We start from the raw sequence: 54,842 nt of genomic DNA, 5'->3' as shown, positions 1-54,842 counted from the left end.
CGAGCCGCTCGCCCGGGTAGCCGAGGTCCGCACCGGCCGAGCGGGCCCCGCCCAGCCACGTCTGCGTCCACCGCGCACCCGCGGCGGGCCGCTCCTTACCGCTGCTCATGGCCCTACGCTATCCGCTCCCCGCCGTGCGTCCCCATCGGCTCCCCGCGGCCGGGGCCGCCGCCGGCCGCCCGCGGTGCACGCGGGACCCATGAAACTGTGTGAAACGGCACGGACACCCCCAAAAACGCCACCCAACGTGAGCCGTAACACAGGCGAAACACATGGGACACGGCCGGGAAACCCCCTGACCATAGCCTCCACAGGAGCCAAAAGCGCCCCAAGGAGGCTGGATGTTCAGCAGCGCCGAAGAGGTCCTGAGCTATATCGAACGCGAAGGCGTGCGTTTCGTCGACTGCCGTTTCGTGGACCTGCCCGGGAAGATGCAGCACTTCACGTTCCCCGTGGAGAGCTTCGGCGAGAGCGTCTTCACCGAGGGGCTGATGTTCGACGGTTCGTCGGTCCGCGGGTTCCAGGAGATCCACGAGTCGGACATGCTCCTGCTGCCGGACCCGAGCACGGCGGTGCTCGACCCGTTCCGCCAGCACAAGACCCTCAACCTCAACTTCTTCGTCCACGACCCGCTGACCGGCGAGCCCTACAGCCGCGACCCGCGCAACGTGGCCAAGAAGGCGCAGGAGTACCTGCGCGGCACCGGCGTGGCCGACACCGCGTTCTTCGGCCCCGAGGCCGAGTTCTACATCTTCGACGACGTCCGCTTCGAGACCAAGGAGAACGCGGGCTACTACTACCTCGACTCGATCGAGGGCGCCTGGAACACCGGGCGCGAGGAGGCCGGCGGCAACCTGGGCGCCAAGCCCCCCTACAAGGGCGGCTACTTCCCCGTCCCGCCGATGGACCACTACACCGACCTGCGCTCGGAGATGGTCTCCCAGCTGCTCGACGTGGGCATCCACGTGGAGATGCAGCACCACGAGGTCGGCACCGCGGGCCAGGCCGAGATCGACTTCCGCTTCGACACGCTGCTGAAGACCGCCGACCAGCTGATGCTCTACAAGTACGTCGTCAAGAACGTGGCGCGCGCCGCGGGCAAGACGGTGACGTTCATGCCCAAGCCGATCTTCGGTGACAACGGGTCGGGCATGCACTGCCACCAGTCGCTGTGGAAGGACGGCTCGCCGCTGTTCTACGACGAGGTCGGCTACGCGGGCCTGTCGGACACCGCCCGCTACTACATCGGCGGCCTGCTCAAGCACGCCCCGGCGCTGCTGGCCTTCACCAACCCGACGGTGAACTCCTACCACCGCCTGGTGCCCGGCTTCGAGGCCCCGGTCAACCTGGTGTACTCGCAGCGCAACCGGTCGGCCTGCATCCGCATCCCGATCACCGGCTCCAACCCCAAGGCCAAGCGGGTCGAGTTCCGCGTTCCGGACCCGTCCTGCAACCCGTACCTGGCCTTCTCGGCGATGCTGATGGCGGGCCTGGACGGCATCAAGAACAAGATCGAGCCCGCCGAGCCGGTGGACAAGGACCTCTACGAGCTGCCGCCCGAGGAGGCCCGCGCCATCCCGCAGGTGCCCGGCTCGCTGGAGAAGGTCCTGGACGCCCTGGAGGCCGACCACGACTTCCTGCTGGAGGGCGGGGTGTTCACCCCCGACCTCATCGAGACCTGGCTGTCCATGAAGCGCGAGTTCGAGATCGACCCGATCCGCCTGCGCCCGCACCCCCACGAGTTCGAGCTCTACTACGACGTGTGACCGGTCGGGGCGCGCTGACCTGGCACTTCATTAGCGCTCCCCGGCCTGGTTCCGTCCCTGTTCCGCCCGAGCCTGTAGAACCGCGTCAATCGCGGCCCGGGTGGACTCATCGCGGTCCGGCCAGATGTGCCCGTAGGTGTCGAGCGTCGTCTTGGCGCTCGCGTGCCGCAGCCGCGCCTGCACCGTCTTGACGTCAGCACCCGAGGCGATCAGCAGGGACGCCAGGTAGTGCCGTAGATCGTGGTACCGGAAGCCCGTGGGAAGGTCCTCCACCTTCCCGCGGGCTTTCCGCATCTCGCGTTCCAGCACCCACGGCCCGAGCTGCTCGCCGCGCTCGTTCGTGAGTAGCGTCTCGGCCGGATACGCGGCCACATGGGCGGACAGCTCGGCCGCCAGGGACTGCGGGATCGGGACGGGCGTCTGCGACACCTCCGTCTTGAGCGGCTCGGCCGGATACTGCACGGCCGGGCAGATCACGCCCCGCATGAAGTCGACATCGGCGACCCGCAGCCCACACGCCTCGGCGACCCGCAGGCCGGCGAACGCCCCCAGCAGGACCGCGGCCCGGTACCGATGGGGCATCGCGTCGTACAGCGCCCAGACCTGAGCCGTCGTCGCCACGTACGGCCGTTGTTTCGCCGTTCCTGGTGAAGTCCGGCGCGAGCAGGGCGACTTGACCAGGATCCCGTCATGCACGGCGTCGCCCATGATCTGCGACAGCCGGGCGTGCAGGGCGTAGACGTAGGACGGCGCCGCGCCCTGGTCCTTCAACCTGGCGCACCATGCGCGAACCTGGGACGGCCGTACGGCGGCGAGCGGGGAGTCGCCGAACTCGGCCTTGATCTGCGCTATGTGCACCTCGGCCTGCCGGACGGTCGACCGCCGGCGGGTCGCGTACCCGGCAAGCCAGGCGTCGCACCACTCCCCCACCGTGGTCCGGGCTGCCTTCGGATCAACGTACGTCCCGCGCTTGGCGTCGGCCTCCTGGTCTTCGGCGTACGCCTTCGCTCGCGTCTTGGTCGCGAATGCCTTCGTGCGCTCCCGGCCGCCCGGCTCGTCCCAGACTGCCAACCAGCGCTTGCTCTGCGGGTTGCCGCCGTTGTCCGGGTGCCGCTTCGTCTTGACCTTGATCTTCCGCTTGCTCTCCGGATCATCCGGGTCCTTGACCTCGGAGTACCAGAGGTCGCGCACGCGAGCCACGCGCTAGTCCTCCGACGCCTGTACGGGCACCTCGTCAGGATGCTCAAGCCATCCCTGAGACTGCATGAGGTCGCGCCACTCGGGCGGAATAGCCGGCGGGGTGATGCCCGCCGAAATCATCGCGTCGAGCACTCTCGCCAGCTCCCGAATCTCGGCATTGAACCGAGAGGGGGGCCCCACCTCGTACCGCGCGGCGCGACGGAAGTAGGTGAAGAAAGCCCGATGCTGCTGTACCGGGCCGATCGTCTCGCGCCAGCGCTGCCGGCTGTCACGGTCGGCGGGATCGTCCTCGCCCGACACCCAGAACAGTGCCTGCCATGACGCCATGTCGATATTGGGCGTGACCTGTAGGCGCGTCCGGCCGTCGAGCGGGATGAACAGCAGGACAGGCGGGACGTCGAGCGCCTGAGCCAGCACGAGCAGTTCCTCGATCGTGACCATGCCGCGGCGGCCGTTTTCCAGGTTGGTGATGGCCTGGCGCTTCAAGGCTGGCATGCCCAGCTTGGCACAGCGGTCCGCCAGTGCTTGCGCGCTCATACCGCGCCGGTCCCGCAGCTCCCGGACGCGCCTACTGATCACTTCCGTGGGTGTTTGTTGTTCCACAGATGCACACCTTAGGCGACTGGTTGACAAACGGCCAGTGCCGTTGGGAACCTTCCAGTGTCGATTTCATGCACTGACTGTGCATGAGATGAACAGGGAGAGGGCTATGCCCGAGAAGCATCTGAGCATCGAGGACTTGGCGGAGCGGTACGGCGTGCCCGTCAAGACGGTCTACGACTGGAACAGCAAGGGCACCGGGCCGCGCTACATGAAGATCGGTAGACACGTCCGCTACAAGCTCGCTGACGTCATCACCTGGGAGAACGCCCGCTACGCCGACAACGGGGGCGAGGCGGCCTGATGCCCACCAACGAGACGGAGGCCCGGCCCCCGGGCCAGGGGGCGGGCCTCCCGAAAGACGCACACGGCAGCGACGTCACGACCAGCATACGGCGCTACCCCGCCGTGTATGCCAGCCTCTACGCCCCCGCCGGTCGGCGTCGCATGTGGTGGCTGACGCTGCGCTGTCCGCACTGCCGGGCCGGGCACTTTGGGCGCGTCCCCAGCGAGGCCGCCGCGGGCGGTGTCCGCCGTACCCCGTGCGGTCGGCGCGTGTGGGTCGTCGTCGCCCGCGTCTACCGGCCGGAGGGCGCCCAGTGAGCCACTACGGCGCGGCCATCTTCCCCCAGCACGCGGCCCTTCTGGAGGCGTCCGCGATCTCCTCCGAGGTCGCACGGGCCCGCGGATACGTGTCTGTGGACACCAAGAAGCGGCTGGAGAACGCCGGGTTCGAGCGATACCAGCGGAGCGTGCCGGGGCTGCTGATCCCGCTGCGTCGCGCCGACGGCTCGGTGTGGGGCTACCAGTACCGCCCGGACACCCCGCGGACCACCCCGGCGGGCAACACGATCAAGTACGAGACGCCCAAGGGACAGCGCAACGGCATCGACGTGCCGATCGGTATCAAGGACGTGATCGGGGATCCGTCTGTCCCGCTGTGGGTGACCGAGGGGTCCCGCAAGGCCGACGCCGCCGTGTCGGCCGGGCTGGCGTGCGTGTCTCTGTCGGGCGTGTGGGGGTGGCGAGGCAGCAGCGCCCAGGGCGGGAAGCGTGCCGTGCCGGACTGGCATGACATCGCGCTCAACGGGCGGCGGGTCGTGCTCGCGTTCGACTCCGACGCCATGACTAAGCAGCAGGTACACCACGCGCTCGGGCAGCTCGCCGAGTACCTGGCCAGCAAGGGCGCCGACGTGCAGTACCTCCACCTGCCCCAGGACGACGACGGGAAGACGGGCCTGGATGACTACATCGCCGCGCACGGCGCCGACGGCCTAGCCGCGCTGATCCGTCCGGACCTGCCCATGATGCAGACGTCCCTGCCGTCGGCCGGCACGGGCGAAGCCACTGAGACGCGGCCCGCCGCCGACCGTCCGGCGGACGTGGCCGACAGTGCGTCCGATCAGGGCCGGGGGCCGTCGCAGGCGTCCATCCTGGTGAAGATCGCCCGGGGCCGGTTCGAGCTGTTCATGTCCGACGACGGGCGCCCGTACGCGGTCGCCAAGAACGGTCCGAACATCGCCCTGCCGCTGCGAGGCCGGGCCGGGTTGCGGTCGCTGCTGGCCAAGATCTACGCCGATGAGCAGGGCGGGGCGGTGCCATCGCAGTCGGCGCTCGCCGACGCGATGACCGTACTGGAGGGCGTCGCGCAGACGGCCGAGCCGCGCACCCCGCATCTCCGGGTCGCGCGCGACGGTGAGCGCGTCGTCATCGACCTGGGCACCACGGACGGCCGGTGCGTCGTCGTCGGCCCGGACGGGTGGGAGCGGTGCCCGCGGTCCCCGGTGCTGTTCCGCCGGTCCGGCGCGATGAAGTCGCTTCCCGACCCGGTGAGCGACGGTGACGGGCTGGCCCGGCTCGGCGAGCTGCTCAACGTTGACACCGACAGCTTCCGGCTGCTGGTGGCGTGGCTGGCCGCGGCGTTCATCCCGGACCTGCCGCACCCCATCCTGGCGTTCCGCGGTGAGCAGGGCACCGGCAAGTCCAAGTCCGCGCAGATGGTCATCGGGATCATCGACCCGTCCGGCGCTCCCAAGCGCACCGCGCCCCGTGACGTGAAGTCGTGGGCCACGCAGGCGTTCAACTCCTGGGGCCTGTGCCTGGACAACGTGTCGTACATCCCGGACTGGTTGTCGGACGCGCTGTGCCGGGCGGTGACCGGAGACGGCATCGTAGACCGGGCCCTTTACACCGATGATGACGTCGTGGTGCTGGAGTTCCGCCGGGTGTTGGCGCTCACCACCATCGATGCCGGGGCGCTGGCCGGCGACCTGGCCGAGCGGCTGCTGACGATCGAACTGTCGCTGATCAAGGACAGCGAGCGGCGAGAAGAGGCCGAACTCGACCGTGCGTTCGCCGACGCGCACGCCGCCATTCTCGCGAGCCTGTTCGACCTGCTCGCCCAGGTGCTCAAGGCGTTGCCGGACGTGCGGCTGACCGAGCGTCCCCGCATGGCCGACTTCGCCCGCGTCCTGGCCGCTGTCGACCACATCACTGGCTGGTCAACGTTGAAGCACTACACCGACGGCGCCCGCAACGCCGTCGCCGACGTGCTGGAAGGCGAGCCGTTCGCCCAGGCCGTGGTCGAGCTGGTGTGCGAGGCCGGGCCGGACGGCGTGAAGCTGACCGCCCAGCAGATCCTGGACACCGTACGCACGCCCGAACGGCTCCCCAAGAAGTGGCCGCGGGACGCCACGCGCGCCGGTGGGCAGCTCAAGCGCCTCGCCCCCGCGCTGCGGACGATCGGTGTCGAGTTCACCGAGAAGCGGGACGGCCGCGGCCGGTTCTACGTGCTGACCGCGAGCGAGGAACTGCGCAACAACCGCGCCGAGAGTCCAGGGATAGAAGGTGCGTCCGAGCGTCACCAGCGTCACCAAACACCCCCGAAAGGCGCCCTGACCAGCGGAAACAATGGTGACGCTGAGCAGGTGACGCTAGCGTCACACGGCCGAGGTTCCGGCGGCGCTGGTGACGCTGGTGACGCTGGCGGTGACGCTGGCCCGATGTCAGCGTCACCACGGCACGGCCGCGCTGACCAGGGCAAACAGGCCCGTGGTGACGCTGATGACGCTAGTGACGCTGAAACGCAGTCACTCTCTAAGGACGCCACGCCTGCACTCGGCACGATCGGGGAGTGCGCCGGTTGCGGGGGGCCGATGCGGATCATCGCGCCCGGCCAGACCTGCCACCCCAATGACAACTGCGAGCGCCAGGCGCGCGACAGGGGGGCGGCATGAGTACCCATGACGACGTCCGCCAGGCCGTAGAGGAGCGCCTCGCCGCCCGCCTCGCCGACGCCGCGCGGCGCAGAGACGGCCGTCGCCGACGTCTCGCCGAACTGTCCGAGCGTCGCCGGTACGGCCTCGCCGCCCGACATGCCGCCAAGCTCGCCCGGACCAACGACATGGAGACGCAGTGACCACCAACAAGCCCGTCGTGGGCTGTGAAGACCTGTTCCCCCACGTGTCGGTGCTGTACGCCCCCGGCACCGCCCTGCACGGCGAAGTGGTGATGAGCCCGCGCGTGATGGGCCTGCTCATCGCCCCGTCCGTCCCCGAGTTCCTGGAGTGGTGGCGCGACAACGAGCAGAGGGTCAAGGACGGGATCAAGGCCGGACGGCTGGAGTTCCCCGCACGCTGGCAGCGCTGGGCCCGCGGCCGGTCCAACGAGCTGCAGGCGCGGTACGGCTCGACCAACGTCGTCGACATCCTCCGGGGCCTGCAACGCGACTACGGCGTACTGCCGCAGGGCGGCCCGCTGTGACGCCCCGCCGAGTCAAGGTCGTCGGAGACCTGTTCCACGGGCGTGTGCCAGACGGCGCCGTCAAAAGTCGAGAACGACCGGATTCGGAATTTCGCGCGTGTGCGCGTGAGCCTTGGCGAGGGGTCCCGGCATCGGGTCCGCTGCCCGTCGCCATGGTGCCCCCCGCCCGCGGCCCATCCGTACACGCTCGCGCCTGCCCGCCTGCCTGCCCCAGCCTGACGACTCTGGAGAGACCAACCATGCGTGGCCAACTCGCGCTGGAGAACGTGACAGCGTTGGTGACGATCGTCCTCACCGACGACCCTGACAACACGCTCGGCGGTGCACTGGACCGTGCGGTTGCCGAGCTGGGCGAGGCGTCGGATGTCGCGCTCGCGTCGGCGGTCGGGTCGGTGGCGGTGGTGCTGCTCGACCGGCTCGCCGGCGCGACGGGCCGGGACCGCGAGGAACTATGGCGGGAGATCGCCCACGGGCTGGCCGTGTGCGAGATCGGGAAGGAGCAAGAGGGATGAGTGACTACCGGGAGCGGCAGCGGCAGCGGCTGGAACTGATGCGCCGGCTCACCGAAAGCAACCGGCGCCATGAGGCGGCCATGGCGCGACTCAACGAGGTCGCCGACCGGCACCAGGCCGTCGCGCGCCGCACCACCGCCCAGCAGCTGCAGGACGCGGGCCTGGCCTACGCCGCGCGGGACCGCCAGGCCGAGGGCGGGCTGTCCGTGGCGGCGAGCATGGAGGCTGCGGGCATGGTGTTCGCCCCGGCCGCCGAACGCGCCGAGGCCGCACGGCTGGAACACGCCGCGCGCCGACGCCGCGCCGACACCGAGACCACCCGGCGGGAACGCCTGTACGCGACCCTGCGGGACATCTACGGCGCCGATGAGGCGGGGCGGATGGTGCGGTGACCCTGCGGCAGAGCGCCCTGCACGAGGCCGCTCACGCTGTCGTCGCCCGGCACTACGGGCTCGCGGTGGTGGAGATCGTGGTGAGCGACCGCGGAAACGGTCACACGCTGCGTGAGGACGGCGGCCCGATGCATGTCCAAGCGGCCATCACCGCGGCTGGTGAGGTCGGTCAGCGGCTCGCCGGCGAGGCGTTCGTTGACCTGTCGTGTGACGACCTGGCCAGCTTCGAGACACGGTTCGGGTTCGGTGCGCTGTGGCGTGCCCAGCAGGACGCACGCCAGGTGCTCACCACACGTCGCGCTGCGTGGCTCGCACTGGCCGCGCGGCTGGAACGCGAACGCGTGATCGTCGTGAGGTGAGCGACACCCGATTTTCTGAATATCCGGCCGCATGGACCCCAACACACAGTCGCCTTTTCTCTCCGTCACGCTGCGTGTCCCGGGACGTCGCCGGTTTCGCTTACGCTGGCCGTAGATCGGCGAGTCCGGCCTGTTGAAGTTCCCCGCATGAGAGGACATCAGATGGACGCAGTGCGTGCCACCAGGGCCCAGCAGGCGGAGCACGAGGGCCGGGGCGTGGAGGTCGCCAGCGCGGCGCGGTCGGCCCCGTTTCCGCGTGAGTGGGGTGTCCCACCGGCTGGTGAGTTCTCCGAGGAGCGGGCGGCGTGGGTGCGCGCTCGGGTCGCTGAGCATGTGGCCTTGCAGGAGCAGCGCCGCCAGGCCGGGAACGCGGCTGCTGGGATGCGGTCCGCTGCTGGCGGTGCGCACGCGCGGCGCATGCGAGCCCTGCACATGAAGCGCCGCTTCGCTCCCTGCGACATGTGATCTCCATCCTGATCATTCACCGTCCCGCCCCGCCCTAAGGAGACCCCCATGACACTGCACACGCCGCTGTGGATGCAGGTCGCTTCTGGTGACACGCCAGTCCAGTACAGCGCCCAGGATGACCGCCTGCTGCTCACGTCGCTGTGGCAGACGGAGGGTGTCACCGCTGGCGGTCTGCAGGTGTCGCAGCGGGCCGCGGGCGCGAACTTCTCGGTGGACATCGCACCGGGACAGGCGGTCATCACTGGCGACGACATGGCCGGGCAGGGCTCGTATCTGGTTCGCTCCGACGCGGTGGAGAACCTCCCCATTCCGGCGCCTCCAGCGTCCGGGAGCCGTACGCATCGGGTGGTGGCGCAGGTCCGTGACAAGCTCTACAACGGCACCTGGACGGGCTATGACTGGGCGCTGATGGTTCTGGAGGACACCGGGTCCGGCACGCCGCCGGTACCGGGGTCGGCATACTCCCTAGCGACGGTGACAGTGACCGCCGGAGACGCGTCGGTGACGAACGCCAACATCCTCGACACGCGGTTCAATGCACTGTCTCAGCCGGGCCGGGCCCGGCTGACAGGGTCGGACGCCGAGCGTCCCGCCGTTCCGCTGCCCTTCGAGGAGATCGCCCGCACCGACAAAGGATGCACGGAGATCTTCATTGACGGCGCGTGGCGTGAGGTGCCGCGCCGAGACGGCGGGGGGTCGGCATGGACGAGCTACACGCCGGCACTCACGGCGACGACCACGAACCCATCGCTGGGTGTCGGGTCCACCCGCTCGGGCCGGTATATCCGCGAGGGGCGCCGTGTGACGGTCCAGGTGGTGTGTCGGTTCGGCAGCTCTGGCATCAACGTCGGTTCCGGCTTCTATGAGATCGCGCTGCCCGTTGCGGCCCGGGTGACGTCTCCTGGGCGCGTCACGGGTACCGGCTACTGCTACGACGATTCGGGCGCCGACTACCGCGACGGCGGGTGCTTCATCAACACGGGCGTCTCGGACAAGGTGCGGATCTCGATTGACTCCGTGGTGGTGAGGAACAACGCGCCGTTCACGTGGGCGTCCAATGACGAGTTCGGGTTCACCCTCGTGTACGAGGCGGCAAGCTGAGACGTCCCCGGCTCTAACGTTCCTTAGGGCCGCCTGACCTGCGATTTTGTGGGCGACCTCAAGATGTCCGTCAGCCAAGCGGAACGATCCGTTACCCTTCCCGCCTCGTGTGTACGGGGCGGACAGGGGGAAACTCCCGCAGATCTGCGGGAGTTTTTTCCCGTCCTCGCACGCACGGGCCGGACCCTGGCCGACCTGCGAAGGGTCCCCGCGTCGTGGGTACCCCTGCGACCCCCTCAAGGTGGGTGCAGGGTCTGCGTCACGATGAACGTCACGCAGGTCAGGGCACCTGCATTGGGATGAGCCCAACCCAGACATGGCGACGCCCCCGCCGCGCGAGGCTGACGGGGGCGTCAGGTGTCAATGGATTGACACCTGCGGCGGCTACTCGGCCCGGCGGGTCCAGTCGTGGCCGACCTCGTTCAGCCGGTCGGCGGCGGCCTGCCAGCGGCCGGTGTCCTTGATCTCGGTGAGCAGCGCGAGCGCTTCGTCGTCGGTGATCTCGTCTTCGATGCCCGCCGCGAAGACGTTGACGAACACGGTCCCGGCCTCTCCGCCGTGACGGCGCTCGACCTCTTGGACAACGCGCAAGACCCGCTCGACCATGCGGTTCGCGCGCTCCTCGAGAGTGGGCTCGGTACGGCCGGTGGGGGGTGGTGAGATGATGCCCATCAGGGCCTCCTCCTGGATCGGCAGGCGGGGGGCGTAGGGCCGCGCCGGCGGTGGTGTCGCCGGGCGCGGCCCGCTTGTTGGTGGGAGCTCTCACGGGGCGCGTGTCGCGGGGTGGCCGACGCCTACCGGTGCCGGTGGTTCTACTGCATGCCGGTCCCCATGCAGGGCTTGCAGGTGACCTTTTCGCACACCTTCGAGCCCGAGACGGTCGAGTACTTGTAGGTGTAGCCGCGGCCGTCGCAGTTGCGGCACTTGGAAACCTCGGTCTTCATGGCTCCTCCTGTGGGGGTGTTCGAGCGTGAGCTGTCTCGCCGGTCCGTGAGGTGGCCGGGCCCCTGGTGGTGGAGGCCCGGCCGGGTGCGGGTCAGCGGCGGTAGTCGCGCGCGTTCTGTTCCCAGATACGCGCCTCGACCTCGGCGTCCTTCAGGGCCTCCCGCAGCGCGGCGGGGTCGCTCTCGCCGTTGGCCAGCATGCGCCGGTACTTGTCGGCCTCCTTGCGGGCCTTGCGGGCCTTCTCGCCGTACTCGCGGGCCTTGCCCTCTCGGCGCTCGCGCTCGGCCTGGCGGTCGGCGTTGCGGTTGCTGAACAGTCCCATGGTGGGTTTCCTTTCGGGTTAGGTGCCGGGCGGCGGGTTAGGTTTCTCACCTCCCGCCCGGCGGGGGCTCATCTTGCGTGTGACCTGCGGAAAGTTAGGTGTGTTAGCCGGGTTAGGCCGGTGAGGCGGGGCCCTCTGAGCGGCCCTGTAGGCGCGTCTGAGCGGGTGCGGGGCCATCTACCTCACTCCCGGCCGTCCGCGTCGTCCGCGGGCTGGGCGACGGCCGTCAGGTCCGCGGCGTACACCCACATCGCCTCCATGTGATCCCAGGCGACGAAGACCCACAGCTGGTATCCGCCCGACGGCGCGCGGTCGAGACGGATCGAGCGGCGGCCCTCGGCGCTGACCGTGCCGCGCCACGACGGGTGCGCGCGGTGCCCTACGGTCGCACCGGGCGGGAACTTGGCGGCGAGTTCCTTGTAGGCCTGCAGGGCGGCCGGCCGGTTGGGGAGACGGGACATCGGTCCCCTCCTTGGTGTTGGTGTGGGCGGTTCAGTTGCTACGAGAACACGCGGTCATCCGGGCCATGTCCGTTGTGGGTGCCGCTGGGGCTCCGTTCTGGGTCCGCGGGCTTCACTCCTCGCGGTCCAGGTCGGCGGTGGAGCGCTGGGCGATGACGCGGCGGACCTCGGCGGGGTCGACCTGCGCCACGTTGCCGGGCCGCGGCACCCGCACGCCCAGCTCGTCCAAGCGCTCGCCGAGCTGCTTGCCGTTGAGCTTGCGGTACGGACCCCAGGCCGGCGCCAGGTCCCGCAGCAGCGACGGCACGTCGGCCAGTCGCACCCGTTCGGAGCCCAGCACCTCGTCAAGGTCGTCGAGCAGGTCCCGGGTCTCGACCTTGGGCGGCTCGGCGTTGGTCTGCACGCGGGTGCGCGGGTCGACCTGGGCGACGGCGCGGGCGATGACGTCGGCGGCGGCGTCCCACCCGGTGTCGTCGTCGACCTTGACGAAGTACCACTTGAGCAGCTCGAACGGCGCGTCGGACACTCCGGTGATCAGGCTGGTGCCGCGGTCGCGGCCGGGCCGCAGCTCGGTCGCGCGGATACCGGCCTGGAACGACCCGTCGCCGAGGAACCCGTCGTTGCTGCGCCAGGTCTTGACGTAGAAGCAGCTGTTCACCGAGACCAGTTCGATGATCTTCGGTGGGATCGCGTCGGCGCGGGACGACTGGGTGTCGAACCCGAGCCAGATGCCGGTCTTGCGGGCCCTGCGCAGGGTCTGGGTGGCGACCTCGGCGGCCTCCTCGCCGTACTCGGCGTGCCCGAACAGCTCGTGACACTCGGAGAACAGGGCGAGGATCGGCCGCAGGTCGGCGTGTTCGGTCGCCAGTTGCCGGGTGACCTTCTTCGCCCCCAGCTCGGCGAGGCGGTCCTCCCGGCGCCCGACCTCGGCGTACAGGTCGTGCAGGGACTGCAGTCCGGCGGCGGCCACGTCGTCGGTGGCGCCGCGGTGGTACCGGGCCAGGCGCGGCTGGTAGGCGTCGAAGTCGCCGTTCCCGGCGAACACATGCACCCACAGTTCCGGCAGCGGGTCCAGCGCCGCCCCCAGCATCACCACGCGGCACGCGTTGCTCTTGCCCTGGCCCATCATCCCGCCCGCGCTGAAGTTGTTCGCCACGATCGGCACGGTGATGACGTCGCCGCGCGGCGACACCCCGGCCGGGACGCCGGTGAACACGTCGGCGGTGCCCTCGTGCAGCAGCGGGTACTCGGGGGCGGCCTTGGACAGCGCCCCGGAGTCGGCCACCCACAGGTCGACCGCACCGGCCGGGCCGGTGCCGACCTTCTCAGCGTCGGCCGGCCACACCTCCACCTCGGCGCGGTGCAGGTTGCGGGCCAGCACGGGCCGCTGGTCGCACACCATCTCCGCCGTCACACCCAACGGCAGTTCGAACACCATGTGATAGCCGCGGCCGTCACGTACCGGCCGGGTGGTGAACTTGGGCAGCCACCCGTCTTTGAACGCCCGCTTCAACTCGGGGATGCGCAGGTGCTGCAGCGCCAGGACCACGGTGTCGGCGGTGACGACGACCCCCGCGGCCTCGTTGTCGGCGTCGCCAGGCGCGGCCAGCCACTGGGGCACCGTCTCGCCCTTACCGGCCCGGTACGCCGCGGCCAGCCACGCCATCGGCGCGACGATGACGGCGCCCACCAGGACGACCTGGGCGAGCACGCCGACCGCGGCGAGCATGTCACCCACGAAGCCCCACCAGGTGCCCCACGTCCACCCACCGTCGCGCATCGCCACCGCGACACCCACGACGACCAGCACGGCGAGCACGATCGCCAGGACCAGGCCGACGACCTGCAGTGCCGCGATGACGGTGCGGGGCGCCGATCCGATCCGGTCCCACCTGTCAGCCTTGGCGGCCCGGTACTTGTCCACCCACTCGGCGAGGCGCTCGGGGTCGCCGGCGGCGCGGGCCGCGCGAATCTGCTCGCGATAGGTCGAGTAGGTGGCGGCGCCGACCAGGCGGCGGACCCACACGGCGTGCCCACGACCGACCGTCCATCCGGCCCGCAGCGCCGTCTGCGTCACCGCCCACGCCACGTCGTCGGCAGGCCGGTCCGCCCACGGCACGAGCGGCCGCGACGGACGCTCGGCCACCTCGCCGCCGGGGGCCTGGTCCTGCCCGTCGTCAACGATCTCGCCCTCGTAGACGACGTTCTCAACCTCGGCGGAGTCGGCGGGCACCACTTCCCCGCCCGGGGTGTCGGCGTCGGCCGCGGCGCGCCGGCGCTTGTCCAGCGACACCACCTCGGCCGTGTGGTCGTCGGGGAATGCCATGCTGGTATCTCCTCTGTGAGGGGCCCGGCCGGGGCGGACCGTCGCATGGGGCCCCGGCCGGGCATGGGGTCTACTTGCTGGGCTTGCTGATGACGGCGCCGCCCGGCACCCGGACGGCCTTGGTCCCGTCGGCGTCGCGGTGCACCACGTGCCGCCCGTCGCGGTCGCAGGTCACCGTCTCCTCGCCGTCGCGGCTGGTGAACTTGGCGCCGCACTTGCTGTCGCTGCTGGCCATGGCTGATCTCCTTCGTGGGTTGGCCGGGCGGGGCCGTCCCCGCCCGGGGGTCGGTGGCTACTTGGTGGCGGTGGGGGGCAGCGCCCGGCACTGGGCGGCGTGCTCGTTGGCGGCCTCGCGGACCCGCTGCAGCGTCCGGGGCCGGTCGTGGGGCATCATCTCGACGCTGCTGCCGGACACGCCGCACTCGCACTCCCAGGCGTGGCCGTAGCGCTCGGAGCCGAACTCGGACTCGGAGTCGTAGGCGTAGCGGGTGGTGTGCTCGCGGATGGTCACGATCGCGCCGCACAGGCCCCGGTAGCGGGGCAGTGTCGTGGTGGTGCTGGCCATGGGTGATCTCCTTCGTGTTGGTGCCGGTCAGGTGGTCACTTGGTCCGCTTGGCACACTCGCCGCAGTTGGGCGAGTAGCCGGTGAAGTGGCGGCGGCACAGCTTGATCTGCTCGCCGCGCAGGTTGCAGACAGGGCAGCGGCGGCTGCCTCCGTAATGCATCTGCCAGCAGTGGGGGCACTGGTAGGGCTGGGACTTCACCGCACACCCCCGCGCAGCGCGTCGCGGACGGCGCGGGCGGTGTCCATCCCGCACCGCAGCGCCTGCCGCAGCGCGTTCGCCGACGGCTCGGCGGGCAGCTCCCCGGCTGCGATGAGGCCGCGGGCCCGCTCGGTCAACTCGGCCACGTCGACCCGTACGGGCGGGTTACCGGCCGCCCGGTCGGCGGGCGCGTTGTCCCTGTACGTAGGGGCAGTAAGGCCACCGGTAGGCCCGTGGTCCAGCCGGGTGAACGCGGCGAGGATGATCGGGAGGGCGGTGACGACCGCGACCGCCACGACCGGGCCGAGGATGTGCAGCACCAGCCGCGACACCGAGAACTCGGCGGCCACCCACGGCAGGTACGGCCAGGCGTTCATTCCGACCGTCAGCCCCAGGAACAGCCATTCGATCCGGTTGAGCGTGCGGGACTCGATCGGCTGCCCACGAACGCCCATGTAGGACTTCGCGCCTACCACCACCAGGAGCGCCAGCGACATGAACGGCTCGACGCACCAGGCGAACAGCCACTCCGGTGACCACGACTCGGCGTCGCCGGCGGCGAACTTCTGGACACCGGCCGTGCTCCAGGCCAGCGCCAGCGCGAGCGCCAGCATCGCCGCGGTGACCAGCACCCGCCGCATCCGCGCGGCCTGCCACGCCCGCATGGCGGGGTCCTGGCCGAGCCGGTGCAGCCGCGCGGCCTCGTGCGCCTTCTTGCGCCGCTTGCGGACCTTGGGCGTGTCGAGCGTGAGGGGCGTGTCGTCGTCCTGCAGCTCGGCGAGGCGGTGCGACTCGGCGACCTCGGCCCGCAGGCGCCGCACCCGCCGGGTTTCCCCGGACGGCACGTCCTGCAGCTCGTTGCCGTCGTCGGCGTGCTCCTGGGCGGTGGTGGCGTCGCCGACCTCGGCCAGGTGCCGCTCCAGGGCCGCGATGCCCTGCTCGATGTCGTCGGGGTCCGGCCCACCCGCCGCGGGGATCTGCGTGTTCACCGCGGCACCCCCGTCCCGGCCGGGCCGCCGGCCGCCGCGTGCAGCGGACGCGCCGCCACCTCGGCCAGCCAGTCCAGCGCCAGCGCCGTACCGGCCAGCGGCAGCGCCACCAGCCGCAGCAGCAGCACCGCCAGCGCCAGGCCCAGCACGGCCAGCACCGCCAGCGCCCCGGCGTCCCGCAGCATCTCCGCCGTCGTCATGCCGCACCCCCGATGCACGAGATCAGGGCCGCGACGAACAGGAACGCGATGTGCCACGACTGGTCGAGCGCGTAGGCGCCGGTCCCGGCCGGGGCCGCCACGCCGTCACCGAGCCGCACGAACTCGCCCTTGCCGACCCGCTCGGCCAGCGCCGCCAGGGTGACGCGCCGGTCCGCCCAGTAGTGCGAGGCGGCGTCAACCGCCAGGCCGGCCGCAACCGCCCACGGCGACAGCGCCAGGTCCAGCACCATCAGGGCCAGGCCCAACGTGATGAGCTTGGTCGCGGTGAGCGTGGCGACGTGCCGCATGCATGCCCACCGGCCCGGCCACCCGGCCGCACCCTTACCGAGCGCCTGGCCGCTGGTCTGCACCCAGTGGTCACCGACCTCGTGCGCCACGTACAGGGCGACGAACACGACCGCGAACACCGCCGGGGACGCGCCTATCACTGGCCCCCCTCCTCGCGGTTGGGCGGGGCCCAGTCCCACAGCGGCTGGTAGTAGCCGTCGCCGTGGCACGAGGGGCAGGTCTCGCCGTCGTCAACGCCGGTGCCGTCGCAGCGCAGGCACCGCGGCAGGGGCGGCGCCGTGGCGGTCGGGTACGTCACCGGCAGGTCGTCGGCGGTCTTGGCGATCGCCCGCACCGCGGCGCGTGCGTGCCGCGCCACCTCCCGCGGGTCCACGTCGTCCTCCTCGGCCATCTCGGCGAGGCCGCCCAGCACGCCCCGCAGCTGCGCGGCGCGGCTGGCGATGAGCTCGCATCGCTGCGGCCACGCACCGGGCGCCGCCGACGGCACGTCGAGCAGGGCACGGACGGCGGCGGCCAGCGCCACCAGGTCGGGGGCGCTCACTTCTTGCCGCCCTTCTGCTGCGCGTCGTAGGCGTCCCGCACCGACTGCGGCTCACCCTGCGGCCAGGTGGACGACTTGCCGTCCGTCGCCGACTTGCCGTCGGCGTAGATCACGTGTGAGATGAACATGGGTTCGGACCTCCTGCGTCCGGATCAAGGCCCTCGTCAGGCGGTGGACTCGCCGGGCGGGGGCCGTCTTGCGTTTGACCCCAGGGCCTTGCCTCTGGTGTACGTACACCGTAGCCTCTGGTGTACGTACACCGCAAGGGAGTCACGTTGAGATCTGTACGTACACCTGAAACGATCAGGCGTGTGCCGAACAAGCCCAGAACCCAGCACCGGTCCATCCGGATTGACGATGCCGAGTGGGAGGATGCCGAAGCCGCTACGGCGATGATGGGCACCGACCGCGCCAAAGTGATCAACCAGTTCTTGCGCTGGTACCTCCGCAGGCCCGGGGCAAAGCTGCCCGACCGGCCGGCGGTCACGGACTGGTCCTCCGGTCGCGCCTCCGACGATCCCGCCTAGCCGAAGCTCCAGTTCCGCGCCAGTTCCGCCAGAGCTTCGGAGACGGCCGGAATCAGTCGGAAGCGTTGAGCAGAGAAATGCCAGGTCAGTCAGCGTGTCGCGGCCATTACTGCAGGCAGCGGAACCCGTGGCGAAAGTTCGAGCTCTACTACGACGTCTGATCGGGCGTCGCGGTACCCGCGGGGCTGCCTGACGGCATCATCCACGGGACGTCGACAAGCGAGAGGCCGCCCGGCCGCCTGTCCGTTCTGGGCAGGGGCGGGGCGGCCTTTCGCATGCGCTCGCCCGCCGCGGCGGCACTGTGCGCGACCACGGTGCTGACCGCGGCCGCGTCGCTCACCGGGTGACAGCTCCCTGGCCCGTGAGAGCCAGGCGTCTTCGGGCGGCGACGGGGAGTGACCGCCCGGCCTACCCTGAATCCGTCACCGGCCGGACGCACGAGGCCGCGGCGGGACGTACCGGGCACCACGTCCGGCGACGGGCGACCAGCGCGCCCGCCCCGGCCGGTACCGGCGGCCGTCCGAGCCGTACCGGCGCGCCGACGGCGTCCGGCCCGAGCTTGGGAGGCGAGCGATGGCCGCAGTCCCCGCCGTGCAGGTGTACGGCGTGCCCCTGGACGGCTTCGGCGGCGCGGACGACGACGCCAGGCTCAAGGCCGCCATGGCGTACGCGGCCGCGCAGACCAGGCCGCCGGCGATCGTTCTGGCCAACCGGGCGCACACGTTCGACGGCGGTCCCTACCCGTACTACGACGGCTTCCGGCTCGTCGGCTCCCTCGGCACCATCGAGCGCGAGTTCGCCTCCACGGGGCCGCAGTGCGTCGCGACCGTCGGCGGCCGCGCGCTGTTCTCGGTGCCCGCCGGGGGCGTGAAGAACATGTTCGTCACCGGCGTGCAGTTCCGCGCCGCGTCCGGCGGCGTGCACTTCCAGACCCCGGTCACCGACTTCGCCGGCGGCCCGGTCGTCCAGGACGCCGACTTCCGCGGCCTGGCCTGGGTGGGGTTCAGGACCGTGATGCACGCCCGGCACGTGCGGTGCGGCATCGAGCGGGTCTACATCAACAACGGCACCGACACCCAGCTCAAGCTCGCCGGGTCCGACAACTACTACTTCGTCGAGGGCAAGTCGTTCATGTCGGCGCACGATTTGACGGCGTCGATGTTCTACATCTGGTTCCCGCACATGTCCCGCACGCAGGTCGGCCCGCTCTACCTCACCCCCGAGGTCGCCACCGGGGTGCGCGTCGACGGGTCGTACGGGAACCTGGTGTTCACCGGCACCCTGTTCGACTGCACGGGCCGCAACGCCTCCACCGCCTGCCAGGGCGCCGCCGTCCTGATCACGGGGGGCAAGGGGATGGTGTTCCGCGACTGCTGGTTCTTCAACAACGCCGTCAATCCCGCCGCGACCGGCCGGAGCCCCGCCGACAGGGGCCAGGTGTTCATCCGCGGGTCGGCGGGCGAGATCCTGTTCGACGGCTGCCAGTTCAACGGCGGCGCCGCGCAGACCCTGCACACCCCGTCCGGGACCCCCGCCGTCTACGCCGCCGCCGGTGTGACGAGAATCAAGGTGGCCAATCCGCTCGCCCCCAACAACGGCACCAAGCTGCTGCAACACCAGTCCGCCGGGATCATCTCGAAGTACGGCGCGGACGACTGGACCCTGAAGGTCGCGTAAGTCCGGTGTCGGGGGAACATTCGAGTCGCTGACCATGTTCCGCCGACGGGCGGCCCGGCGGCCGCCCCGGCGACACGACGATCAAAGGGGATCAGATGGCCACGGTGAGGGTCCAGCGCACCGGCGACGGTTTCGAGGCGGTCAACGACCGCAGGGCGCGGGTCGCGGTCGACGGCTCCGGGGAGACGCCGGGCGCGTTCACGCCCGTCGAGCTGCTGCTGGCCGCGCTGGGCGGCTGCGAGCTGGTCACCGTGGAGCCGCTGACCGCCAAGCGCGGGCACCGGCTGGCGCGGCTGGCCGCCACCGTCCACGCCGACAAGGTCGCCACCAGCAGGCTGGGCACGATCACCATCAGCTACGAGGTGGAGCTGCCCGAGGGCGACGAGAAGGCCGCCGAGGTGTTCGAGGCCGTGGCCCGCAGGGTGCACAAGAGCTACTGCACGGTCGGCAACGCGCTCAAGGAGCCGATGACCGTGGAGCAGGTGCTGCCCGGGACGTCCGGGGAGAGCGACTCCGCCTAGCATCCCCCGGCCCGGACGCGGGGGACGATCGCGCCCGTTCATCAGGGACACCCCTGAGATTCATCCGGGGAACTCCGCGCACCCTCCCCCCAAAGGTCCGAAGCCCCGTCAGGGACGTACTACTCAAGTCTGAGAAGAAGACCATTCGTCCCGGTGATCTCAAATGATGGACCCGCGGCAAGGATAGGCGGCATGGCCCAAACCGCCCCCACGGCCACCCCCAGCCGGTTCGCACCCCCCGGCCGCGTCACGGCGCGGCCCCGGGCGGGGGCCGTGGGGTCGCTCGCGCCGTCGGTGTGGCGCGAGCTGGCGCTGATCGTGCTGTTCTACACGGCATATACGCTCACGAGGCTGATCCTGGTTCAGGACGGCACGGGGCCGGCGTTCACCCACGCCGACCAGATCCTGGCGTTCGAGCGGTCCCTGGGCATCGACGTCGAGCTGGGCCTCAACCGGATGCTGCTGGAGGTCCCCTGGCTGGCGCGCGCCGCCAACGTCTTCTACGCCACCGCCCACTTCGCGGTGACACTGGGCGTCGTCGTCTGGGTGTACCGGCGGCACCCCGCCCACTACCGGTGGCTGCGCACGGGCATCATGACGGCCACGGGCGCGGCGCTGCTGGGGTTCTGGCTGTACCCGCTGGCACCGCCGCGGTTCCTGGAGCACGAGGGGTTCGTGGACCCGGTGACGGCCCTGCACTCGATGGGGCTGTACGCCAGCGACGCGTCCGGCACGCTGACCAACCAGTACGCGGCCATGCCGTCGATGCACGCGGGATGGGCGCTGTGGTGCGGGTTCGTGCTGGTGCGGCTGGCCGCCCGCCGATGGGTGCGGGCGCTCGGCGTCGTCTATCCGGCCACGACGGTGGCCGTCATCCTGGCCACCGCCAACCACTACGTGCTGGACGCGGTGGCGGGCATCGCGTTGACCGCGGCCGCCCTGTACGCGTCCTGGCTGCTGTACCGCCGCACGCGACCGGAGCGGACGCGGCGGGCGGAGACCGTGGAGACCGCGGTGGCCGAGCGGCGGGCGGAGGCACAACTTCATGCGAAGGCGAGGCGGCGCGGACGGTCCGCGCCCGGACGGCGGACGGACGGCGACACCTGCGGTACGAACCCGGACACCGGGGATACGGGCGACACGCCCCTCCATTCCGGCAAGTCCGCACGTGCGCGGTGATCGGGCCTCTGGGATTCTGGGGCTCATGCCCACGACGGACGACGCGCCGGGGCAGTCCTCCCCGGACGGCGCCGTCGCGCGACGCCGGGCGCGTCGTCCCCGGCTGTGGCCGGAGCTGCTGCTGATCGCGATCTGCTACGGCTGCTACTCCATGGTCCGCAACCTGGTGCCGACCGACCACGCCACCGCCGCGCACCGGGCGCAGGAGATCCTCAGCCTCGAGTACGACCTGAACCTCGACATCGAGTACACGCTGAACCGGCTGTTCGTCGACCAGGCCTGGCTGGCGATCCCGGCGAACTACTTCTACGCCACGATGCACTTCGCCGTGACGATCGGGGTCCTGGTGTGGCTGTACGCGCGGCACCCGGACCGGTACGCGACCTACCGCACGGTCCTGTTCGCCACGACGATGGTGGGGCTGGTCGGCTTCTGGCTGTATCCGCTGGCGCCGCCGCGCATGCTGCCCGGCTTCACCGACACGGTGATCAGCTTCGGGACGTGGGGCATCTACGGCTCCTCGCCGATGGCGTCGATGTCCAACCAGTACGCGGCGATGCCGTCGATGCACACGGCGTGGGCGCTGTGGTGCGCGGTCACGGTGATCGGCGTGGCCGGGCGGCGGCGTCCCTGGACGGTGCCGGTGGCCGCGCTGTACCCGACCGTCACCATCTTCGTGATCATGGGGACCGCGAACCACTACCTGCTGGACGCCGTCGGCGGAGCGGTCGCACTGGCCTGCGGCTTCGCCCTCGGCCACGGCGCCTTCCGGGCCTTCGCCGTCCTCGTCCCCGCCCGCACCACCAGCCAGTCCTCAACCCCTTAGCCGGCGTATTTCCGCGGGGGGACGCCCCCCGGGGACGCCGGTCAGTCCGCGTCATAGAAGACCCTTTCCACGACGGCGCGGGCGCGGCGGGCGTGGCGGCGGTAGTCCTCCAGCAGGTCGCCGGTGCCGGGGTAGCCGAGCATGCGGCTGACGGCGCTGCGCTCGTGGTGGTGGTCGGTCGGCAGCACGTCCGAGGCGCGGCCGCGCACCAGCATGATCGCGTTGCGCAGGCGGGTGGCGAGCTGCCAGGCGTCCGCCAGCACCTCGGCGTCGGCGGGGGCGAGCAGGTTCTCGGCGGCGGCCGCCTCCAGGGTCGCGAGGGTGCGGGTGGTGCGCAGCGCGGGCACGTCGTGGGCGTGGCGCAGCTGCAGCAGCTGGGCGACCCACTCGACGTCCGACAGCCCGCCGGGGCCGAGCTTGATGTGCAGGCGCCGTTCCACGCCGCGCGGCAGCCGCTCGGACTCCATGCGGGCCTTCAGCCGCCGGATCTGCCGGACGGCGTCGTCGCCGATGCCGCCCTCGGGCCAGCGCACCGGGTCGACGACGGCGTGGAAGCGTTCGCACAGCCCCCGGTCCCCGATGGTGGCGTGGGCGCGCAGCAGGGCCTGGCTCTCCCACGGCTCCGACCAGCGGGCGTAGTAGGCCGCGTAGGAGGCCAGCGTGCGCACCAGCGGCCCCTGGCGGCCCTCGGGGCGCAGGTCGGGGTCGATCTCCAGCGGCGGGTCGGGGGCGGGCAGCGCCAGCAGGCGGCGCATCTCCTCGGCGACGGCGTGCGCGGCCGAGTGCGCGTCGCGTTCGTCGGCGCCGGGCGGCGGATCGTGGACGAACATCACGTCGGCGTCGCTGCCGTAGCCGAGCTCGTGCCCGCCGAAGCGGCCCATCGCCACCACGGCGATCCGGGTGGGCAGCGGCCCCCGCCGCTCCATCTCGATCTTGTTGACGGCGGCCTGCAGCGCGGCCTCGACGGTGACGGTGGCGATGTCGGACAGCGCCTCCCCGACGGCGCGCACGTCGGCCAGGTCGAGCAGGTCGGCGACGGCCACGCGGAACAGCTCGCGGCGGCGCAACCCGCGCACGACGGCGACGGCCTCCTCGGCGGGCAGCGCCGCGCCGGCCCCGGCGCCGGGCCCGGTGGCCGACTCGGGGTCGGCGTGGCGGCGCACGGCGGCCAGCGCCTCGGCGCGCAGCGGGCCGTACGGGCGCGGCGCCAGCTCGGCGTCGCCGACCAGCATGGTCACCGCCTCGGGGGCGCGCAGCAGCAGGTCGGTGGCGTACCGGCTGGAGCCGAGCACCCACGCCATGCGCTCGGCGACGGTCACCTCGTCGCGCAGCAGCCGCAGGTACCAGGGGGTGGTGCCGAGGGCGTCGCTGACGCGGCGGAAGCCGAGCAGGCCCGCGTCGGGGTCGGGGGCGTCGGCGAACCAGCCGAGCATGACCGGCAGCAGCGTGCGCTGGATGGCGGCGCGCCGCGACACCCCGGCCGTCAGCGCCTCGATGTGCCGGAGCGCGCCCGCCGGGTCGGCGTAGCCGAGCGCCTCCAGGCGGGTGCGGGCGGCCTCGGGGGTGAGGCGGGCCTCGGGCCCGGGGAGGCGGGCCACGGCGCGCAGCAGCGGCCGGTAGAACAGCTTCTCGTGCAGGCGCCGCACCTCGCGGGCGTGGCGCCGCCACAGCGCGGTGAACTCGCCGACCGGATCGGTGCGCAGGCCGAGGGCGCGGCCGAGGCGGCGCAGGTCGGCCGGGTCGTCGGGGACCACGTGGGTGCGGCGCAGCCGGTGCAGCTGGACGAGGTGCTCGACGCGGCGCAGGAACCGGTACGCGGCGGCGAGCGCGGCGGCGTCGTCGCGGCCCACGTACCCGCCCTGCGACAGCGCGGTCAGCGCCTCCAGGGTGCCGCGGCCGCGCAGCGTCTCGTCGGCGCGGCCGTGCACGAGCTGCAGCAGCTGCACCGCGAACTCGACGTCGCGCAGCCCGCCGGGGCCGAGCTTCAACTCGCGGTCTGCGGCGGGGTCGCGGCGGTTGAGGTGGGCCTCGACGCGGCGGCGCATCGACTGCACGTCCTCGACGAACCCCTCCCCCGCCGCGGCCTTCCACACCAGCGGGTTGATCATGTCGAGGTAGCGGGCGCCGAGGTCGGGGTCCCCGGCGACGGGACGGGCCTTGAGCAGCGCCTGGAACTCCCAGGTCTTGGCCCAGCGCTCGTAGTAGGCGCGGTGGCTGGCGGGCGAGCGCACCAGCGGCCCCGCCTTGCCCTCGGGACGCAGCGCCGCGTCCACCTCCCACAGCGCGCCCTCGACGGTGTGCGCCGAGCAGGCCCGCATCATGGCCGAGGCCAGGCGGGTGGCGGCGCGCAGGGCGGCGTCCTCGGGGTGGCCGTCGCGCGGCTCCGCCACGAAGATCACGTCGACGTCGCTGACGTAGTTGAGCTCGCGGCCGCCGCACTTGCCCATGCCGATCACGGCCAGCCGGCAGGCGGTGTGCTCGGGCACCTCGGCGCGCGCCACGGCCAGGCCCGCCTGCAGCGCCGCGGCGGCCAGGTCGGCCAGCTCGGCGGCGACCTCGGCGACGTCGGCGGCGCCGGTCAGGTCGCGGCCCGCCAGGCACAGCAGCCGCCGCCGGTAGGCCACGCGCAGCGCCACCAGCGTCTCGGGGGAGGCGTCGCGGGCGACGGGCTCGGCGGCGTGCGGATCGGCGCCCACGGCGTCGAGCAGGGCGGTCCGCGGATCCGTTTGGACCGATCCATCGTCCCGGAGCGCCCGCCAGTGCCCGGGGTGGCGGCCGAGGTGGTCGGCGAACGCGGCGCTGACCCCCAGCACCGCCAGCAGCCGTTCGCGGACGGGCCGCTCGTGCTCCAGCGCCGCGCGCAGCTCGCGGTCGCCGGACGCGGCGGTCAGCAGCCGCAGCAGGCCGTCGAGAGCGAGGTCCGGGTCGGCCGTGGCGCCCAGGCCGTCCAGCAGGTCGTCGCCGAGCGGGACGCCGGCATCCTCGGCCTCACGCAGCAGCCGTTCGGCCCGTCCCGCTTCGTTGAATCCGAGCCTCGCCAGCCGCCCCGGCAGAGAGGGACGGCGGTCGGGTGTCCACGGCACGCTCACGAACTCACGTTAAACCGAATGCGCCCCATGGCACTCCCCAAGCGCCCACCCGGACATCTCGATTCCGTCTCCGGGACGCGGCCGGAAAAGGGCGCTCAGAGAATGGCGATCAGGCGGCGGCGTTCGTACTCGGTGACCTGGCGGCGGTAGTCCTCCCACTCCTGGCGCTTGTTGCGCAGGAAGAAGTCGAAGGTGTGCTCGCCGAGCACGTCGGCCATCAGCTCGCTGCGCTCCATCGCGTGGATGGCCTCGTCCAGGCTCTGCGGCAGCGGGCGGATGCCCATGGCGCGCCGCTCGGCCGGGGTGAGCGCCCACACGTCGTCCTCGGCGCCCGGCGGCAGCTCGTAGCCCTGCTCGATGCCCTTCAGCCCGGCGCCGAGGATGGCCGCGAACGCCAGGTAGGGGTTGCAGGCCGAGTCCAGCGAGCGGAACTCGATGCGGGTGGAGTGGCCCTTGTGCGGCTTGTACATCGGCACCCGCACCAGCGCCGAGCGGTTGTTGTGGCCCCAGCAGATGTACGGCGGGGCCTCGCCGCCGGCGCCCGCGGTGGAGCCGACGCCGCCCCACAGCCGCTTGTAGGAGTTGACCCACTGGTTGCACACGGCGGTGATCTCGGCGGAGTGCCGCAGCACGCCCGCGATGAACGCGCGGCCCACCTTGGACAGCTGGAACTCGGCGCCCGGCTCGTAGAAGGCGTTGCGGTCGCCCTCGAACAGCGACATGTGGGTGTGCATGCCCGAGCCGGGGTGGTCGGTGAACGGCTTGGGCATGAACGTGGCGTACACCCCCTGCTCCAGCGCGACCTCCTTCATCACCAGCCGGAACGTCATGATGTTGTCGGCGGTGGTGAGCGCGTCGGCGTAGCGCAGGTCGATCTCCTGCTGGCCGGGGGCGTTCTCGTGGTGGCTGAACTCCACCGAGATGCCCATGGCCTCCAGCATCATGATCGCGTTGCGCCGGAAGTCGTGCGCGGCGCTGTGCGGGGTGTGGTCGAAGTAGCCCCCGGCGTCCACCGGGTCGGGCTCGCGGCCGTCGTCGGGCCGGTCGCGCAGCAGGAAGAACTCGATCTCGGGGTGGGTGTAGAAGGTGAAGCCGAGGTCGGCGGCCCGGGCCAGGGCGCGCTTGAGCACGTAGCGCGGGTCGGCGAAGCTGGGGGTGCCGTCCGGCATGAGGATGTCGCAGAACATGCGGGCCACGCCGGGCGACTCGCTGCGCCAGGGCAGGACCTGGAAGGTGGACGGGTCCGGCTTGGCGATCATGTCGGCCTCGTAGACGCGGGCGAAGCCCTCCACGGCCGACCCGTCGAAGCCGATGCCCTCGTCGAAGGCGCCTTCCAGCTCGGCGGGGGCGACCGCGACGGACTTCAGGAACCCGAGCACGTCGGTGAACCACAGCCGGATGAAGCGGATGTCGCGCTCCTCCAGGGTGCGGAGCACGAACTCCTGCTGACGGTCCAAAGCCTTACTCCCTCATGAGCTTGCCCGACTGCCCGGTCCATGCCCGCGCCCGGGGTTGCTTTAACGGGCGTTTGCACTGGTGCCGACAGGTCCGGGACTTTGCAGTATGCCTCGCCGCTGTTTCGACGACGTTACGGGACGAGCCGCGGAGCCGTCCCGGGAGCAAACCGCGCATATGCCCCGCATATGCCCTGTTCGCTCCACTGTGCCACATGACCCGAGCACCCGTCACAACGGCGCCGGAGGTCACCTGGAGGCGCCGCCGGACCGGTCGTCGCCGCCCGCCTTCGGCACGGGGCCGATCCACTTGCGGTACATCCGCTCGTAGGTGCCGTCCGCCCTGGCCTGGTCGATCACCTGGTCGATCAGCCGGACCAGCGCGCGGTTGCGGTTCTTGCGCACCCAGAAGCCGTACCGCTCGCCGGTGCGGGGGGTGGCGACGATCTCCATGCCGGAGCCGGCCGGGGGCCGCAGCAGGTTCCGGGCGACGGGGTAGTCCAGCACGACCGCGTCGACCTTCCCGGCGCGCAGGCCGTTCAGCGCGGCCTGCGGGTCGTCGTACGACCGGGGGTCGAAGTCCCTGTCCTTGACGTACTGTTCGCCGGCGGTGGACGACTGCGCGCCGAGCCTGAGGCCGCCCGCCTCGACCTCCTCCAGCGAGCCGATCCCGCCGCCCTTCCTGGCCACCAGCGCCAGGGCGGCGTCGAAGTAGGGCTTGGAGGCGTCCATGCTGGCGGTGCGCTCGGGGGTGATGGCCATGGCGCCCATGACGACGTCGCACCTGCGGGCCTCGAGCGCCTCGCCGTTCGTCATCGTCGCGAACGGGACCTCGACGACGCGCTGGGTCACGCCGAGCCGCCTGGCCACGAGGTCGAGCATCTCGACGTCGAACCCGACCACCCTGCCGCCCCGCTCCGTCTGGAAGGGCGGATGGGGCAGGTGCGCGCACGAGGTGAGACGCCCCTTCCCGACCAGCTTCACACCCTGCACGGTGGCACCGTCGCCGCCGCACGCCGCGGCGGCCAGCGCCAGCGCGGCCAGCACCGCGCCGAGAACCGGACGCCGAGGGGATGCTCCGGACACTCTTCCTCCCGCTGTTCACTTTTCTCCCGCGCACGTCTCCCGCGCGTCTTCCGCGTACGCGAGGGACCGCACGCGGGAGAAATATGCCATGCCGGATCCGCGCGGGTGTCTCGTCGGCGGATCCCGCCCCGGGGCGCGGAGGTCCGAACGCCCCCAAGGCCCCGTTTTGGGGCTCCGGTGGCCGCCGCTCATCCGCTTTTCCGGAGATTTGACGTTGCGATCATGGCCCGCAATAACCGCTGATCAATAGCGTGGGACCCGTCGTGGACGCATCACTCCTGCTCTCGCTGACCGACCGGGTGGCCGTGCTGGCCACCCCGTCGGCCATGCACCCGGACGCCTGGCCGCTGGGCGAACGGGTGGACGGCTGGGCGCGCGGACGCGGGCTGATCCTGGGCGACCCGGACGGCTCGCCACTGGGCCGCGGCCGCTTCGAACGGCTGGCCGCCCGCGTGTTCCCCACCGCCGACCTCGACCGGGTCGACCTGTTCGCACGCTGGCTGACGTGGGCGTTCGCGCTGGACGACACGCTCGACCAGGAGCCGCTGGCGGGCAGCGCCACCGCCGTGCACGAGCTGTACGAGGATCTGCTGCGCGCCATGCGGCTCGGGCACGCCCGTCCCGGGGCCCGTCCCCTGGAGACCACGCTGGTCGAGCTGTGGGACGTCACCGCCACCCGGATGGACCGCGAGTGGCGGCGCCGGTTCATGCTGCACATGGAGGCGCACCGCACCGGCTGCGCCCAGGAGGCGGTCAACCGCCGCACCGGCCGGGTGCCTGCCCCGCGCGAGTACGCGGGGTTGCGCCGCCGGGCCGCCGCGCCGTTCCTGTACGACCTGGTCGAGCCGGTGCTGGGCGTGGTGCTGGCGGACCGGCTGACGACCTCGCCGCAGTGGGTGATCCTGTCCGAGGGCGTCGCCGACGTCGTCGCCTGGTCGAACGACATCGCCTCGTTCACCATGGAGGACGCCCGCCAGGACGCGCACAACCTGGTCGCCGTGATGTGCCAGACGCACGGGTGCCGGCCGCGCGAGGGCGCCAGGCTGGTGCTCGACCGCATCGTCGAGCGGCTGGACGAGGTGCAGGAGGCGGTGCGCGTGCTGCCCGCCACGATGGACCGCCTGGAACTGTCCCCTGAACAGCGCCAGACGGCCTCGCAGATCGCGCGGGTGCTGCTGGGCACCCCGCGCGCGCACGTGGACTGGCTCACCGAGTCGGGCCGCTACAACGCCTCCGCCGACGCGGTGGCGACCGCGTCGGGGCGGCGTCCGCCCGGCCTGGACACTCTGTCGCACCTGCGTCCCTAGCCGTTCGTGCTCTGCGCCGTGGCGGTCTGCGCCAGCGCGTCGCCGGACGGGGTGCGGGTGTAGAGGACGCGGCGTCCCACCCGGTGGCCGGCGACCAGGCCGCAGGCGCGCAGCACGCCGAGGTGCTGGCTCACCGCTCCGGGGGTGACGCCCAGGCGGCGTGACAGTTCGGTCGTCGACGCCGGGGACGCCAGGACGGTCAGCAGTTGCGCGCGGCGGCGGCCGATGAGCGCGGCCAGGGCGTCGGGTGGTGCGGCCGGGGCGGTCTCCCACAGCGTTCCCACGCCCGACACGGGGTAGCCCAGCATCGGCTGGTAGGGCGGGACCATCACCGACACCCAGGGCCACACGAACACGCTCGGCACGAGAAGCAGCCCCCGTCCGCCCAGGGCGCCCCGGAACTCCCAGTCCCGGTCGATGGCGAGCGTGCCGGCCCGCCAGCGGACGGCGTCGTGCAGCCCCGCGAACAGCCCTTCCGCGCCGTGGGCCGCCTGGGCGCGCGTACGGCGCAGCACGTCGGCCTCCAGCAGGTCGCGGATCGCGTCCCAGTACGGCTCGATCGCGGCCTTCCAGTAGCGGTCGAGCAGGTCGGTGAGGGTTTCGAGGGTGCGTTCCGGGGCGGCGGCCATGGCCAGGCGCTCGGGCCCCAGGACACCGCCGCGTTCCACCCAGCACAGCTCCTTGGCGACGACGTCGGGCGGCGTGGAGCGGACGGTCTCCAGTTCGGTGCCGAAGTCGGGCAGGGGCGACTCGGGCGGCGGGGTCAGGAAGTCGGGGATGTAGCCGTGCCGCGGCACCAGCGCGCGCAGCGGCATCAGGTCGAGTTCGCGCAGGCGCGGGCGCACGGCGCGCATCCAGGGCAGGTGCAGGGCGTGCGCGGACGGGTCGGCCAGGACGCGGACGCTGCGCACGAGCTCCCACAGCGGTGAGAACGCGAACCGCACCCGGGCCACGTCGTCGGGCCCGAACACGAACTCGATCATTTAGCCCAGCCTAAATCAGTACCGGCGGGCGTCGCCGGTCCGGACCATCGTCGTGTGACAGCAGTGGACCAGCCGACCTCGCCTGTACCCGCCCCCGCCTCCGGCCGTGCGGCCGCGTTCCTGCGGCCCCGTCTGGGCGGCATGCCGCGCCCGTTCTGGGTGCTGTGGACCGGGACGCTCCTCAACCGCCTCGGCACCATGGTCGAGCCCTACCTCGGCCTTTACCTGACCACGGCGCGCGACCTGTCGCTGCGGCAGGCGGGCGTGGTGCTGGCGGTGCTCGGGCTCGGCACGGTGGCCGGGCAGCTCGCGGGCGGCGCGCTGGCCGACCGGATCGGACGCCGCGCCACCCTCACCCTGGCCACGCTGGCCGCCGGGGCCGGGCTGCTGGCGCTGGGCCACGCGCAGGGCATGCCCGCGATCACCGCGGCCGCGCTGGTCACCGGGATGGCGCTGGACATGTGGCGGCCCGCGTCCGCGGCGATCGTCGCCGACCTGATCGCGCCCGCCGACCGGCCGCGCGCGTTCGGGCTGCTGTTCTGGGCGACCAACCTGGGGTTCTCGGCGGCGATGGTGGCCGGCGGCGCGCTGGCCCACGCCGGCTACCACTGGCTGTTCTGGATCGACGCCCTGACCTGCGCGGTGTTCGGGCTGCTGGTGTGGCGGGCGGTGCCGGAGACGCGCCCGGACGGCGCCGGCGGCCACGAGCCCGGCGGGTTCGCCGACGTGCTGCGCGACCGGGTCATGACGGCGTTCGTCCTGATCTGCCTGGTCTACACGTTCGTGCTGATGCAGTACATGACCACGATGCCGCTGGCGATGCGGGAGCACGGGCTCGGGCCGGAGGCGTACGGGCTGGTCATCGCGGTCAACGGCGTCGTGATCGTCACGGTGCAGCCGCTGGTGGGCGCGTGGCTGAGCCGCCGCGACCACAGCCTGGTGCTGGTCGGCGGATTCCTGCTGCTCGGCGCGGGCAATCTGCTGACCGCCCTGGCCACCGGCGTCTGGGCGTACGCCGGGGCCGTCGCGGTCGGGTCCCTCGGCGAGGTCGTCGCCGCGGCGGTGCTGCAGGCCGTCGTGTCCAACCTGGCCCCCGTTCACCTGCGCGGGCGCTACAACGCGGTGTGGGGCGTGGCGTGGTCGGGCGGGTTCCTGCTGGCCCCCCTCGGCGGGACGCAGCTGCTCGGGTACGGCGCGCACGTCCTGTGGCCGGTGTGCGCGGCCCTGGCCGTGGGCGCGGCGGCCGCCCAGCTCGCCCTCGCCCCCGCGATCCGGCGTCGCGCCGCCGGGGACTGAGCGTTCTTTTCGTCACAATGACGAAACTGGGGCTCGTGCCGCGATCCCTCCCCGGCTTACCCTGTGGACGTGGCACAGCTTCGGATAGCGCTCGCACAGGTGAACCCGACGGTCGGCGACCTGGACGGCAACGCCGACCTGATCGTCGAGTGGACGCGGCGCGCCGCCGGGGCGGGCGCGCACGTGGTGGTCTTCCCCGAGATGATGCTCACCGGCTATCCGGTCGAGGATCTGGCGCTGCGCCAGTCGTTCGTGGACGCGTCGCGGCGCGCGCTCGGCCGCACCGCCCGCCGGCTCGCCGACGAGGGCCTCGGCCACCTGCCCGTCGTCACCGGCTACCTGGACCGCACGGACGCCCCCGTGCGCGCCGGGCAGCCCCTGCCCTCGTCGTACAACGCCGTGGCGTGGCTGCACGAGGGCGGCGTGCTGGCCCGGTCCGCCAAGCACCACCTGCCCAACTACGGCGTCTTCGACGAGTACCGCTACTTCGCGCGTGGCGACCGGCTGCCGGTCGTCCGCCTGCACGGGGTGGACGTCGCCACCGTCATCTGCGAGGACCTGTGGCAGGACGGCGGCCCGGTCGGCGTCACCCGCGCCGCCCGCGCGGGCCTGCTGCTGGTCGTCAACGCCTCCCCCTACGAGCGCAGCAAGGACGACGTGCGGCTCGACCTGTGCGCCCGGCGCGCCCGGGAGGCGGGCTGCTGCCTGGCGTACGTCAACATGGTCGGCGGCCAGGACGAGCTGGTGTTCGACGGCGACTCGGTGATCGTCGGCGCCGACGGCGGCCTGCTGGCGCGCGCCCCGCAGTTCGCCGAGCACCTGCTGGTGACCGACCTGGACCTGCCCGAGGCCGACCCGTCCGTGGGCGCCGGCAGCCGGCCGGTGGACGCCGGCGACGGCACCACCATCACCGTCGAGCGGCGGATCCTGTCCGGGACGCCCGTGCCCGCCTACGAGGCGGCCCCGCCGGAGTGCGCCGAGCCGCTGGACGACCTGGGCGAGGTGTACGCGGCGCTGGTGCTCGGCACGCGCGACTACGTCCGCAAGAACGGCTTCCGCTCGGTGATCCTCGGGCTGTCCGGCGGCATCGACTCGGCCCTGGTCGCCACGATCGCCGCCGACGCGATCGGCGCGGACAACGTGCACGTGGTGCTGCTGCCCAGCCGCTACTCCTCCGAGCACTCGGTCAGCGACGCCGAGGAGCTGGTCAAGCGGCAGGGCCTGAACTCGCGGATCGTGCCGATCCGCGGCATGGTCGACGCGTTCGAGGCCGAGCTGGACCTGCACGGGCTGGCCGCCGAGAACCTGCAGGCCCGCATCCGCGCCAACGTGTGGATGGGGCTGTCCAACGAGTCCGGCCACCTGGTGCTGACCGGCGGCAACAAGAGCGAGCTGGCCACCGGCTACTCCACCCTGTACGGCGACTCCGCGGGCGGCTTCGGCCCGATCAAGGACGTCACCAAGACGATGGTGTGGGAGCTGGCGCGCTGGCGCAACACCCGCGTCGGCCAGGGCTCGCCGTTCTGGCGGGCGCTGGACGCCGAGCCGATCCCCGAGGAGATCATCCTCAAGGAGCCGTCGGCCGAGCTGCGCCCCGGCCAGCGCGACATCGACTCGCTGCCCCCCTACGACATCCTGGACCCGCTGCTGGTCGACTACGTGGAGCACGACCTCGGCCGCGACGCCCTGGTCGCCGCGGGCCACGACCCCGAGCTGGTGGAACGGGTGATCCGGCTGGTGGACCTGGCCGAGTACAAGCGGCGCCAGTACCCGCCCGGCCCCAAGATCACCCCGAAGAACTTCGGCCGGGACCGCCGCCTGCCCATCACCAACCGCTGGCGCGAACCCTCCGGCCAGTGACCCCCGGGGATTCCAGGGGGTCGCCCCCTGGGTTCACTCCTTGTGGTGGTTCTCGCCGGGCCAGGTGTCGACGGTCTCGGACGGGTCCGGGTCGACGCCGGGGACGATCTGCTCGCACCACACGACCTTGCCCGCGGCGGTGCGGCGGGAGCCCCAGCGGTGCGCGAGCTGGCTGACCACCAGCAGTCCGCGTCCGTTCTCGTCGTCGTCGGCGGCGTGCCGCAGGCGCGGCAGCGCGGCGGACCGGTCCATCACCTCCAGCACCAGGGTGCGCTCCAGCAGCAGTCGCAGCTCGATCGGGCCGCCGCTGCGGGCGTACCGCAGCGCGTTGGTGATCAGCTCGGACGCGAGCAGCTCGGTGGTGTAGGACAGCTCGTCCAGGTCCCAGTCCGCGAGCCTGCGGCGCACCAGGCCGCGGGCGCGGCGCACGGCGGCCGGGTCGTGCGGCAGGGTCCAGGAGGCGTACCGCTCCTGCGGCAGGCGCCGCAGCCGGGCGATCAGCACGGCGATGTCGTCGCGGTGGTGGTCGGCGTACACGCCCGCCAGCGTCGCCTTGGCGAGATCCTCCATGGGACGCTCCACGGTGCCGGGACCGAACACGCCGCGCAGCCGGGCCAGGCCGTCGTCGATGTCGGTGCCGCGGTTCTCCACCAGGCCGTCGGTGTAGATGACGAAGACGCTGCCGTCCTCGACGGTGAACTCGCGGCTCTCGATGGTGGCGCCGCCGGACACCCCGAGCGGCGGGGCGGGCGGCACCTTGAGGTACTCGCCGCTGCCGTCGGGGCGCGCCAGCAGCGGCGGCAGGTGCCCGGCCGAGGCGATCTCGATCGTGCCGGTGGTGGCGTCGTACACCGCGTACACGCAGGTGGCGAAGTGCGGCTCCTGCTCGCCGAGCTCGATCATCAGCTCGTGCATGACGTGCAGCGCGTCGGCGGGCGGAAGTTCCAGGTTGGCCAGCGTGTGCAGGGCGGTGCGCAGCCGTCCCATGGTGACGGCGGCCCGCACGCCGTGCCCGGCCACGTCCCCGACGATCAGCGCGACCCGCGCCCCGGGCAGCGCGATCGACTCGTACCAGTCGCCGCCGACCTCGACGAGCTTGCTGCCGGGCAGGTAGCGGTGGCGCACCTCGACCGACGAGGGCGCCGACAGCCGGTTGGGCAGCAGCGAGCGCTGCAGCGCCAGCGCGGTGGCGCGCTCGCGGCTGTAGCGGCGCGCGTTGTCGATGACGATGGCGGCGCGGGAGGCGAACTCCATGCCGATCTCGACGTCGTAGGCGTCGAAGCGGCGGAACCCGGGGACGCGGGTGCAGGCGATGAAGCCCAGCAGGGTGTCGTGGGCCACCAGCGGCAGCAGCACCATCGACACGCCGGTGAGCAGATCGCCCGCCGGGCCGCGCCGCCAGCGCCGCGCGATGTCGCCGGCGATCTCGGCGTCCACCAGCGGCAGGTGCACCGGCCGCATGGTCTGCAGGACCTCCCGGTACGGGGTGCCCTCCGGATACACCAGGACCTCACCGACCGGGAAGGTCGCCGTCCACATCGGGTTCTCGTCATCGGAGGTGACGGCGATGCGGCGCAGCACGGCCGCGCCGGTCTCCTCGTGCACCTCGTCGGCGGCGACCAGGCTCTCCAGCACCAGCACCGAGGCGGTGGTGCAGTAGTGCGGGACGATCACGTCGACCAGCCCGCGGGCGGCCTGGTCAAGGTCGAGGGACGCGCCGAACCGGGCCAGCGGGTCGTCCATCAGCGCGCGGCGCATCAGCGCCGGGTCCTGGTAGCGCTCGCTGGGCGGCAGCGCCACCCGCACGAACAGCAGCCCGGCCGGGACGCCCGGCGAGTCGCCGCCGACCAGCGGCTGGGCGGTCACCACCGCGTCGGTGGTGGTGCCGTCGGCGCGCCGCATCGTCAGCGCCTTGCTGCGTTCGTGGCCGGTGGCCAGCCCCTCCAGCAGGATCTCCAGGTCGGCCTTGGCCTCGTCGACCACCAGTTCGGCGGCCGACCGCCCGATGACCTCGGCCGGAGCGTGGCCGAGGACGGACGCGGCGTTGGGCCCGCACTGCACGACGCGCCGCGCGGCGTCCACCCCGAGGACCAGGGTGCGCGACGCCGTGTCGGCGGCCGTCGCATCGCCTTGCGGTGCCATCACCGATCTCACCTGACGCGCTCCAGACAGCCGTCCGCCTACCACTCCCGAGCGCCAGTATGGAGCATCGGACGGGACGGAGGGGAGAAGATCACGCTTACCGCGTCGAAAACGGACGCGGGCGCGGTCACGGCGCGCCCGCGTGCGCCTGTGCCGGGACACGTCAGGACGCGCCGGCGGCGATGCCGCGCAGCAGCGTGTCGACCACCGTCTCGGGGAAGTCGTCGGGCAGCGTCTCCATGGGGAACCGCCCGGCCAGCGCCCCGGTCAGCATGGTGACGGCGGCCTCCACGTCCACGTCGGGCCGCAGCTCGCCGGTGCGCACGCCGCGCCGCAGCACGTCCCGGATCACCTGGCGGCGCGGTTCGATGACGTCCTGCCGGTAGCGGGCGTACAGCTCGGGATGCTTCTCGGCGGCGCCGACCACGTTCCAGAAGCACCGGATCCGCTTGCGGCTGCGCTCGGAGCGCAGCACGCGGGCCAGCGCCAGCAGGTCCTCGCGGACCGAGGCGCCGGACGGCTCGGGCAGCGGGCCCTTCATGGTGGCCAGCGCCTGCACGATCAGCGCCTCCTTGTTGGGCCAGCGACGGTAGATCGTGGTCTTGCCGACGCCGGCGCGCGCGGCGACCGCCTCGATGGAGAGCCCGGCCACGCCGGACTCCTCGGCCAGCAGGTCGAGGGTGGCGTTGATGATCGCCTTCTCGGCGCGTTCGCTGCGCGGCCGCCCGGGCGCGCGGACGCCGTCGCGCGCGGCGGGGTCACCGGGCCCGGAGGCGCCGGTGCCAGGGGCACCGGCGCCGGGCTCAGCGGGGGTGGGATGCTGCGTCGTCTCGGTCATCGCTGGCCACGTTACTCATACCCCGGCATTACTCATACCTTGGCGGTCTCGCGCCGCCCGGGCGTCCCGGACGTCTCGGCGGGGACGGCCTCGCCGGCGTCCTGGGCGCGTCCGGGCATCCAGCGCAGCACCACCATGGAGGCGAGGAAGGCGACCGCCGCCGCCGCGATCGACGCGGTGTGCATGCCGTGCATGAACGCGGCGTTCGCCGGGTCGATCAGGCCCTCCCCGGCGGGGCCGAGCCGCGCCGCGACCGCGTGGGCGCCCTCGATGGACTGCCCTGCCGCCTCGCGGGCGCCCGCCGGCAGCGCGGCCAGCCGGTCGGCCAGGTCGCCGCGGTAGACGGAGGCGACCACCGAGCCGAGCACCGCCACGCCGAGCGCGACGGCGACCTGCCGGGCGGTGTTGTTGAGGGCCGATCCGGCGCCCGCCTTCTCCCGGGGCAGCGCCGACATGACCGACTCGGTCGCGGGCGGCATGACGTTGGCCATGCCCGCGCCCTGCAGGAAGAACACCACCCCGACGACCCACAGCGGGCTGTGCTCGTCGACGAACTGGTAGCCGACCAGGGCGGCGGTCACCAGCAGCAGGCCGACCGTGCACACCGCCTTGGCGCCGAAGCGGCGCACCATGGCGGCGCTGCGCGGCGAGAACATCAGCTGCGCGGCGGCGAACGGCAGGACCATCAGGCCGGACTGCAGCGGGGTCAGGCCGCGCACCGACTGCAGGTAGAAGTTGGCGAAGAAGAACACGCCCGCGGCGGCGAAGAAGCACAGCGCGATCGAGGCGACCGCCGCCGACAGCCGCGGGTCGCGGAACAGCCGCACGTCGAAGGCGGGGTGGTCGCTGCGGGCCTCGTGCCAGGCGAACAGCCCCAGCACGGCGGCGCCGCCGATGATCGGCGCCAGCGCGCCGGGCGTGAGCCACTCGCCGGTGTCGCCGCCGTGGATGATGCCGTACGACAGGGCGACCAGGCCGACGATGGACAGCAGCACGCCGACCGGGTCGAGCCGTCCCGGCAGCGGGTTGCGCGACTCGGGGACCAGCAGGGCGATCAGCGCGATCCCGGCGACGATGACGGGAACGTTGACGAAGAACACCGAGCCCCACCAGAAGTGGGCCAGCAGCAGGCCGCCGGTGACGGGGCCGATGGCGACGCCGAGGCCGACGGCGCCCGCCCAGATGCCGATGGCGCGGGCCCGTTCCTGGGGCTCGAAGACGTTGGTGATGATGGACAGGGTCTGCGGCATGACCGCGGCGCCGCCGAGGCCCATCAGGGCGCGGGCCCAGACGAGCTGGTCGGGGGTCTGGGCGTAGGCCGACAGCAGCGAGGCGATGCCGAAGATCACCATGCCGCCGATCAGGACGCGCTTGCGGCCGGCGCGGTCGCCGAGCACCCCGAAGGTGAACAGCAGGCCGGCGAACACCAGCGTGTAGGAGTTGATCGCCCACTCCAGCTGGCTCTGGGTGGCGCCCAGGCCCTCCTCGGGGTCGGCGATGGTCTTCAACGCGACGTTGAGGATGGTGTTGTCCAGCACCACCACCAGAAGGCTGACGGTGAGCACGGCGAGGATGTACCAGCGCCGGCGGTGAACTGACTGCGGATCCAACTCGCTCCTTAGCGCGGGAAGTCGTGGGCGCGGGAATGCGTCTGCGATACGTCTGCGTTTCGTAATGAGCGTACGCCTGAGGTGATCGATACGCAACGGTATCGTTTCGTAATCCAGGTCACCCGTCCCGCCGGGAATAGCGGTTCCGGTGGAATCTCGGGGCTACCCGAATCGTTTTGGCGGTGGAATCATCGGATCCGTCCGGGTACGCCACCGTGGCGCCTCGAGACTGGAGGTACATCGTGTCTTCGTCGTCCGCTGCCCAGCCCACCGCTCTGTACGGGGGTCAGGGAGACCGCCGGGTCACCGTCCGCGACATCGCCGCCGCCAAGCAGCGGCACGAGAAGTGGCCCATGCTCACCGCCTACGACGCGCTCACCGCGCGGGTCTTCGACGAGGCCGGGATCCCGGTGCTGCTCGTCGGCGACTCGGCCGCCATGGTGGTGTACGGGTACGACTCCACGATCCCGGTGACCGTGGACGACCTCGTCCCGCTGGCCGCCGCCGTCGTCCGCGGCTCCAAGCGCGCGATGGTGGTCGCCGACCTGCCGTTCGGCTCCTACCAGGCGGACGTGCCGGGGGCGCTGGCCGCAGCCACCCGCTTCCTGAAGGAGAGCGGCGTCCAGGCGGTCAAGGTGGAGGGCGGCCGCCGCATCCTGCCGCAGGTCGAGGCCATGGTCGCCGCCGGGATCCCGGTGATGGCGCACCTGGGCCTGACCCCGCAGTCGGTGAACGTCTTCGGCGGCTACCGGGTGCAGGGCCGCGGCCAGGCGGGCGAGGAGCTGATGGCCGACGCCAAGGCGCTGGAGGCGGCGGGCGCGTTCTCGGTGGTGCTGGAGTGCGTCCCCGAGGAGCTGGCCGCCCGCGTCACCGACTCGCTGTCCATCCCGACCATCGGCATCGGCGCCGGCGACCACACCGACGCGCAGGTGCTGGTCTGGCAGGACATGGCGGGGCTGACGCCGCGCACCGCCAAGTTCGTCAAGAAGTACGCCGACCTGCGGACGGTGCTCGGCGACGCGGCCCGCGCCTACGCCGAGGAGGTCGTCGGCGGCGTGTTCCCGGCCCCCGAGCACGCCTACCACTGATCATCCGCTGGTCCCCGGCTGATCACCGGCCGATCGTTCGCGTCCCGGCCGATCGTTCGCGTCCCGGCGGGGCGATCCGCACCAGGCGGGCCGCCCCGTCCGCGGGCACGGCGGGCCGGGGCGCCGCGGTGTCAGACGTCGGTGACGCGCAGGCCCGCGTGGGCCTTGTAGCGGCGGTTGATGGAGATCAGGTTGGCGGTGAACGCCTCGATCTGGTGGGCGTTGCGGAGCCGTCCGCCGTACACGCCGCGCATGCCCGGAATGCGTCCCGCCAGGGCCTGGACCAGGTCGGTGGCCTCCCGGTCGTCGCCGAGCACCAGCACGTCCAGCTGCATCTCGTCGACGTCGGGATCCAGCAGCAGCTTGGCCGACACGTGGTGGAACGCCGCCACCACCCGGCTGCCGGGCAGCACGGCGGCGGCCTGCTCGGCGGCGCTGCCCTCCTCGACCGGCAACGCGAAGGCACCGCGCTTGTCGAAGCCCAGCGGGTTGACGCAGTCGACGACGATCTTGCCGTCCAGCTCGGCGCGCAACGACTCCAGGGTGGCCTTGTGCCCGTCCCACGGCACCGCGACGATCACCAGGTCGGCCTCCCCGGCGGCGACCGGGTTCTCCGCGCCCCGCACCGGCAGGTCCGCGCCCAGGTCCGCGGCGGCGTCCCGGGCCCGGTCCGCCTTCCGCGACCCGATGATCACCTGGTGCCCGGCCAGCGCGAACCGGCGCGCCAGCCCCTTGCCCTGGTCGCCGGTGCCGCCCAGGATGCCGATGGACAGGCCGCTGACGTCGGGCAGGTCATAGGGAGTCTTCTGCTGCTCAGTCATGGGGCCGAGTCTGCCAGGTCGGTTCGCGCCGTGATCCTCCGGCATCCGGGAAACCCGGGGCCCGCGTGCGGTTTTGCGGCACCATGGAGGTCGTGGACGCCGAGCGGGTGACGATGTTGCGCGAGGTGCTGTCGGCGACGGGGTGGCTGGAGCGCACCGGTGAGCTCGGCCGGGCGGTGCGGGTGAGCGCGCGCACGCCCGGCGGGCTGCTGCTGGTGGGCACGCCCGGCGACGATCCCTGGCACCTGGCCGCTCATCTCGACGACGAGAGCAGGCTGAGCCGGCTGCCCGCCCTGTCCCCCACACTGGTGCGCTGGTCGCCCCCGCCGGACGCGCCCGCGCACCTGCGGGTGGGGCTGGACCGGCTGGAGGCGGCGCGGCGCGGCGAGACGCTGTTCGTGGTCGCCGAGCAGGACGCGCCGGTGCCGCTGCTGGAACGGGTCGACGACGCCCGCCGCACCGGCGCGACGATCCTCGCCCTGGAGGGCGGCGACCGGGAGCTGCGGGGGCTGGCGCACGAGGCCCTGACCGTCCCGCCGGGCGACGCGCTGCTGTCGTTCGACGGCGCCCAGCACCTGGTCAGCGCGGCGGCCGGGCAGGAACCGGCGCGGCGCCCGGCCGGCCTCGGGCTGCGCCGCCGCCTCGCCCGCCTGCTCGAAACGGTCAGCGGCCCGACCGTGGACTAGCCCGGCGCCGACGGCCGGAACCCGCCGGCGGCCGGCTAGTCGTCGTCGTCCTGACGGCGCCACGCCTCGTTGCGTTCGCGGGCCAGCTGGAGCGCTCCGGCCGCCGCCGACTCGGAGGGGTAGGGGCCCATGCGGTCCTTGCCGGCGCAGCCGGGGCCGTGTTCGACCTTCATGTGCTTCAGGCAGAACCACCAGTCGCCGTCGTCGCTCATCGCGTCCCTCCGCTCCCGCGCGACCGATCACGCGCGCGTCCTGAATCGTCCCCCGATCGCGCTGACTACACTCCCAGACATGACGACCCAACTGCTCCGGCCCGGCCGTGTCTCGCCCATGCGCAAGGTCCCCGCGCACATCCCGCGCCCGGAGTACGTGGGAAAGAAGCGTCCGAAGACCGGTGAGCCGGACGTCAAGACGCCCGAGACGATCGAGAAGATGCGGGTGGCCGGGCGGATCGCGGCGCAGGCGCTGGAGGAGGTCGGCCGGCACGTCCGTCCCGGGATCACCACCGACGAGCTGGACCGCATCGGGCACGAGTTCCTGCTCGACCACGGCGCCTACCCCTCCACGCTGGGCTACCGCGGGTTCCCCAAGTCGCTGTGCACCTCGATCAACGAGGTGATCTGCCACGGCATCCCCGACGACACCGTGCTGCGCGACGGCGACATCATCAACATCGACATCACCGCCTACATCGACGGCGTGCACGGCGACACCGACGCCACGTACCTGTGCGGCGAGGTCGACGAGGAGTCGCGGCTGCTGGTGGAGCGCACCCGCGAGGCGATGATGCGCGGCATCCGCGCGGTCGCGCCGGGCCGGGCCGTCAACGTGATCGGCCGGGTCATCGAGTCGTACGCCAAGCGGTTCGGGTACGGGGTGGTGCGCGACTTCACCGGGCACGGCATCGGCACGACGTTCCACTCCGGGCTGGTGATCCCGCACTACGACGACCCGGCGGCCACCACCGTGATCCAGCCGGGCATGACGTTCACCGTCGAGCCGATGCTGACGCTGGGCACCCACGACTACGACATCTGGAAGGACGGCTGGACGGTCGTCACCAAGGACCGCAAGCGCACCGCCCAGTTCGAGCACACCATCCTGGTGACCGAAGACGGCCACGAGATCCTGACCCTTCCCTGACCATTCCGCGCCCCCGGCCCCGGGTAAGAAAAGGGATCTAGAGCCACACAAGCCGCCAACCGGCTCGGGAGAGCAGCTCGATGAACGCCCCAGCGCCGTATCCGCCGCCTCGGGTCCCGTCCGACAGCATGCCGCCGGGCCGGGCCGCGCTGAGCGTGACGTGGGCGGCGCTGCCGTTCCTGAGCCTGGGCTACCTGACGCCGTTCACCTTCGCGGGGGCGGCGCTGTGGCGGCGCAACACCCACCTGGTGGTGGCCGCGCTGGTGTACGCGGCCGTCTTCGTGCTGCAGGTGGTGCTGCTGGGAGACGCCGGGGAGGGCGGCGCCGCCCGGCTCATGGGCGTGCTGACCTTCGTGCAGGCGATCGTGGGATGCGTGCACGCGTTCCTGGTGCGCCGCCGGGTGTTCGACCCGCACGGGCTGTCGGGGGTCGACAACGAGGCCGCCATCGAGCGGGTGCGGCGCTCCCGGGCGCTGCGGCAGAAGGCCCGCGAGCTGGCCGCCAGCGACCCGGGCCTGGCCCGCGAGCTGCGCATCGGCCGCCCCGACCTGCCGCGCGAGTACAACGACGGCGGGCTGATCGACGTCAATCACGCCCCGGCGGAGGTGCTGACGCAGCTTCCCGGCGTCACCCCCCAGCTGGCCGCCCGCATCGTCGAGGTGCGGGACGAGACCGGCGGGTTCATGTCCGCCGAGGAACTGTCGGCGCTGGCCGGGCTGCCCCCGGCGCTGACCGCCGACATGGCCGACCACGCCGTGTTCATCCGGTGACCCCGCCCCGCCGGATGACGGCCGCCGTCCGGTGATGCCGGCCGCGGCGGGGTAGACCGTCCTGCGTGGTGGCACGTAAGAAGAACACGGCACGCGACGGGGACGCCGACCGGCTCGCCGAGTACCGGAGCAAGCGCGACCCCCACAGGACCCCTGAGCCGGTACCGGGCGACGGGCCGGTCCCCCAGGGCGACGACGACACCTTCGTCGTCCAGGAGCACCACGCGCGGAGCCTGCACTGGGACCTGCGGCTGGAACGCGGCGGCGTACTGGTGTCGTGGGCGGTGCCCAAGGGCATCCCGGCCGACCCCGACACCAACCACCTGGCCGTGCACACCGAGGACCATCCGCTGGAGTACGCCACGTTCCACGGGGAGATCCCCAGGGGCGAGTACGGCGCCGGCACGATGACGATCTGGGACCGCGGCACGTACGAGACCGAGAAGTGGTCCGACCGCGAGGTCAAGGTGGTGCTGCACGGCACGCGCGTGTCCGGCCGGTACGTGCTGTTCCGCACCCGCGGCGAGAACTGGATGATCCACCGGATGGACCCACCCGCCGACCCCGACGCCGAGGCGCTGCCGGAGTCGCTGCGGCCGATGCGGGCCGCCGACCGCGCCCGGCTGCCGCGCGACCAGGACGCCTACGGCTTCGAGTTCGCCTGGGGCGGGCGGCGCCTGCTCGCCTACGTCGAGGGCGGCCGCACCCGCTTCACCGACGGGCAGGGCCGCGCGGTCGGCGGCCCGGCGGGCCTGGGCGGGCCGCTGGGCAGGGCGGTGGGCGCGCGTCCCGTCCTGCTCGACGGGGAACTGGCGTCGCTGGACGGCCGCGAGACCTACCTGATCTTCGATGTGCTGCACCTGGACGGCCGTCCGCTGCTGGACGAGCCGTACGAGCGGCGCCGCCGCGCGCTCGACGACCTGGGGCTGAACGGCCCGCGCTGGCAGACCGCGCCGTGGTTCCCCGGCGACGGTGACGCCGTGCTGGCCGCCGCCCGCGAGCAGGGCCTGCCGGGCGTCCTGGCCAAGCGCCTGGACGCCCCGTACGAGCCGGGCGAGCAGAACGACGCCTGGCGCCGCATCCCCGCCCGGTAGCGGCGGCGGGGAACCTTCCGGCCGATGATCGCATCGAAACGGACGAAGGCGGTCATCGGCGCGTCATCGCCGCCGGAACGCCGCGGCGGGCTAAAGTCCCGCCCGGGTGGCGAAACGGGCGGAAGGGCGGGAGAGCACGACATGATGGGGCAGACGCATGCCCTTTCGGGTGCGCTGGTGTGGCTCGGGGCGGTCCCCCTGCTCAGCCAGGACCGGCTGCTGGGCGAGCACGCGATCGCGCTGTCGCCCGCGCAGCTGCTGGCGGGCGCGGTGGTGTGCGCGGGCGCGGCGCTGCTGCCCGACATCGACCACCACAACGGCCGCATCGCCAACACCTACGGCCCCATCACCAAGGGCATGTGCAAGTGGATCGGCAAGATCGCCGGCGGGCACCGGCAGGCCACCCACTCGATCGTGTTCGCCGTCCTGATGGGCCTGGCGATGGACTGGCTGGCCACCGAGTTCGTGTACGGCTGGTGGGCGGCGCTGTTCGTCATCGTCGGCTTCGGGCTGCGCGGCATCGGCCTGGACTTCGAGGGCAAGGAGCCGCAGTCGGCGCTGGCCGACTGCGCGGTCGCGGCGCTGGCCGTCTATCTCATGCACGACCTGGACATGAGCTTCGTGGGCTTCGCCGTGGCGCTGGGCTGCCTGGCGCACGTGGCGGGCGACTGCCTGACGCCGCGCGGCTGCCCGGTGTTCTGGCCGATGACGTGGCGGGTGGAGATCCCGGTGATCCCGCGCACCGACGGCAAGGTGGAGCGCTGGGTGGTCATGCCGCTGCTGACCCTCGGCGTGGCGATCCTGACGATGCGGTCGGTCCTCGGCGAGATCACCACCCGCTGGCTCACCAGGGGCTGACGCGGCCCAGCGTGCCGCCCCGACCCGGCATCGGCCCTCATTTCACGGGCGCGTCACCTCATCGGCCCGTCATCGCGTGAGGTCGCGGAAGTCCGCGCATTGGAGGAGTTCCCACCCGCGGCCCGAGTCGTCCAGCACTCCGGTGACCACCACCACGTTGGTGCCCTCGACCGAGACCAGGCCCGTCAGGCGCACCCCGCTGACGCCCGGGATCGTCTCGGCGGTGCAGGCGACCTGGGCGAGGGCCAGACGGCTCCAGGAGGGCGCCTTGTCGCCCTTCGCCGGGCTGCCGCGGGTGACCACGTTGACGTGCAGCTCGGTGGAGTGCCGCTGCACGGTGACCGGCCCGTTCTGCATGGTGGCGGGCCGCAGCTCCAGCCGCGGCACGGCGTTGCGCAGCCCGCGGCGTTTCTCGGCCGGGGTGGGCTCACCGCCGAGCTGCGTCACGGCGTAGTAGGGGTGGCCGGGCAGTCCGGGACGCACCACCGGCACCAGGCGGTCGTGCCCGTCGACCAGGTACATCGTCACCCGCACGCTGCCGGCCAGGGTGAGGGGCTTCTCGCCCGACCTGACGACACCGGTCGGGCCGATGCCGCAGCCGGCGAGGACGAGCACGAGAGCCGCGGCCAGAGCCGCCGCGCGGGCGGGCCTCATGCCGGCACTCCCGGCAGCCAGAGGGTGAACACCGCTCCTCCTTCCGGGGCGTTGGACGCCTCCAGGGTTCCGCCGTGCAGCAGCGCGTTCTCCCGTGCGATCGACAGGCCGAGGCCGCTGCCCTCGCTGCGGGTGCGGGCCGCCTCCGCCTTGACGAACCGGTCGAACACCAGGGCCAGCAGGTCGCCGGGGATGCCCGGGCCGCAGTCGGTGACCACCAGCTCGACCCCGGACCGGCCCCCGCGGTCGGCGCGCCGCGTCCGCACCCGGACCGGCGGCGCGCCATGCCGCAGGGCGTTCCCCACCAGGTTGGCGACGATCACGTCGAAGCGGCGCGGGTCCAGGCGCGCCACCAGGTCCTGCGGTCCCTCCACCGCCACGTCGCCGGACCAGCCGCGCGCGTCCAGCGCCGCCGCCACCGCCTCGGCCACCACCACCTCGTCCAAGACCAGGGACGCCGTGCCCGAGTCGAACCGGCTGATCTCGATGAGGTTCTCCACCAGCACGCCGAGCCGCCGGGTCTCCTCGACGATGAGCCGGGTGGCGGTGTCGCCCGCCGCGGAGGACCCGCCCTCCTCCGACAGCACGTCCGTGACGGCGATCATCGAGGTGAGCGGCGTGCGCAGCTCGTGGGAGACGTCGGCCACGAAGCGGCGGGAGGCCGCCTCCATCGCGCGCAGCTCCGTCACGGTCCATTGCAGTGCCTCGGCGGTGCCGTTGAACGTGCGGGCGAGGTCGGCGAGCTCGTCGTTGCCGCGCACTTTCACCCGGGTGTCGAGGCGTCCTACGCCCAGATCTCGGGCCGCGCGGCCGAGGCTCCGCACGGGACGCAGCACGCCCCGGGCGGCCAGCAGCGCCAGGACCAGCGCCACCACCAGTGCCAGGGCGTCCGCGATCGCCACCGCGCGGGTGAAGGCGCGCAGGTCGGCCTCCTCCCGGGCCAGCGACACCGACACGAAGACGATCGGCGGCGTGGTGCGCTGCGGCTGGTCGATCGTGGTCACGTACCCGGTGGGGTGGGCGCCGATCAGCAGGTACGGGCGGCCCTGGTGGATCACTCGCCGGAACACCAGGCCGCGCGTGGCGGCGCGCGCGAACTCGCGGGTGACCGGGACGTGCAGATGCCGGTGCTGGACCGGGGGCAGCCACATGTCGCGGTCCAGCGGAAGCGGGGCCGCGTACACCTTGACGCGGCCGTCCCGGCTGCTGAGCGCGGCGTCCAGGTCCCTCGCCAGCGTCTCGGCGGAGTCGGGCGGCAGCTCGGCGGGAATCGTGCGGGCGATGGTGTCGCGCACCTCGCCGAGCATCGCGTCCTGGGTGCGCTCCAGTATCGCGCGGCGCACCAGCACGTACGCCAGCCCCGACGCCAGCACCGACGACAGCAGCGCCACCGCGCAGAACGCCGCGACCAGCCGGAACCGCAGCCCGGTGAGCGTCGCGGGCAGGGCCCGCACGGCCCTCACCGCGGGTCGGGGCGGAAGCCGAAGCCGCGTACGAGGTGCGCCGCCGCATCCACCGAGACTCATGGCGGGCTGAACCGGTAGCCGAAGCCGCGGACGGTCTCGATGAGGCGCGGCTCGGCCGGCTCGTCCTCGATCTTGGCGCGGACGCGCTGGACGCAGGCGTCCACCAGCCGCGAGTCGCCCGGATAGGTGTGCTCCCACACCGCCGCCAGCAGGTGGCGGCGGGTCAGCGTCTGCCGGGGCCGCCGGGTCAGCTCCAGCAGCAGCCGCAGCTCGGTCGGGGTGAGCCGGACGTCCCGGCCGCCCCGGGTGACCTTCAGCGCGAGCCGGTCGATCACCAGGTCGCCGTAGGCGACGCGGTCGGCGGGGGCGTTCTCGGCGCGGCGCAGCACGGCGCGGATGCGGGCGTCCAGCACCCGCGGCTCGACCGGTTTGACCACGTAGTCGTCGGCGCCCGCCTCCAGGCCGAGCACCACGTCAAGGTCGTCGCCGCGCGCGGTGAGCAGGATGACCGGCAGGGTGTCGTCGCGGCGGATGCGTCGGCACACCTCGATGCCGTCCAGGCCGGGCAGCATCACGTCCAGCACGGCGATCTCCGGCCGGCGGGCCCGCAGCGTCTCCAGGCCCTCCTCGCCCGTCGCCCGGGACGTGACGCGGTGGCCCTGGCGGGTGAGCGCCAGTTCCAGCGCGGCCCGCGCCGAGGGGTCGTCCTCCACGAAGAGAATGCTCGCCACCGGGCCATTATCGGCGGAACCGCGATCTTGGCCCCGGAATGTCACGGAACCCGGACATTCCACGGACGGGATCATGACGGCGCGCCGGAACGGTCGAACGCATGACCGTGATGATCGATCGTGCCCGGACGGTGCCCGGCGAGACCGCGCTCGTCCCGCGGCGACGCCGCCGGTCCTGGCCGGTGTGGGCGCTGGTGCTGGGATGGGCCCTGCAGGTGTGCGTGCGCCTGTGGTTCGCCCGGGCGCGGGTGGGGCCCGTCGCCGACCCCGACGAGTCGGGCTACCTGACGGCCGCGCGGTGGCTGGCGGGCGGGCCCGGCGGCGACCTGTCCGGCAACACCTTCTACCAGGGCGGCTACCCGCTGCTGCTGACTCCCGCCTTCCGGCTCGCGCATGATCCGGCGACCGTCTACACGCTGGTGATGGTGATCAACGCGCTGGTGGGGGCGGCGCTGTTCCCACTGGGCTACATGCTGCTGCGCCGGCTCGGGCTGGACGTGCGGACCGCGCTGCCGTCGGCGTGGGCGGGGGCGCTGCTGCCGGGGGTGACGTTCTTCGGCGCGTTCGTGCTGGCGGACGCGCTCCTGCCCATGGTGGTGCTGGCCTGGCTGCTGTCGCTCGACCGGTTCGTACGTTACGGGAGCGCGTACGCGGCGGCCGGTGCGAGCCTGCTCGCCTGCTACGGGCACACGGTGCATTCGCGTGGCTCTGTACTGGTCGCCGTGCACGTCGCGGTGCTCGGGGTCCTCCTTTGGCGCCGGGGCACGCGGCGGCCGCTCGCCGTCGGCGCGGCGGCCACGGCGGCGGGTTACGCGGCCGCGTCGCTCTTCAACGACATGGTGCGTTCGGCCCTGTACCCCGGCGGTGTACGGGACCTGGCGGGCAACGTGGAAGGCCGGATCACCACGCTGGAGGGGCAGGCATGGGCCGTCTCCGGCGCGGTCGGTCAGCTGTGGTACCTCGTCGTGGGCACGTGGGGGCTGGCAGGGGTCGGCCTGACGGTGGTGCTGGTGACCTTGGCGCGCCGCCGCACCGGCGCCGAAACGCGGATCATGGCGGGAACTCTCCTGGCGACCACGCTCGGGATCGCCTACGCCTCGTCCGCCGCGCTGCCCGACGAGCATCGCGTCGGCAACTTCGCCTACGGCCGCTATCTGACGTGCGTCGCGCTCGTCTATGCGCTCATCGGCGTGACCGCCGTCCTACGGCTGTCCCTCGCCCACGGTGCGCGTGCGGTGGCGGGGGCCACGGCCGTGGTGGGCGTGACGGGCCTGTGGGTGTCGGGGTACGCAGGAGAGCGGCTGCGCACTCACTCCTTCATCGGGTTCGACTTTCCCGAGACGTCGTTCCTGACGTTGGACCGGGGCGCTTTCCATCTGTGGGAAGCGTCGCTGGCCGCGCTCGGTCTGCTCCTGGGGTTCTCGGTGCTGGGACGTGGCCGGGCGCCGGTCCTGGGAGTGGGACTGCTCGCGGTGAACGTCGCCGCCATGACGTACATCATGGGGCCGAACCCTCAGCGCCCCGCCCTGCCGCCCCCGTTCCCCGGCGGCAGGACCGGCGGTGTCGCCCTGGACACGGCCATCTCCTGGCAGGTGCGGACCAAACTCCTGTTCCCGGTGTCGTGGACGCGGATGAGCAGCATCGACACCCGCACCCAGCAACCCGCCCGGGGTGTGTGCACGGTGGTCGTGAACCACCCCGAGGGGACTCCCGCCGACGCCACCTGGCCCGGCCATCCCGCCGGTTGGCGCCCCTATCCGGGACGCGCCTGGACGGCCGGATGGGTGGCCTGGCGCGGTCCCGGATGTCAGCCCTAGAAGCGGGTGACGAGGGCGATGCGGTCGTGGTCGATGAGGAAGCCGTCGGAGACGAACGTGACCTCGCCCCCGTACTCGAGCGTCGTCTCGATGACGTTGTCGACCACGTCGTCCACGACGCCCGCGCCGCGCAGCACACCGGGCAGGCCCTCGAACGGGACCAGTTCCTCGCCGGTGCGCACGGCGGGGGCGTAGTAGCCGCGCTCGACGATCAGGTGCTCGCCGCGTCCGTCCTCGACCAGGCGCATCACGTCGTCCAGCCCGGAGGCGTAGCGGTGCAGGCGGCGCGCGGCCTCCAGTTCGGCCAGCACCGCCACCTCGCGCAGGTCCTCGTAGGCGTCCAGCACCGGACGCGCCAGCCGCACCAGCGTGCTCGGCGGCGTGGTCTCGTGGCTGCCGTCGATGCGGCCCGCCACCGTCACCCGCGCCCCGGCCAGCTCGTCGAACAGCGCCTGCTGCCGGATGACGCCCGCGACCACCACGGGACGGCGGTCGCGGGCCAGCACGGCCTCCAGCCGGGTCACGACCTCGCGCAGGTACTGGCGGTGGCGCTCGTCGCCGTGGTGCAGGCCGCGCGGCGACTGGCGCCCGGCGCGCTCCTCGTCGACCGGCTCGGGCGCCGCCGGGAACCCGTGGCGGACGACCTCGGTCAGCTCGCCGCCGCGCCCGTCCCACAGCCGCGTCTCGTGGTCCGACAGCACCAGCAGCCAGTACCGGGACGTGCGGGTGTAGGCGGCGACCAGGTCGCGGGTGGCGAAGGTGGTGTCGACGATCACGCGCTGGTCCACCGGCTGGTCGACGGCGAAGGCGTGGTGCTCGCCGCCCGGCGCCGCGAACAGCGCCAGGCCCTCGGCGTGGGCCGGGTCGGCCCCGGCGGCGGCCCGTTCCAGGCCGCGCATCACCTCGTCGGCGACCTCGGGCTCGACCCGCGGGTCGGCGCGCAACCGCCGCCGTGCCTCGGCGAGCAGGTTGCGCAGGCGGATGGGGTCCTGGCGGCGGCGCGGCGCGCGGCGCTCGGTCGGCATCAGCACCGAGACGGCCGGGTAGGCGCGCGGTTTGCGCAGCTCGGAGAGTGTGGCGGCGTCCATGATCCCCCGATCGGATGTCCGTTTCTCATTTCTAACGAAAGCCGAGTAAACGATGCGTAAGACCTTGTCGAGGATCGCCACCGGCTCGTGTCCGGCGCGCCCCGGGCACCCGCCGGTACGGGGGTCGAGACCCCCTGGGTGGGGACAATCGCGGACATGAGGTTCCTCCACGCAGGTGCCCGGGCGGGCGCCGCCGTGCTGGCGGGCGTCCTGCTGCTGGGCGGGTGCACGGGCGGCGACGACGGCTCCACCGAGGCGCGGCGCGCGGCGGACACGGCCTCCGTCGCGGTCGGGCCCGCGGCGTCGTCGCTGGAGCAGCAGTTCGAGCGGGTGGTCGCCAAGGTGCTCCCGTCGGTGGTGCAGATCCGCACCGACCAGGGCCTGGGGTCCGGCGTCGTGTTCGACGGCCACGGGAACATCGTCACCAACGCGCACGTCGTCGCGGGCGCGCAGAAGATCGAGGTCATCGCCGCCAGCGGCAGCCGGCCGCTGCCCGCCACGCTGGTGGGCGAGTACGCCTCCGACGACCTGGCCGTGGTGCGGGTCGACGGCGCCGGGCTGCGGCCCGCCGCCTTCGGCGACTCCGCCAAGCTGCGGACCGGGCAGATCGTGCTGGCCATGGGCAACCCGCTGGGGCTGTCCGGCAGCGTCACCAACGGGATCGTCTCCGCGCTGGGCCGCACCGTGACCACCAGGCGCGAGGGCGCGTTCCCCGGCGCGACCATCGTCAACGCCATCCAGACCAGCGCGCCGATCAACCCCGGCAACAGCGGCGGCGCCCTGGTCACGCTGAACGGCGAGGTGATCGGCATCCCCACCGCCGCCGCGTCCGACCCGCAGATCGGCGGGACGGCCGTCGGCATCGGGTTCGCCACCCCGAGCGGCACGGTCAGGTCGATCGTCCCGCAGCTGATCAAGGAGGGGCGGGTGCGCCGGTCCGGCCGGGCCGCGCTGGGCGTGACGATCCAGACGGTCATCAACGGCGACGATCCGCAGCAGACGGCCGTGGGCGTGGTGGAGGTGACCCCCGACGGCCCGGCCCAGAAGGCGGGCATCCGCCCCGGCGACCTGATCCTCGCGGTGAACGGCGCGTCCACGCCCAACATCAGCGTGCTGGCCGAGGTGCTGGCCACGCTGCATCCGGGCGACACCGTCCCGGTGCGGGTCCAGACCCCGGAGGGCGCCGACCGCACCGTCAAGGTGACGCTCGGGCAGCACTGAGGTCGGAGGTCTGGGAGTCACCCCCAGTAGGACTGGTCGGGCCCCTATTCGAGGGCGGCGGCGGTGGCGGCGCGGAGACGGGAGCGGACGCCGGGGTCGTAGGCGGCGTCGTGCGCGCGGGAGCGGCGGGCGCCGTCGAAGAACTCGCCGGTGACGTCGGGCGGGGCGTCGATCAGCTGCAGCACCGCCTCGCCGCCGTCCTCGACGGTGCTCCACGGCGCGACGCCCGCGTCGCGCACCATGTCGGTGTCCATGTAGGTGGCGGGATGGATGCAGTTGACCGCGATCCGGTCGGCGCGCAGCTCGTCGGCCAGATCGAAGCTCCAGGCGGCCAGCGCCAGCTTGCTGCGGCAGTACGCCATTGTGCCGCTGTAGCGGCGGGCCATGGTCAGGTCGGCGAAGTCGATCTCCTCCTGGCCGAGCGAGCCCTCGTTGACCACGCGGGCGGGCGCGGCGGCCCGCAGCCGCGGCAGCAGCAGCCGGGTCAGCAGCACCGGGGCCAGGTAGTTGACGGCGAACCGCAGCTCGTGCCCGTCGCGGGTCAGGGTGCGGCCCTCCGGGCGGCCGCTGCCCACCCCGGCGTTGTTGACCAGCACGTCCAGCCGGTCGTGGTCGGCGGCCACCCGTCCGGCCAGGTCGCGCACCTCGGCCAGCGACGCCAGGTCCGCCACGTAGGGCCGCACTCGCCCGGGCGCGCCGTCCAGCTCCTTGACCAGGGCGTCCAGCTTGGCCGCGTCGCGGCCGTGCGCCAGGACGGTCTCGCCCCGCCCGGCCAGACGCCGCGTCAGGTAGCGGCCCACGCCCGCCGTCGCCCCGGTGATCAGGATGGTGGCCATCGTCGTCCTCCCGTCGGTGCCGGAAGCCCATCCTGGGCCGCGCCGTCCCCCGCGAGCCAGGTCCCGCCGGACCCAGGACCGCCGTCACCCGCCGTACAGCACCAGCCGCGCCCGGGCGTAGTCGACGGTGATCACGCCGAAGCGGCGCAGCTCGTCCGAGCCGAGCAGGCCCGCCACGCGGTCGTCGCCGACGTCGGTGACGACCAGCGACCGCCCGTGCAGCGGCCGCCCGCCGACCCGCCAGTCGCCGACCCGCACCAGCGGCGCGACCGTGCTGCCGCCCACGCCGCGCACGCGGGCGCTCTCCCCCGTGTCGGGCAGGCCGATCCGGTCCACCAGGCGCCGGTCCACCGAGGAGGAGGACGCACCGGTGTCCAGGATGAAGTCATAGGGGCCGTACCCGTTGACGGTGACGGGGACGAGCACGATGGTCGCGCCGTCCCGGGTGAGGATCCGCAGCGGCACGGTGGTGGCCTGCGGCGTGGGGCGGACGGCGGGGCGCAGGTCGGTGGCCTGTGTGGACCGGGCCGCCGGGACGACCCGTGCGTTCTCCACGCACGCCGGCGCCCCCGCGACCACCGCGCCCACGATCACCGGCGCGACCACCGACGCGATCCGCTGCCTCCACATCCGTGCCCCCCGTCCCCGACAATCGGGATGAGCGCGGACGTTCCCGGATAACCCTCGATCTAACTTCCGCCGGGCCGGGGACGCGGCCGCCGGACGGCTGGATCCCGGCGTGGCCGCGCCCCGGTTCCGGCGTCACCTGAGCTGCTCGATCACCGGGGCGAAGGCGTCGACGAAGGGGGCGTGCACCACGACGTAGGTGAAGCCGTAGCGCTCACGGCGTTCCCGCAGTTGCTCGGCCATCTGCTCGACGGTGCCGAACAGCACGAAGGGGCAGTCCAGCACCTGCTCGGGAGTGAGGTGGGGCACCAGCTCGGCGGCGACCCGTTCGGCGAAGGCGCGCCGGTCCGGGGTGATCTCCACATGCTGGATCAGGACGTTCAGCTCCAGCTCGGCGAAGCGGTCGCCGGCCCGTTCCCGCACGAACCGCACGCGGTCGTCGGCCTGCTCGGCGCTGCCGAGCAGGAACGTGCCGGGCGGCCGCCCCGGCGCCTGGTACGCCCCGGCGACGCCGACGATGTCGGCGTGCCGGACGGCCTGCTCCAGGACGCGGTCGCCGGTGCCGCCGATCAGCAGCGGCGGGCCGAACCCGCCGAAGCCGCTCTTCTGCACCGGCGCGAGCGCCGTCAGGTCGTGGGCCGCCTCGCGGTCGGCGCGTTCGGCGTAGCCCGGCTCGGCGAACAGGCCGCGCAGCTCGTCCACCAGGGCTGCCATGCGGTCCACCCGGGCGCCGAACGGCTCCCAGGGGATGCGCGCGGCGTCGAACTCCCACTTCATGTGGCCCGCGCCGAGGCCCAGCTCGACCCGCCCGCCGGTGAGCCGGTCGGCCGTGGCGACCTCCCGCGCCAGCAGGTGGGCGTTCCAGAACGCCGCGTTCAGCACCAGGCCGCCGACGCGCAGCCGCTCGGTGGCGTCCGCGGCGGCGACCATGGTGGGGAACGGCGCCGGGCCGCCGAGATGGTCGGGCACCAGGGCGATGTCGTACCCCTGGGCCTCGGCCTCACGGCACCGCCGCACGAACGAGGCCCGGTCCGCCACGTCGAAGAAGTTGAACCCGAATCGGAAGTCGCGCATGGCGATCACCCCACCACATCGGGCCGTGAAATGTACAGAACGTACGCTCAGGGCCGAACTCGGGGGGTCGTTCACACGCGGGGATTCAGCCGGGGGTGATGAAGCCGGTCTCGTAGGCGAAGATCACCGCCTGGGTGCGGTCGCGCGCGCCCAGCTTGGCCAGCACGTTGCCGACGTGGGTCTTGACCGTCTGCGGGCTGACGTACAGCTCGGCCGCGATCTCCGCGTTGGTCATGCCCTTGGCCATCAGCCGCAGCACCCCGGCCTCGCGCTCGGTGAGCCGGTCGTGCCAGCGCGCGCCGGCCGCCCCGGCCCCGCCCGCGCCGCCGTGCCGGGCGGCCAGCGCGCGGATCTTGGCGGGGAATAGCAGGCTGTCGCCGTGCGCCACGGTCCGCACCGCCCGCAGGATCTCCTCGGGGCGGGCGCGCTTGAGCAGGAAACCGCTGGCGCCCACCCGCAGCGCGTCGTAGACGTACTCGTCGTTCTCGAACGTGGTGACCACGATGATCCGGGGCGGCTCGGGCACCGTCTCCAGGATCCGGCGGGTGGCCTGGATGCCGTCCAGCTTGGGCATCCGCACGTCCATGAGGATCAGGTCGGGGCGCAGCCGGGCCACCGCGTCGGGCACGTCGGCGCCGTCCGCCGCCTCGCCGACCACCGTCAGGTCGGGTTCGGCCCCGATGATGGCGGCCAGGCCCACCCGGACCAGCCGCTCGTCGTCCACCAGCAGCACCCTGGTCGGCGCGTCCGGCACCGCCGGCTCCGAGATCGTCATGACGCCGCCTCCGGCAGGCCGGACACGGCGCCCGCGCCGACCGGCAGGCGGACCCGCAGGCACCAGCGGCCGTCGTCCGGCCCGGCGGACATCCGGCCGCGCAGCACGGTGACGCGCTCGCGCACCCCGTCCAGCCCGCGCCCGCCGCCGTGGTCGCGGCCGGACGCCGGCCCGCCCAGCGGATTGGTCATCAGCACCTCCAGGTGTTCGTCCCGCAGCGTCACGCGCAGCCGCACCGGCACCTTGCCCGCGTGCCGCAGCGCGTTGGTCAGCCCCTCCTGGACGATCCGGTACGCCTCCCGCGACACCGCGGCGGGCACGCGCGCCACGTCCGCGTCCACCGCGGCGTCCAGTTTCACGCCCGCCAGCCGGGTCTGCTCCAGCAGCCGGTCCAGGTCGTCGAGCGTGGGCTGCGGCGCGGCGCCGCGGGAGCCGTCCTCGCGCAGCAGGCCGAGCACGTGGTCCAGGTCCTCCAGCGCGGCCCGCGCCGACTCCTCGATCGCGCCGAGGGCCTCGCGGGCGAAGGCGGGGTCGGCGTCCAGCACCCGCCGCGCGGCGCCCGCCTGCAGCGTCACCACGCTCAGCGCGTGCCCGACCGAGTCGTGCAGCTCGCGGGCGAGCCGGTTGCGCTCGGCCAGCCGCCGCGCGCGGGCCTGCACGGCGGCCAGCCGCTCGGCGGG

General features: G+C 72.7%; 59 protein-coding genes (1 of these 59 running past the window's edge). 25 read left to right on the top strand and 34 right to left on the bottom strand.

Annotated features, from left to right (window positions below):
- On the bottom strand, nt 1-109 hold the 5' end (the start) of the coding sequence (locus ABD811_RS36635; RefSeq protein WP_344956965.1) for an RDD family protein. It extends 377 nt beyond the left edge of the window; the window shows 109 of its 486 coding nt (coding positions 1-109); the start codon lies at nt 107-109; its stop codon lies beyond the left edge, outside the window.
- 232 nt (nt 110-341) lie between these two features.
- Between ABD811_RS36635 and glnA (ABD811_RS36630) the strand changes: the two genes are divergently transcribed.
- Nucleotides 342-1,766, top strand: a complete 1,425-nt coding sequence (gene glnA, locus ABD811_RS36630) for a type I glutamate--ammonia ligase (protein ID WP_344956963.1) — start codon at nt 342-344, stop codon at nt 1,764-1,766.
- Between the two features lie 30 nt (nt 1,767-1,796).
- Here the strand turns inward: glnA (ABD811_RS36630) and ABD811_RS36625 are convergent, their stop codons facing one another.
- Together ABD811_RS36625 and ABD811_RS36620 are read right to left on the bottom strand one after the other, a co-directional pair.
- Nucleotides 1,797-2,966 (bottom strand): tyrosine-type recombinase/integrase, encoded by a 1,170-nt coding sequence (locus ABD811_RS36625; protein WP_344956961.1) that lies wholly within the window; start codon nt 2,964-2,966, stop codon nt 1,797-1,799.
- 3 nt (nt 2,967-2,969) lie between these two features.
- Nucleotides 2,970-3,569, bottom strand: coding sequence for a helix-turn-helix domain-containing protein (locus tag ABD811_RS36620; protein ID WP_344956959.1), 600 nt, complete (start codon nt 3,567-3,569; stop codon nt 2,970-2,972).
- Between the two features lie 106 nt (nt 3,570-3,675).
- Here ABD811_RS36620 and ABD811_RS36615 point away from each other — a divergent pair, with 106 nt between their 5' ends.
- The 8 genes from ABD811_RS36615 to ABD811_RS36580 all read left to right on the top strand — a co-directional run bounded on the left by ABD811_RS36615 (nt 3,676) and on the right by ABD811_RS36580 (nt 10,160).
- Nucleotides 3,676-3,870 carry a helix-turn-helix transcriptional regulator gene (locus tag ABD811_RS36615; RefSeq protein ID WP_344956957.1) on the top strand — a complete coding sequence of 65 codons (195 nt, stop codon included), beginning with the start codon at nt 3,676-3,678 and terminating at the stop codon, nt 3,868-3,870.
- A gap of 295 nt (nt 3,871-4,165) precedes the next feature.
- Complete coding sequence (locus tag ABD811_RS36610) at nt 4,166-6,802, top strand: DUF3854 domain-containing protein (protein WP_344956955.1); 2,637 nt, start codon at nt 4,166-4,168, stop codon at nt 6,800-6,802.
- Nucleotides 6,799-6,984, top strand: a complete 186-nt coding sequence (locus ABD811_RS36605) for a hypothetical protein (protein ID WP_344956953.1) — start codon at nt 6,799-6,801, stop codon at nt 6,982-6,984. The genes ABD811_RS36610 and ABD811_RS36605 overlap by 4 nt, the downstream gene beginning before the upstream one ends.
- The gene (locus ABD811_RS36600) at nt 6,981-7,328 is read left to right on the top strand and encodes a hypothetical protein (protein WP_344956951.1); all 348 of its coding nucleotides are present in this window, start codon (nt 6,981-6,983) and stop codon (nt 7,326-7,328) included. The genes ABD811_RS36605 and ABD811_RS36600 overlap by 4 nt, the downstream gene beginning before the upstream one ends.
- A 239-nt stretch (nt 7,329-7,567) precedes the next feature.
- A complete protein-coding gene (locus tag ABD811_RS36595) occupies nt 7,568-7,840 on the top strand; it encodes a hypothetical protein (RefSeq protein ID WP_344956949.1) in 273 nt (90 codons plus the stop codon).
- Nucleotides 7,837-8,232 carry a hypothetical protein gene (locus tag ABD811_RS36590; RefSeq protein ID WP_344956947.1) on the top strand — a complete coding sequence of 132 codons (396 nt, stop codon included), beginning with the start codon at nt 7,837-7,839 and terminating at the stop codon, nt 8,230-8,232. Before ABD811_RS36595 ends, ABD811_RS36590 begins: the two co-directional genes overlap by 4 nt.
- Complete coding sequence (locus tag ABD811_RS36585) at nt 8,229-8,591, top strand: M50 family metallopeptidase (protein WP_344956945.1); 363 nt, start codon at nt 8,229-8,231, stop codon at nt 8,589-8,591. Before ABD811_RS36590 ends, ABD811_RS36585 begins: the two co-directional genes overlap by 4 nt.
- 513 nt (nt 8,592-9,104) lie before the next feature.
- Nucleotides 9,105-10,160, top strand: coding sequence for a hypothetical protein (locus ABD811_RS36580; protein WP_344956943.1), 1,056 nt, complete (start codon nt 9,105-9,107; stop codon nt 10,158-10,160).
- A 384-nt stretch (nt 10,161-10,544) separates the two neighbouring features.
- Here ABD811_RS36580 and ABD811_RS36575 read toward each other — a convergent pair whose 3' ends face one another.
- The 13 genes from ABD811_RS36575 to ABD811_RS36515 all read right to left on the bottom strand — a co-directional run bounded on the left by ABD811_RS36575 (nt 10,545) and on the right by ABD811_RS36515 (nt 17,146).
- Nucleotides 10,545-10,832 (bottom strand): hypothetical protein, encoded by a 288-nt coding sequence (locus tag ABD811_RS36575; RefSeq protein ID WP_344956941.1) that lies wholly within the window; start codon nt 10,830-10,832, stop codon nt 10,545-10,547.
- A 140-nt stretch (nt 10,833-10,972) separates the two neighbouring features.
- Nucleotides 10,973-11,104, bottom strand: a complete 132-nt coding sequence (locus tag ABD811_RS36570; protein WP_344956939.1) for a hypothetical protein — start codon at nt 11,102-11,104, stop codon at nt 10,973-10,975.
- A gap of 92 nt (nt 11,105-11,196) precedes the next feature.
- Nucleotides 11,197-11,427, bottom strand: a complete 231-nt coding sequence (locus ABD811_RS36565) for a hypothetical protein (RefSeq protein ID WP_344956937.1) — start codon at nt 11,425-11,427, stop codon at nt 11,197-11,199.
- Between the two features lie 182 nt (nt 11,428-11,609).
- Complete coding sequence (locus ABD811_RS36560) at nt 11,610-11,888, bottom strand: hypothetical protein (RefSeq protein ID WP_344956935.1); 279 nt, start codon at nt 11,886-11,888, stop codon at nt 11,610-11,612.
- Between the two features lie 112 nt (nt 11,889-12,000).
- Nucleotides 12,001-14,214 carry a hypothetical protein gene (locus ABD811_RS36555; RefSeq protein ID WP_344956933.1) on the bottom strand — a complete coding sequence of 738 codons (2,214 nt, stop codon included), beginning with the start codon at nt 14,212-14,214 and terminating at the stop codon, nt 12,001-12,003.
- A 70-nt stretch (nt 14,215-14,284) separates the two neighbouring features.
- Entirely contained in the window at nt 14,285-14,449 is a 165-nt protein-coding gene (locus tag ABD811_RS36550) for a hypothetical protein (protein WP_344956931.1), read from the bottom strand.
- Nucleotides 14,450-14,506: 57 nt separating this feature from the next.
- Complete coding sequence (locus ABD811_RS36545) at nt 14,507-14,779, bottom strand: hypothetical protein (RefSeq protein ID WP_344956929.1); 273 nt, start codon at nt 14,777-14,779, stop codon at nt 14,507-14,509.
- Between the two features lie 35 nt (nt 14,780-14,814).
- A complete protein-coding gene (locus tag ABD811_RS36540) occupies nt 14,815-14,979 on the bottom strand; it encodes a hypothetical protein (RefSeq protein ID WP_344956927.1) in 165 nt (54 codons plus the stop codon).
- Nucleotides 14,976-15,968, bottom strand: a complete 993-nt coding sequence (locus tag ABD811_RS36535; RefSeq protein WP_344956925.1) for a hypothetical protein — start codon at nt 15,966-15,968, stop codon at nt 14,976-14,978. Before ABD811_RS36535 ends, ABD811_RS36540 begins: the two co-directional genes overlap by 4 nt.
- Complete coding sequence (locus tag ABD811_RS36530; RefSeq protein ID WP_344956923.1) at nt 15,965-16,168, bottom strand: hypothetical protein; 204 nt, start codon at nt 16,166-16,168, stop codon at nt 15,965-15,967. The genes ABD811_RS36535 and ABD811_RS36530 overlap by 4 nt, the downstream gene beginning before the upstream one ends.
- On the bottom strand, nt 16,165-16,617 hold the full coding sequence (locus ABD811_RS36525; protein ID WP_344956921.1) for a transcriptional regulator: 453 nt from the start codon (nt 16,615-16,617) through the stop codon (nt 16,165-16,167). The genes ABD811_RS36530 and ABD811_RS36525 overlap by 4 nt, the downstream gene beginning before the upstream one ends.
- Nucleotides 16,614-17,018 carry a hypothetical protein gene (locus ABD811_RS36520; RefSeq protein WP_344956919.1) on the bottom strand — a complete coding sequence of 135 codons (405 nt, stop codon included), beginning with the start codon at nt 17,016-17,018 and terminating at the stop codon, nt 16,614-16,616. The genes ABD811_RS36525 and ABD811_RS36520 overlap by 4 nt, the downstream gene beginning before the upstream one ends.
- Nucleotides 17,015-17,146 (bottom strand): hypothetical protein, encoded by a 132-nt coding sequence (locus tag ABD811_RS36515; RefSeq protein WP_344956917.1) that lies wholly within the window; start codon nt 17,144-17,146, stop codon nt 17,015-17,017. The genes ABD811_RS36520 and ABD811_RS36515 overlap by 4 nt, the downstream gene beginning before the upstream one ends.
- Nucleotides 17,147-17,329: 183 nt before the next feature.
- On the opposite strand from ABD811_RS36515, the gene ABD811_RS36510 reads away from it, so the two are divergent.
- From ABD811_RS36510 to ABD811_RS36490, 5 genes are all read left to right on the top strand, one after another.
- Nucleotides 17,330-17,545 carry a hypothetical protein gene (locus tag ABD811_RS36510; RefSeq protein ID WP_344956915.1) on the top strand — a complete coding sequence of 72 codons (216 nt, stop codon included), beginning with the start codon at nt 17,330-17,332 and terminating at the stop codon, nt 17,543-17,545.
- 573 nt (nt 17,546-18,118) lie between these two features.
- Nucleotides 18,119-19,222 carry a hypothetical protein gene (locus ABD811_RS36505; protein WP_344956913.1) on the top strand — a complete coding sequence of 368 codons (1,104 nt, stop codon included), beginning with the start codon at nt 18,119-18,121 and terminating at the stop codon, nt 19,220-19,222.
- Nucleotides 19,223-19,317: 95 nt separating this feature from the next.
- Nucleotides 19,318-19,743, top strand: a complete 426-nt coding sequence (locus ABD811_RS36500; RefSeq protein ID WP_344956911.1) for an OsmC family protein — start codon at nt 19,318-19,320, stop codon at nt 19,741-19,743.
- 192 nt (nt 19,744-19,935) lie between these two features.
- The gene (locus tag ABD811_RS36495; RefSeq protein ID WP_344956909.1) at nt 19,936-20,922 is read left to right on the top strand and encodes a phosphatase PAP2 family protein; all 987 of its coding nucleotides are present in this window, start codon (nt 19,936-19,938) and stop codon (nt 20,920-20,922) included.
- Nucleotides 20,923-20,947: 25 nt separating this feature from the next.
- Nucleotides 20,948-21,748: a phosphatase PAP2 family protein gene (locus tag ABD811_RS36490; RefSeq protein ID WP_344956907.1), complete on the top strand. Its 801-nt coding sequence runs from the start codon at nt 20,948-20,950 to the stop codon at nt 21,746-21,748.
- A 41-nt stretch (nt 21,749-21,789) separates the two neighbouring features.
- Here ABD811_RS36490 and ABD811_RS36485 read toward each other — a convergent pair whose 3' ends face one another.
- The 3 genes from ABD811_RS36485 to ABD811_RS36475 all read right to left on the bottom strand — a co-directional run bounded on the left by ABD811_RS36485 (nt 21,790) and on the right by ABD811_RS36475 (nt 27,377).
- Nucleotides 21,790-24,837: a bifunctional [glutamine synthetase] adenylyltransferase/[glutamine synthetase]-adenylyl-L-tyrosine phosphorylase gene (locus ABD811_RS36485; protein ID WP_344956905.1), complete on the bottom strand. Its 3,048-nt coding sequence runs from the start codon at nt 24,835-24,837 to the stop codon at nt 21,790-21,792.
- A gap of 95 nt (nt 24,838-24,932) precedes the next feature.
- Entirely contained in the window at nt 24,933-26,294 is a 1,362-nt protein-coding gene (glnA, locus tag ABD811_RS36480; RefSeq protein ID WP_344956903.1) for a type I glutamate--ammonia ligase, read from the bottom strand.
- Nucleotides 26,295-26,540: 246 nt separating this feature from the next.
- Nucleotides 26,541-27,377 (bottom strand): ABC transporter substrate-binding protein, encoded by an 837-nt coding sequence (locus tag ABD811_RS36475; RefSeq protein WP_344956902.1) that lies wholly within the window; start codon nt 27,375-27,377, stop codon nt 26,541-26,543.
- 263 nt (nt 27,378-27,640) lie between these two features.
- Between ABD811_RS36475 and ABD811_RS36470 the strand changes: the two genes are divergently transcribed.
- A complete protein-coding gene (locus ABD811_RS36470) occupies nt 27,641-28,684 on the top strand; it encodes a terpene synthase family protein (protein ID WP_344956901.1) in 1,044 nt (347 codons plus the stop codon).
- Here ABD811_RS36470 and ABD811_RS36465 read toward each other — a convergent pair.
- Complete coding sequence (locus ABD811_RS36465) at nt 28,681-29,667, bottom strand: DUF5937 family protein (RefSeq protein WP_344956900.1); 987 nt, start codon at nt 29,665-29,667, stop codon at nt 28,681-28,683. The genes ABD811_RS36470 and ABD811_RS36465 overlap by 4 nt on opposite strands.
- A 54-nt stretch (nt 29,668-29,721) precedes the next feature.
- On the opposite strand from ABD811_RS36465, the gene ABD811_RS36460 reads away from it, so the two are divergent.
- Together ABD811_RS36460 and ABD811_RS36455 are read left to right on the top strand one after the other, a co-directional pair.
- Nucleotides 29,722-30,963 carry an MFS transporter gene (locus ABD811_RS36460; RefSeq protein ID WP_344956898.1) on the top strand — a complete coding sequence of 414 codons (1,242 nt, stop codon included), beginning with the start codon at nt 29,722-29,724 and terminating at the stop codon, nt 30,961-30,963.
- 69 nt (nt 30,964-31,032) lie between these two features.
- Nucleotides 31,033-32,823 (top strand): NAD+ synthase, encoded by a 1,791-nt coding sequence (locus ABD811_RS36455; protein WP_344956896.1) that lies wholly within the window; start codon nt 31,033-31,035, stop codon nt 32,821-32,823.
- Between the two features lie 33 nt (nt 32,824-32,856).
- On the opposite strand, the gene ABD811_RS36450 is transcribed toward ABD811_RS36455, so the two are convergent.
- The 3 genes from ABD811_RS36450 to ABD811_RS36440 all read right to left on the bottom strand — a co-directional run bounded on the left by ABD811_RS36450 (nt 32,857) and on the right by ABD811_RS36440 (nt 37,413).
- A complete protein-coding gene (locus tag ABD811_RS36450; RefSeq protein ID WP_344956979.1) occupies nt 32,857-34,965 on the bottom strand; it encodes a SpoIIE family protein phosphatase in 2,109 nt (702 codons plus the stop codon).
- 163 nt (nt 34,966-35,128) lie between these two features.
- The gene (locus ABD811_RS36445) at nt 35,129-35,803 is read right to left on the bottom strand and encodes a TetR/AcrR family transcriptional regulator (protein ID WP_344956894.1); all 675 of its coding nucleotides are present in this window, start codon (nt 35,801-35,803) and stop codon (nt 35,129-35,131) included.
- Nucleotides 35,804-35,835: 32 nt separating this feature from the next.
- Nucleotides 35,836-37,413, bottom strand: a complete 1,578-nt coding sequence (locus tag ABD811_RS36440; RefSeq protein WP_344956892.1) for an MFS transporter — start codon at nt 37,411-37,413, stop codon at nt 35,836-35,838.
- Nucleotides 37,414-37,655: 242 nt separating this feature from the next.
- Here ABD811_RS36440 and panB point away from each other — a divergent pair, with 242 nt between their 5' ends.
- Nucleotides 37,656-38,501 (top strand): 3-methyl-2-oxobutanoate hydroxymethyltransferase, encoded by an 846-nt coding sequence (panB, locus tag ABD811_RS36435; RefSeq protein WP_344956890.1) that lies wholly within the window; start codon nt 37,656-37,658, stop codon nt 38,499-38,501.
- 131 nt (nt 38,502-38,632) lie between these two features.
- Here the strand turns inward: panB and npdG are convergent, their stop codons facing one another.
- Nucleotides 38,633-39,322, bottom strand: a complete 690-nt coding sequence (gene npdG / locus ABD811_RS36430; RefSeq protein ID WP_344956888.1) for an NADPH-dependent F420 reductase — start codon at nt 39,320-39,322, stop codon at nt 38,633-38,635.
- 83 nt (nt 39,323-39,405) lie between these two features.
- Between npdG and ABD811_RS36425 the strand changes: the two genes are divergently transcribed.
- Complete coding sequence (locus ABD811_RS36425; protein ID WP_425549499.1) at nt 39,406-40,008, top strand: hypothetical protein; 603 nt, start codon at nt 39,406-39,408, stop codon at nt 40,006-40,008.
- Nucleotides 40,009-40,043: 35 nt separating this feature from the next.
- Here ABD811_RS36425 and ABD811_RS36420 read toward each other — a convergent pair whose 3' ends face one another.
- A complete protein-coding gene (locus ABD811_RS36420) occupies nt 40,044-40,220 on the bottom strand; it encodes a hypothetical protein (protein WP_344956885.1) in 177 nt (58 codons plus the stop codon).
- Between the two features lie 79 nt (nt 40,221-40,299).
- On the opposite strand from ABD811_RS36420, the gene map reads away from it, so the two are divergent.
- From map to ABD811_RS36400, 4 genes are all read left to right on the top strand, one after another.
- Nucleotides 40,300-41,151: a type I methionyl aminopeptidase gene (gene map / locus ABD811_RS36415; protein WP_344956883.1), complete on the top strand. Its 852-nt coding sequence runs from the start codon at nt 40,300-40,302 to the stop codon at nt 41,149-41,151.
- Nucleotides 41,152-41,231: 80 nt separating this feature from the next.
- Nucleotides 41,232-41,921, top strand: a complete 690-nt coding sequence (locus ABD811_RS36410; RefSeq protein ID WP_344956881.1) for a ComEA family DNA-binding protein — start codon at nt 41,232-41,234, stop codon at nt 41,919-41,921.
- Nucleotides 41,922-41,989: 68 nt separating this feature from the next.
- The gene (locus ABD811_RS36405) at nt 41,990-43,015 is read left to right on the top strand and encodes a DNA polymerase ligase N-terminal domain-containing protein (protein ID WP_344956879.1); all 1,026 of its coding nucleotides are present in this window, start codon (nt 41,990-41,992) and stop codon (nt 43,013-43,015) included.
- 141 nt (nt 43,016-43,156) lie between these two features.
- Nucleotides 43,157-43,873: a metal-dependent hydrolase gene (locus ABD811_RS36400; protein WP_344956877.1), complete on the top strand. Its 717-nt coding sequence runs from the start codon at nt 43,157-43,159 to the stop codon at nt 43,871-43,873.
- 69 nt (nt 43,874-43,942) lie between these two features.
- Here ABD811_RS36400 and ABD811_RS36395 read toward each other — a convergent pair whose 3' ends face one another.
- From ABD811_RS36395 to ABD811_RS36385, 3 genes are all read right to left on the bottom strand, one after another.
- Entirely contained in the window at nt 43,943-44,527 is a 585-nt protein-coding gene (locus ABD811_RS36395; RefSeq protein ID WP_344956875.1) for a hypothetical protein, read from the bottom strand.
- The gene (locus ABD811_RS36390; protein ID WP_344956873.1) at nt 44,524-45,981 is read right to left on the bottom strand and encodes an ATP-binding protein; all 1,458 of its coding nucleotides are present in this window, start codon (nt 45,979-45,981) and stop codon (nt 44,524-44,526) included. The genes ABD811_RS36395 and ABD811_RS36390 overlap by 4 nt, the downstream gene beginning before the upstream one ends.
- Before the next feature lie 68 nt (nt 45,982-46,049).
- Complete coding sequence (locus ABD811_RS36385) at nt 46,050-46,724, bottom strand: response regulator (protein ID WP_344956871.1); 675 nt, start codon at nt 46,722-46,724, stop codon at nt 46,050-46,052.
- A gap of 101 nt (nt 46,725-46,825) precedes the next feature.
- On the opposite strand from ABD811_RS36385, the gene ABD811_RS36380 reads away from it, so the two are divergent.
- Nucleotides 46,826-48,541, top strand: a complete 1,716-nt coding sequence (locus ABD811_RS36380) for a hypothetical protein (RefSeq protein ID WP_344956869.1) — start codon at nt 46,826-46,828, stop codon at nt 48,539-48,541.
- Here the strand turns inward: ABD811_RS36380 and ABD811_RS36375 are convergent.
- The gene (locus ABD811_RS36375) at nt 48,538-49,629 is read right to left on the bottom strand and encodes a baeRF3 domain-containing protein (RefSeq protein WP_344956867.1); all 1,092 of its coding nucleotides are present in this window, start codon (nt 49,627-49,629) and stop codon (nt 48,538-48,540) included. The two genes, ABD811_RS36380 and ABD811_RS36375, sit on opposite strands and share 4 nt — an antisense overlap.
- A gap of 156 nt (nt 49,630-49,785) precedes the next feature.
- Here ABD811_RS36375 and ABD811_RS36370 point away from each other — a divergent pair, with 156 nt between their 5' ends.
- Nucleotides 49,786-50,850 (top strand): S1C family serine protease, encoded by a 1,065-nt coding sequence (locus tag ABD811_RS36370; protein ID WP_344956865.1) that lies wholly within the window; start codon nt 49,786-49,788, stop codon nt 50,848-50,850.
- 44 nt (nt 50,851-50,894) lie between these two features.
- Here ABD811_RS36370 and ABD811_RS36365 read toward each other — a convergent pair whose 3' ends face one another.
- The 5 genes from ABD811_RS36365 to ABD811_RS36345 all read right to left on the bottom strand — a co-directional run.
- The gene (locus ABD811_RS36365) at nt 50,895-51,686 is read right to left on the bottom strand and encodes an SDR family NAD(P)-dependent oxidoreductase (protein ID WP_344956863.1); all 792 of its coding nucleotides are present in this window, start codon (nt 51,684-51,686) and stop codon (nt 50,895-50,897) included.
- Nucleotides 51,687-51,770: 84 nt separating this feature from the next.
- Nucleotides 51,771-52,316: a retropepsin-like aspartic protease gene (locus ABD811_RS36360; protein WP_344956861.1), complete on the bottom strand. Its 546-nt coding sequence runs from the start codon at nt 52,314-52,316 to the stop codon at nt 51,771-51,773.
- A 132-nt stretch (nt 52,317-52,448) separates the two neighbouring features.
- Nucleotides 52,449-53,387, bottom strand: a complete 939-nt coding sequence (locus ABD811_RS36355) for a TIGR03621 family F420-dependent LLM class oxidoreductase (RefSeq protein ID WP_344956859.1) — start codon at nt 53,385-53,387, stop codon at nt 52,449-52,451.
- A gap of 85 nt (nt 53,388-53,472) precedes the next feature.
- Nucleotides 53,473-54,162 carry a response regulator transcription factor gene (locus ABD811_RS36350; RefSeq protein WP_344956857.1) on the bottom strand — a complete coding sequence of 230 codons (690 nt, stop codon included), beginning with the start codon at nt 54,160-54,162 and terminating at the stop codon, nt 53,473-53,475.
- On the bottom strand, nt 54,159-54,842 hold a 684-nt coding region (locus ABD811_RS36345; RefSeq protein ID WP_344956855.1), incomplete at its 5' end, for a sensor histidine kinase. The genes ABD811_RS36345 and ABD811_RS36350, both read right to left, overlap by 4 nt.

Origin of the sequence: Actinomadura miaoliensis, assembly GCF_039536785.1 — a bacterium.
GTDB lineage: Bacteria > Actinomycetota > Actinomycetes > Streptosporangiales > Streptosporangiaceae > Spirillospora > Spirillospora miaoliensis.
Note: the sequence above shows the minus strand (reverse complement) of the source record. Positions and strands in the feature narration are given on the sequence as shown.

What these genes read in the sequence shown, in the direction of transcription:
- glnA (WP_344956963.1), top strand. Translation starts at nt 342, where the DNA reads ATGTTCAGCAGCGCCGAAGAGGTCCTGAGCTATATCGAACGCGAAGGC.
- ABD811_RS36615 (WP_344956957.1), top strand. Translation starts at nt 3,676, where the DNA reads ATGCCCGAGAAGCATCTGAGCATCGAGGACTTGGCGGAGCGGTACGGC.
- ABD811_RS36605 (WP_344956953.1), top strand. Translation starts at nt 6,799, where the DNA reads ATGAGTACCCATGACGACGTCCGCCAGGCCGTAGAGGAGCGCCTCGCC.
- ABD811_RS36595 (WP_344956949.1), top strand. Translation starts at nt 7,568, where the DNA reads ATGCGTGGCCAACTCGCGCTGGAGAACGTGACAGCGTTGGTGACGATC.
- ABD811_RS36590 (WP_344956947.1), top strand. Translation starts at nt 7,837, where the DNA reads ATGAGTGACTACCGGGAGCGGCAGCGGCAGCGGCTGGAACTGATGCGC.
- ABD811_RS36580 (WP_344956943.1), top strand. Translation starts at nt 9,105, where the DNA reads ATGACACTGCACACGCCGCTGTGGATGCAGGTCGCTTCTGGTGACACG.
- ABD811_RS36575 (WP_344956941.1), bottom strand. Translation starts at nt 10,832, where the DNA reads ATGGGCATCATCTCACCACCCCCCACCGGCCGTACCGAGCCCACTCTC.
- ABD811_RS36570 (WP_344956939.1), bottom strand. Translation starts at nt 11,104, where the DNA reads ATGAAGACCGAGGTTTCCAAGTGCCGCAACTGCGACGGCCGCGGCTAC.
- ABD811_RS36565 (WP_344956937.1), bottom strand. Translation starts at nt 11,427, where the DNA reads ATGGGACTGTTCAGCAACCGCAACGCCGACCGCCAGGCCGAGCGCGAG.
- ABD811_RS36560 (WP_344956935.1), bottom strand. Translation starts at nt 11,888, where the DNA reads ATGTCCCGTCTCCCCAACCGGCCGGCCGCCCTGCAGGCCTACAAGGAA.
- ABD811_RS36555 (WP_344956933.1), bottom strand. Translation starts at nt 14,214, where the DNA reads ATGGCATTCCCCGACGACCACACGGCCGAGGTGGTGTCGCTGGACAAG.
- ABD811_RS36550 (WP_344956931.1), bottom strand. Translation starts at nt 14,449, where the DNA reads ATGGCCAGCAGCGACAGCAAGTGCGGCGCCAAGTTCACCAGCCGCGAC.
- ABD811_RS36545 (WP_344956929.1), bottom strand. Translation starts at nt 14,779, where the DNA reads ATGGCCAGCACCACCACGACACTGCCCCGCTACCGGGGCCTGTGCGGC.
- ABD811_RS36530 (WP_344956923.1), bottom strand. Translation starts at nt 16,168, where the DNA reads ATGACGACGGCGGAGATGCTGCGGGACGCCGGGGCGCTGGCGGTGCTG.
- ABD811_RS36515 (WP_344956917.1), bottom strand. Translation starts at nt 17,146, where the DNA reads ATGTTCATCTCACACGTGATCTACGCCGACGGCAAGTCGGCGACGGAC.
- ABD811_RS36505 (WP_344956913.1), top strand. Translation starts at nt 18,119, where the DNA reads ATGGCCGCAGTCCCCGCCGTGCAGGTGTACGGCGTGCCCCTGGACGGC.
- ABD811_RS36500 (WP_344956911.1), top strand. Translation starts at nt 19,318, where the DNA reads ATGGCCACGGTGAGGGTCCAGCGCACCGGCGACGGTTTCGAGGCGGTC.
- ABD811_RS36495 (WP_344956909.1), top strand. Translation starts at nt 19,936, where the DNA reads ATGGCCCAAACCGCCCCCACGGCCACCCCCAGCCGGTTCGCACCCCCC.
- ABD811_RS36490 (WP_344956907.1), top strand. Translation starts at nt 20,948, where the DNA reads ATGCCCACGACGGACGACGCGCCGGGGCAGTCCTCCCCGGACGGCGCC.
- ABD811_RS36465 (WP_344956900.1), bottom strand. Translation starts at nt 29,667, where the DNA reads ATGATCGAGTTCGTGTTCGGGCCCGACGACGTGGCCCGGGTGCGGTTC.
- ABD811_RS36450 (WP_344956979.1), bottom strand. Translation starts at nt 34,965, where the DNA reads ATGGCACCGCAAGGCGATGCGACGGCCGCCGACACGGCGTCGCGCACC.
- ABD811_RS36445 (WP_344956894.1), bottom strand. Translation starts at nt 35,803, where the DNA reads ATGACCGAGACGACGCAGCATCCCACCCCCGCTGAGCCCGGCGCCGGT.
- npdG (WP_344956888.1), bottom strand. Translation starts at nt 39,322, where the DNA reads ATGACTGAGCAGCAGAAGACTCCCTATGACCTGCCCGACGTCAGCGGC.
- ABD811_RS36425 (WP_425549499.1), top strand. Translation starts at nt 39,406, where the DNA reads ATGGAGGTCGTGGACGCCGAGCGGGTGACGATGTTGCGCGAGGTGCTG.
- ABD811_RS36420 (WP_344956885.1), bottom strand. Translation starts at nt 40,220, where the DNA reads ATGAGCGACGACGGCGACTGGTGGTTCTGCCTGAAGCACATGAAGGTC.
- map (WP_344956883.1), top strand. Translation starts at nt 40,300, where the DNA reads ATGACGACCCAACTGCTCCGGCCCGGCCGTGTCTCGCCCATGCGCAAG.
- ABD811_RS36410 (WP_344956881.1), top strand. Translation starts at nt 41,232, where the DNA reads ATGAACGCCCCAGCGCCGTATCCGCCGCCTCGGGTCCCGTCCGACAGC.
- ABD811_RS36400 (WP_344956877.1), top strand. Translation starts at nt 43,157, where the DNA reads ATGATGGGGCAGACGCATGCCCTTTCGGGTGCGCTGGTGTGGCTCGGG.
- ABD811_RS36395 (WP_344956875.1), bottom strand. Translation starts at nt 44,527, where the DNA reads ATGAGGCCCGCCCGCGCGGCGGCTCTGGCCGCGGCTCTCGTGCTCGTC.
- ABD811_RS36380 (WP_344956869.1), top strand. Translation starts at nt 46,826, where the DNA reads ATGACCGTGATGATCGATCGTGCCCGGACGGTGCCCGGCGAGACCGCG.
- ABD811_RS36375 (WP_344956867.1), bottom strand. Translation starts at nt 49,629, where the DNA reads ATGGACGCCGCCACACTCTCCGAGCTGCGCAAACCGCGCGCCTACCCG.
- ABD811_RS36370 (WP_344956865.1), top strand. Translation starts at nt 49,786, where the DNA reads ATGAGGTTCCTCCACGCAGGTGCCCGGGCGGGCGCCGCCGTGCTGGCG.
- ABD811_RS36365 (WP_344956863.1), bottom strand. Translation starts at nt 51,686, where the DNA reads ATGGCCACCATCCTGATCACCGGGGCGACGGCGGGCGTGGGCCGCTAC.
- ABD811_RS36360 (WP_344956861.1), bottom strand. Translation starts at nt 52,316, where the DNA reads ATGTGGAGGCAGCGGATCGCGTCGGTGGTCGCGCCGGTGATCGTGGGC.
- ABD811_RS36355 (WP_344956859.1), bottom strand. Translation starts at nt 53,387, where the DNA reads ATGCGCGACTTCCGATTCGGGTTCAACTTCTTCGACGTGGCGGACCGG.
- ABD811_RS36350 (WP_344956857.1), bottom strand. Translation starts at nt 54,162, where the DNA reads ATGACGATCTCGGAGCCGGCGGTGCCGGACGCGCCGACCAGGGTGCTG.